This window comes from Eudoraea algarum (genome assembly GCF_050589645.1).
GTDB lineage: Bacteria > Bacteroidota > Bacteroidia > Flavobacteriales > Flavobacteriaceae > JBNGOQ01.
Genome location: NZ_JBNGOQ010000002.1, coordinates 853,171 through 910,841 on the forward strand (window position 1 = coordinate 853,171; position 57,671 = coordinate 910,841).

The following is a 57,671-nucleotide window of genomic DNA, read 5'->3' on the forward strand; positions in this document are numbered from 1 at the left end:
TATGTTCTGCACCAATTGTGGGCTAATATCCAATTCCAACAAGGGCAAAAACCAACGGTAAATCTCCAATGCCTCGGCGATTCGTCCTGCATGTGCCAATTCGTAGATGGCGACGGTCTCTTCGGGAAAGGCACATACCAGTCCGGCCACCCAACCGTCCGCTCCAAGGAGCAAGCTCTCCAATGCCAAGGTATCGACACCGCTGAGAATTTTTAAGCGATCTCCAAAGCGGTTCCGGATACGGGTGATATTGGAAATATCACGGGTAGATTCCTTTACCGCCTGTATGTTCTTATGCTCCAATAAGGTTTCGAACATGTTGAGCTTCACCTCGATCCCATAATCGATGGGATTGTTGTAGACCATGATCGGCATAGCTGTTTCCGCTGCTACAGCTTTAAAATAGGTGACTGTTTCATGATCATTGGCCTTATACCGCATAGGGGGCAACATCATAAGACCGTTGGCACCATATTTTTCGGCAGTATGGGCCGCTTCAATGGCCCCTTTGGTGGTCTGTTCGGCAATGTTGATAATAACCGGGACCTTGCCCTGTACCAGGTCTACTGTGGTCTGGATCAGGGTATTCTTTTCGTCATCGGTGAGGGTACTGGCCTCTCCCAAGGTGCCCCCCAGGATGATCCCGTGTACGCCCGCATCCAATTGTGCCCGGATATTTACACCGAACATTTCCAGGTCCAAAGTGTCTTGCTTCGTGAATTTTGTGGTAACCGCAGGCATTACGCCTTTCCAAGCTATCTCCATATCCAAATGTGTTTTATTTCGCCAAAAAATGAGTCTAATTCGCATGCAAAATACGCTTCTTTTTACTCTCGGCCAAGTGTTCCTTTTCAACATTTTTGCAGCAATGATTTTGGTCGGGATTTTCTGTTTCCACGCTAAAATTCGTTTTCTTTTCACTATTTTTGGGAAATTTTACATGAACCAAGGATAAGAAAATGAAGCACCTAGCCTATCTTACAATCGCCCTTGCCCTGGCCTGCAATTCCTCCCAAAAAACGGTAATACCGACGGATGAAAATGCCGGAACCGCCCAGCCTGAGCTTACCTATGCCAAGACCATAACGGAACAAGAGCTAAAGGACCACCTTTATACCTATGCTTCCGATGAATTCGAGGGACGGGAAACAGGTACACCAGGACAAAAAAAGGCAGTGGCCTACATCAAATCGGAATATGAGAAGATGGGCGTCCCTGCCGCCAAGGCCGATGGCGACTATTTTCAAAACGTGCCACTACAAACGGGGCAGGCCCCGGAAGGAAATGTCAGCATCAACGGCACTGAATATCCGTTAGGAGAGAGCATAGTGACCTTTACCCCGGCCAATGGTACTTACAGTGAGCTAGTCTATGTGGGTTATGGTATTGAGCAGGATGACTATTCCGATTACAAAGATTTGGACGTCACGGGAAAAATTGTGCTGTTTAAGGCTGGAGAGCCCATGGACGGGAATGGTAGTTATACGCTGTCGGGCACGGACCAAAAATCGGCTTGGAGCAGCAGATCGGAGGCCATTAGCAAGCGCTTTGAGCTTGCTTTGAACAAGGGCGCCAAGGGAGTCATCTATTGGGACGATACCAATTTTGGCCGCATCCAGCGGCGTTTCAACAATTTAAAAAATATCAATAAGAGCAAATTGGGACTACAGGATAATGTGGAGCCCGATTTTATAAGCTTTATTGTAAACGGTGATATGGCGCGGCGCCTTATGTCCGATATCGCTACCGAACACGCGGCCAGGGTACTTCCTGTTTCACTTTCCTTTGCGGTGGAAAATACCGGCAATGGCGTACAGACCGAAAATGTGGCGGCCATAATCCGCGGTTCGGAAAAACCCAATGAATACCTGATCATCTCCTCGCATCTAGATCATATTGGGGTGACCGATGAGGGGGAGATCAACAATGGGGCCGATGATGATGGATCCGGGACCGTGGCGCTCCTGGAGATCGCTGAGGCTTTTAAACAAGCCGCCGATGCGGGTATGGGCCCTAAACGATCCATTATCTTCCTCCATGTTACGGGAGAAGAAAAGGGGCTTTTAGGCTCGCAGTACTATACGGATGTAGCGCCCATCTTCCCACTTTCACAGACCGTGGCCAATCTGAATATCGATATGATCGGGCGCATAGATCCCAAGCGCGATGGGGACCGTAACTATATCTATCTTATCGGTTCGGACAAACTGAGCAGTGACCTGCATCAACTTTCCGAGGCCATCAATGCCAAGTACACCCAATTGGAACTGGATTATACCTATAACGATGAGAACGACCCCAACCGTTTTTATTTTAGGAGCGATCACTACAATTTTGCGAAGAACAATATTCCCATCATTTTCTATTTCAACGGTACCCATGCCGATTACCACCGGCCTACAGACACGGCGGACAAGATCAATTATGACCTGCTGAGGAACCGTACGCAATTAATTTTTTATACCGCTTGGGAAGTGGCCAACCGCGAGCAGCGTGTGGTGGTGGACAAGGTTGCTAAATAGGTTTCTGGTTCAAGGTTTAAGGTTTAAAGTTTGAGGTTTGAGATTGATGGTTGTTGGCGAAAGGGTTGAGCTTCTTCGCTCTGAATGACAATACAGAACGATTTGTCATTCCGAGCCTGTGAGGAATCTCCAGTCCCCGGTAGGCGGCTGTCCAAAACTGTCACATCGAGCGCAGTCGAGATGTAATGGAAACTGGAATCCCACAAGAGTTCTCGACTGCGCTCGAACGGACAGCGCCCCACATTTGTCATTCCGAGCCTGCGAGGAATCTCCGGCACCACTAACTAGCAGCTCTAAACCCATCAACTCAACATTCATAATTCATTAACTCTTAACTCATTAACTCATCACTGTCCACCGCATTCTGTTTCTAGTTTCAGGTTTATTGCTAATTGTTCACTGTTTACTGTTCACTGCTAACTGTTCACTGCCCACTAACAACCCTCCACTCCGGGGGCATTCGCGGTCGTATGCAAAATTGTTGATAAAAATACCGATCTTTCTTACAATTAAATAAGAAATAAATTATATATTAGGAAAGGTTTTATAACACAAAACAAATATGTAACACTTTTTAAACGAGAACCCCATGAATGTACCCCTTACCAACACATGGCACCCGACCCTACTGAAGCAATTAGGACCCAAAAAAAACCTATACCTGATCCCACCGGCCGGCGGCATGGAATTTTCCTCCGCCTAGGTCCTCCCCTCCCATAACAAGCGTCCCTTTCCCCAGGAAACGGGCACGTGATGAAAACAGCTCTGCACAGCGAACCGCCGTTACTATGAAGTAACGATCAAAAACTGTGTACCGCTATCGCATTGGACATTTTCTGTCCCTTGCCCGGGCGGCGTATGCCCTGATCACAGGGAACAAAAACCGATAAAATAACAGTAATGACCATGATCAAAAAAGTAATTCCGATTCTTTACCTCTTAAGCGCGGCATTCGGACTGGCGCAGGACAAAAGCTATTTTTCAGAACTCGTACCCCCTAGCCCAGATGTTGCCCAGATGGGTACCTATGGGGCTACCCAGGTGGGGAAGTACACCGGGACCGCCAATGTAAATGTGCCCCTGCACAGTATAAGCCTGGATGGCCTGCAGATCCCCATTGTACTCTCCTATCAGACCGGGGGCATCAAGGTTTCCCAGGAGGCCTCCTGGGTGGGCCTGGGCTGGAACCTCTCGGCCAATGCTGTGATTACCCGTGAGATCAACAATTATGATGATCTGGTCAACGGGGAGGGTGCTGTAGGCTACCTATACAGTACCAGCTACAGCCACCCCATTACAAGTACGGAAGAGACCGCACTCTTTAATGCCTATAGCAGTCCCACCCCCTATGATACGGAACCAGACCTCTTTACAATTAGCCTTTTTGGGGAGTCCGCGCAATTTGTGCTGCCCAAGAAGGGAGCCGGCAACACGGTAGAGGCAACGGTGTTGAACAGCAAGATACTTAAGGTCTATTACGATACTTCGGCAAAGACCTTTAAGGTGGTCAATGGCCGTGGTTTTGAGTTCCACTTTGGTAATGGTAGCAATGACATTACCAAGGAATTCACCACTACGTATAGGAGCGTAGGCGGTGCCAGCGTTTCCACAGATGCCGGGGCCCTGGCAGACGGGGTGGACTACCAGACGATTGATAACGGTCGTACCAAGCACAAGCTCTCGGCCTGGCATATAGATAAGGTAGTAGCACCAAGCGGTAGGGAAATTACGTTTACCTACCAAAAGGCCTTTTACTTTGGGTACCCCAACTATGCCGATAGCTATGATTTTAATATCTGTACAGTTACCAGCACGCATAACGGTGTGGGCTATCTGGACTACGACGCCACCTACCGTAAAGTGGTATGCGCCATAACAGGTTTCGAAGGACTGCACCTTAAGCAGATCAGCGGCGATTTTGGAACGGTCGACTTTACGTTGTCCGACCGTTTTGATCTTTCCTCACGCTACCAGACCTCCTCCAATTTTAGTGTCGCGCTTAGTGGAAACGTCTTCGCCAACGTGGTAAAGCGCCTTACCGGTATCACGGTGAAAAACGCCAAGAACGAGCAGATCAAGAACATCACCTTTAATCAATCATACTTCAATAGCGACCAATCTACGGACACCGGCAGCTACAAAAAGGAAAAGTATATGCGCCTCAAGCTTGATGGGGTCACTGTAAACGATAAGACCTATTCCTTTACCTATATTCAGCCCAACGATGTACCGGCCAAAGACAGCAAGGCGGTGGATTTCTGGGGCCTTTACAACGGACAGACAAACGCCACCCGTATCCCCTCCTTTGGACGTCTGGTGCGCTGCGGCAATAACAACAAGGAATATTTCTTCAATATGGAAGGGGCAGACAAGGGCGCCGATATTGCCTATGCAAAGATTGGTCTGCTCTCCAGGATTACCTATCCCACCAAAGGCTATACCGATTTTGAGTACGAGGCCAACGAGGCATTGATAGACAAGCCTACCCTGGACCCTACCAATCCCCTGCAGAACTCCACGGACTACAGCTACAACTATCAGTACATCCGAAGGACCTTATCGGACGATTTTCAGCGCCCTCTGGCACTCAATGAGGACTTTGTAATCAATACCACCAACGGCCTTCCTTTTGACTACAACTTTGAGGTTACTGCCGATGTCACCTGCGGATTCAACTGTACGGGCGGCTTTACCCAACAGTATGCCGTACAGGTGGAAAACCTGGGCACAGGGACCAAGTACTATTTCCATGAATACAACCATCGGGGAGCAGGTAACACCACCACTACGGAGACCTACAGTCTTCCCAATGGTACCTACCGCATGACAAAGCTGGCCCATATCCAAACTCCCGGAGGGGCGGGCTTTACCGCTAGCGTCGTAGGCGCACAATATACCGCTGCCCCTGACGAGGGTTTACTGCCCTTTCTGGAATTCACGGTGGGTGGAGCACGGATTAAATCGGTCACCAACCGGGACGAGGACGGGAGCTTTATCAGTAAGAAACAATATATCTACGATCATAGCAAGCTGGGGCAGATCGTTTCCTCGGGCATCCTGATGAACGAACTGGTCTATCATTCCAAATACGGGGTGTTCGATTATTCCCCCCAGAACTTCCTTCAGGTCTTCACTATGTCTTCCGGCAGTCCATTATCTTTGAAATTTTCGGCCCAGGGCAGCCATATGGGCTATACCCACGTAGAGGAACAGGACGTTAACAGCACGGGCACCGCCAAAGGCAGGGTCATTACCTCCTATGCCAATGAAAAGAACCAGTTCCTCACCAAATACATAGGGACCACCTTTGTCATCCATCAGCAATACTACAACGATTATCACAATGTTCCCGGCTATTACGATGTGCACTACGGCAATGCTTACCTTTTGGGCGTACCTCCAATTTCATACAGCTATAAGAACGGCTCCGTGGTCCAGGAAGATGTCTTTGATGATAGCGGCAGTGCCTATCCATTAAAGAGCGTGTCCAATACTTATTTTGATTACGAACTGGATTCCGTTCCGGTATACCGGGCACACTTTTCCCCGGGCGGCCTGGTCACGGACTACGGCTATGGACAGATCGGGAACAACTACCTGCCGAATGCGAACGAAACCAAGGACTATTTTGGGACCGATTATACCACCACTACGGTAAACCATACCTATGAGACCAGCAGGTACCTGCCCCGGAGCACGGTGACCACCACTTCGGAAAGCGGGATTAGTCGCAAGGAAGAACGCTTCTACCCTTTTGACAGTGACCATGGGGTAAGCGCCTATTCCCATATGAGCGATCTGGTCACCGAAAACCGGGTCACCGAACCGGTGCTTGTACGGACGTATGAAAACACAACCTTGCTGTCCCAAACGCTCTTTAAGTTCGGGAATTTTTCCGGCAAGTACTGGCGCACCGAAGTGCTCCAGGCCAAGGACAATGATGCGCTTACCCAACGAATGGACTTTGTTTCCTACGATACCGATGGCAACCTAAGGGAGTACAAACAGACCGACGGTACCTCCGTGACCTATGTTTGGGGTTATGACGGTATGTACCCGGTGGCCAAGGTGCAGAACGCCACCTATAGCCAGGTGACCGGGACCGGCGTCGATCTCACAGTTCTTGACAGCCAGACCAGCACGGACGCCGCAAAGATCACTGAACTCAACAAAATCCGCAATGGATTGGCCAACGCCCTCGTGACCACCTACCTCTACAAGCCCGGAGTGGGCATTAGCAGTGTCACCAATCCTAGGGGCTATACCATGAGCTATGAGTACGATACCTCCAACCGCCTCAAGACGGTAAAGGATACCGATGATAATGTTGTAACGGACTACAATTACCATTTTAAAGGACAATAACACAATACCGATACCCATGAAAAATCAAAAAAATATCCGTAATCCCTATCCATTTTTGTTGACCCTTACGCTAAGTCTGTTCTTTTTGGCAGCGCAGAACTTATCTGCCCAGGGAGATACCCCACATCCGATCGTAGGCACTTGGACCTTTGACGCCAGCACCTTTGAGACCCGTATGGACCCCGGTGCCAAACAGCGTTTGGATACCCTTCCCGCACAGAAAAACGCCATCAGGGCCTTTTATATAGGCAGAACGGAAAGCTTTGCCCCCGATGGAAGTTATTTGATAAGCCTGGCAGATGGTAGTACCCTGGTGGGCCACTGGGCCGCACAGAACAACAACATCGTACAGATAACGACCCCGGACGGGTCGGTCTTCCGCAAGCGGATCTCCTTCCCGGTACCGAACCGGTTGGTGATGGTCAACATTGCTTCCGGGGACACCAAGAGCATCATCACCGAAACCTACTTTATTAAAAACTAAAACCGAAAGACCATGTATTACAAAACACAAAAAACAACAGCAAGTCCCATGGCTTTCGGAAAAGCCCTATGGGTACTCTTCCTTCTGCTCTGCTGCTTTCCTGCGCTATACGGCCAGTACACCTTAAATGGTTCCTCTAATGCAAACAAGAACGACACCAAGACCTATACCATTTCGGGACCTGGAATTACAAACACTAGTTGGAGCGTAACCAATGGAGCTACCATTACCACGAGCTCCATCTCCTCGGTAACCGTACGTTTCAACAATACCGGTAATACCGTGATCACAGCCTCTATCCTGGGAGCAGATTGGAACGCCTATAGTGCATCCAAAACAGTTTCGGTGACCTTTGGTGCGCCCAGTGCCCCAGCTAACCCGACCATTTCGAGCAATAACTGCGGCCAAGCTACGCTGCAACGCACGGGCTCCCCCCCAAGCGGTGTCACCTGGTACTGGCAGGGGAAAAGTTCTAGCGGTACCAGCACTAGCAAGGGCTCGGGCTCTACCTTCATAGCCAACGAGGGAAACGGAGGCTATTACATACGTGCCCGGAACAGCTCCGGTGTTTGGAGTGTAAGTTCGGGAGTGGCCAGCGTCTTAATTGCAAATCTGGGCGGGGGAACCATTATTGGAGCAAGTACTATTTGTTACGGTGGCAACCCGGGCAACATTGCCAATTCCAATTCCGGTACGGGCGGTAGCGGAGGGTATACCTACCAATGGCAGTATTCTGCCAACGGCAGCAGTGGGTGGACCAATATCGGTGGGGCCACCTCCTCCTCCTACAATCCACCGGGCGGACTAACCGCTTCGCGTTGGTACCGGAGAAGAATCGCTTCCTGTAGTGGACAGAACGCGTATTCGAACACGGTTAAGATAACGGTTCAGCCAAACTTGGTAGCTGGGAGTATTGGCGGGGTACAATCGGTCTGCTACAATGGTGACCCCAGCACCCTAAGTTCCAGTAGCTCGGCCTCAGGGGGTAACGGCAGCTATGCCTACCAATGGCAGTATTCCGCCAACGGCAGCAGCGGATGGACCAACATCAGTGGGGCCACCTCTACCACCTACAACCCGCCCAGCGGCCTTACCGCTTCACGCTGGTACCGCAGAAGGGCCATCTCCTGCTCCCAGACCAAATATACGGGTTCGGTAAAGGTAACGGTATACACCACGCCCTCACCGGGCGGTATCGGTGGTACACAGACCATCTGTTACAATGGAGATCCTGGTACGCTGACCTCAAGCAGCTCGGCCTCCGGGGGCAACGGGAGCTATGCCTATCAATGGCAGTATTCCGCCAATGGCAGCAGTGGGTGGACCAACATTAGCGGGGCCACCACCACCACCTATAATCCACCCAGCGGCCTTACCGCTTCGCGCTGGTACCGCCGAAGGACCATTTCCTGTGGCCAAACAGTATATACGGGCAATATAAAGGTCACTGTGAACCCCACCCTTGTGGTGGGAGGTATCAATGGGGCACATAGTATTTGTTCAGGGGGAGATCCCAATACACTGGGCAGCAGCACCTTGCCCACAGGGGGCAATGGCAGCTATACCTATCAATGGCAATACTCCGCTAACGGGAGCAGTGGGTGGACCAATATCAGCGGGGCCTCTGCCACCACCTACAACCCGCCAAGTGGACTTACGGCCTCCCGTTGGTACCGACGTGCCGACAGTTCCTGCGGCCAAACGTTCTATACCGGTAGTGTAAAGGTCACCGTGACTTCCCCGTCTACCTGGTATGAAGACAGTGATGGGGACGGTTTTGGGGACCCGGCAGTAAGTACCACCAGCTGTACCCAACCCGCTAATTATGTGGCCAACAGCGATGACGAATGCCCTAACGTATACAGCACCAATCCCAATGGCTGTGAATATATAGCCCCTAGCATGAGCGATGGCAACTATGTCAGTACCCGTTCCTACCAGGTAGCCACAACAGATCCAGGTGCCACAGGCGCGCTAAAAAGGAACAGTGATGTCCTCGAGGTTGCCATGTATTACGACGGCCTCGGTAGACCTGTTCAGCAGGGAGGGATCAAGGCCTCCTCGGACAAGAAGGACATTATAGCCCATATGGGTTATGACGAGTACGGGCGGCAAGAGAAGGAATGGCTGCCCTATTACGAGCCTACCGGATCGGTGGGGAGCTACCGCAGTGGGGATATGGAAACGGCCACTAAACAATACTACAAGGACAACTATGCGGCTGATTATCCCGGCGTTACCAATGTAGCGGACATCAACGCCTATTCCGAAAAAGCTTTTGAGGCCTCGCCCCTCAACCGGGTACTGAAACAGGCCGCTCCAGGCAAGGACTGGAAAATGGGCGGCGGGCACGAGATCGAATTTGCCTACCAGACCAACGCGGCCAACGAGGTGCGCCACTTTACGGTGACTTTCAGCGGTGGCGATCCGGAAGTGCCCCAACTGTCCAACAACGGCCATTATGCCGCCAAAACCCTCTATAAGAACGTTACCTATGACGAGAACCACAGCTCGGGCACAGACCATAGCATGGAGGAGTATACGGATAAACTGGGCCGGGTAGTGCTTAAACGCACCTATAAGAGCGGGGCCCATGACACCTATTACGTCTATGACGACTTTGGCAACCTCACCTATGTGCTTCCGCCCAAGGTGACCGTGGACAATGTGAGCAGTACAGAACTCAGCGAACTCTGTTACCAGTACAAGTACGACCATAGGAACCGCTTGGTGGAGAAAAAGAACCCGGGCAAGGGCTGGGAATATATCATCTACAACCCACTGGATCAACCCGTCATGACACAGGATGCGAATCAACGGACCAATGACCAATGGCTCTTTACCAAATACGACGCCTTTGGGCGGGTGGCCTTCACTGGCTTAATAGTGAACGGCAATGGGAGGTCCGGTATGCAGAACTTGGCAAATAACACCTCTCTTTATGATTTGTACGAGACCAGACAAAGTAGCTCCTCCACCATTGCGGGGACCCAGATATATTATTCCAATAATACGATTCCAGGCACGATAACGGAAATCCATACCGTAACCTATTACGATAGTTATGTAGATTCGGATGGGCTGAACGTCCCGGCTACTGTACTGGGGCAGCCCAAGGCCAGTAACACCCAGGGATTGCCCACGGTAAGCAAGGTGCGGGTATTGGGTACGACCAACTGGATCACCACGATTACCGGTTATGACGCTAAGGCCAGACCGATCTATGTGGCCAATAAGAACAATTATCTCAATACGGTAGATGCCGTGCTGACGCTATTGGATTTCCCTGGCAAGGTATTGCAGACCAAGGCAGACCATACCAAGGCCGGGCAGAGCACCATAACCACCATTGATGATTTTACCTATGACCATGCCGCCCGCTTGATCAAACAGACCCAGACCATTGGTTCCCATACCGAGGTGCTGGTACAGAACAAATACGATGAGCTAGGCCAACTGGTCCGCAAAAAAGTAGGGAATACGGAAAGTACGCCCTTGCAGACGGTAGACTATAGCTATAACGTACGGGGCTGGCTAAAGCAGATCAACGATCCGGCCAATTTGGGGAGCGATCTTTTTGCCTTTGATATCAATTACAACACGGCCGATCATGGCGGCACGGCGCTCTATAATGGCAATGTTTCGGAAACGGAATGGAAGACCGCCAATGACAATGTCTTGCGCTGGTATCGGTACGGCTATGATGTGCTCAATAGGATCACCGATGCCACGGCCAACAGTAGCAACTACAATGTAAGCGGCATAAGCTATGACAAGATGGGCAATATCCTGACCTTGGAACGGCAGGGGCATACCAACAGCGGGGCCACCACCTTTGGCACCATGGACGATCTGACCTATACCTATGACAGCGGTAATAAATTGATGAAGGTGGCCGATGCCGCCGCTATAGATGCCTTTGGCTTCAAAGACGATGCGGTGAACACCGCTGCCGACACCGTGGACGACTACACTTATGATGCCAACGGTAATATGCTTACCGATACCAATAAGGGTATTACAAGTATTGCGTACAACCATCTAAATTTACCTACACAGGTGACCCTGGCTTCGGGAAATATTCAATATATTTACGACGCCACGGGCGTAAAACAAAAGAAGATCGTGAACGAGACCGGGCAAAGTTCTGTGACAACCGAATATGCAGGCAACCATGTATATGAGAACAGCACCTTGCAATTCTTTAATCACCCCGAAGGTTATGTAGAGCCTGACGGCAGCACTTGGGACTACGTGTACCAATATATGGACCATTTGGGCAATATTCGCCTTAGCTATTCCGATGATAACGGTAATGGCAGCATAGCTACTTCCGAAATACGAGAGGAGAACAACTACTATCCCTTTGGGCTAAAGCACGAGGGGTACAATGCGGTTCAGAATGGGCGCAATCATAAATACGGCTTTACCGGTAAGGAAGAGCAAGCTGAACTGGGACTTGGTTGGGTAGATATTACCGCTAGGAACTACGACCCTACCTTGGGTAGGTGGATGAATTTGGATCCTTTGGCGGAAGTAATTAGGAGGTATAGTCCTTATACCTATTCCTACAACAACCCCATCTATTTTAAGGATCCTGATGGCAGGCTAGCCTCCAGTGCTGCCTACAATTCTGGGGGAGCGTTGATTACGAAGTATAATGGTGGCGGATTTCTTAATGGAAGAGGGGATTCCTATTCCGGCACTATAACCCCTAATAGTTTGAAGGCGGGGAAGGTATATGCGCAATACTTTGAACAAGGAGCTGCAAGAATAGAGTCGGGAGAAACAAACTGTTGTGGTGGAGATGGAGGTAGTTTCATTGCATGGCTTATCAATTCTATAAACGGATTGGGGCAAAATATCGGGTCCGATTCACGGGCTACCGAAGAAAACGCAAAGAATTTGAAACGCATCCTAGGTGGATTTAAACAATCAGCAAAAAACATAAACGAGGTCCAAGAAAGTTTTGATATTCCCGGTGCCTCATCGCCGTCCAGGTTAGCAGCTGCGCACTCAAATGGAGAAGTTTCTGTTGATGAGTTTTATTCCACGTTGAACGATTTTTTGGATACAAACAATACGGTAGGATCAGACGCGTTGTTTTCCGCGTTATTTTTTATTCCGGGAGGCGGTGAAGGCAAATCAGCATTAGGAATTTTGAAGCCTTTAGGCTTGGGGTCTACTGGGAGAACCGTTGCCAGAAATATGTCAGAAAAATGGGCAATGAAGTTTGTTCAAGACAACCCTTATTTGGGAGCTGTAATAAAGGAAGGAATGGGTGATTCTCGTTGGCTTGGATGGAGCAAGATGCAATTTGTACATCGCCCTTTGGGAGGGGGAAGAACAGTTACCGTTCATTATGTTGCTAAAATTGAAAATAACATAATAAAAGCAGTTGATGATTTTAAATTTAAGTAAATTATGATAGTTAAGTGCATTCACAATACCGGAGTAGCTTTATTGGATTACGAAAGAATTCCTACAGGTTTAACCCAGTATACAACCTATGGACAGCTCGAAATCGGAGAAGAATACCTAGTGATGGGAATCATATTGCGACAGGGGTATTTGACTTATCTGATTGATGGTGCCGGAGTAATTTCCGCTTGCCCAAATCAGTTATTTGAAGTACTGGATAGCAAGATACCTTCAAGTTGGTTCTTCAAATCATTTACCAAAGAGTATTTCAATTACATTAATCAGGAAGCAGTTTGGGGATATTCGGAATTAGTTTTTGACGATAATCATTATGAAAATCTCATTGAAATGAATAAAGAAGCTCATAATATTTATTTTGACAGAAAGAGAGAGTTGGAAAAAGGATAGTTTCCTGCTGCTTAATATCAGGATCCGATGATGCGGATCTGCTAGGGGCAAACAGGTTTGTAATCCGTGTATGTTGTAAATAGAAGAAAGCCACGATTTTCTAGGTTAGTTTGCGGCAGCAAGGGATTATAGGTTTGTATTACCAATTTTGAAATCACATGTTCACATTCGTTGTATGATTGATTTAGCATGAAAAACTTAGATGTCCTATTTACCCTAACTGTTTGTTTATGTTGGTCAATTGTTAAAGGGCAACAGGGCGTACTTGTGGATACCTTAAGATATCAGGCAGAGCAGCATGTTCTAGCCACAGTAAACAGTAATTATGATACCATTCTGGAGTATTTGCACCCCAATGCAATTGATTACATGGGTAATGAGGAAAAGGTGATTGAATCTATCAGAAAACTGCATGATGACCTCGCAGTTAACGGTTGGTATCTTAAAAGTATAGAAATACAGGACTCGATAATAGTTGAGAAACAGGATGTTGGATATCATGCTCTCGTACCAAAAATTCTTACTATTTCGAACGGGAGAAAAGAGATTTTCCAAAAGGGCTATTTACTAGGATTTTCAGGTGATAAGGGCAGAAAGTGGTACTTTGTAGATACCTCGCAGTACAGAACGCAAATATTCAGGGATATGTTTCCTGATTTTAAAACAACAATAAAAATTCCCGAAAAGATAATGCCCTCTGTCAGGGAACTGGAACAGGGTAACGAAGAAAGACAGTTTATTAACAATAAGGAAACCTTGGAGTTGGAGATGAAGGACTTTATTATTGGCGAATGGGAAGGGAGCAATCCCAATAATCTAAATTACATACGGTTTGACGAGAATGGATATATAATCTTTACCCTAAATGGTCAAGAAATTGGAGGAAAAGAATTTGAGAAGGATGGAGAAATGGCTAATACAGAATATGAGATAAATTCAAAAACCAATCCCATGGAAATTGATATCATTATTACTGACCTAAATACACATGAGGTTGCACGTTTGTTAGGAATTATTGAAGTCATAGATGAAAACAATATATATTTTTCGCTTGGATCTGAGGGTTTACGGCCTAAGGAATTTCTTGAAAGAAACTCATCCCACCTAATGAGAAAACAAAAGAGATAAGAAAACTACAATTTCCCCCAGCTGCCGCTAGCACTGGATGGCACGGAAAACATTTCCGCGCCAGCGGGGGTAATTATTTTCTCAAGTAAGTTTGGGGATGAGGTTGTGGAAGCGATTTCAAACTTTAAAGTGGTTGGTGACAAATTATACCTTAATAAATTGCACCTTGAAGGATCTTCTGCAGGGAAGATAGGAAGAGCTAATTTATGGGAAATGGCGAAGGGTTTAGGTAAACAGTTTAATGTCAATGAAGTGATTATTCAAGGGGGCATGAGAACAACAGGAAAATATAAGGGAACAATACCTTCTCCTGTAACTATAAAAGTGAATTAATATGAAAGTAAAATTGACAGGTTGGAAAGAAGGAATGCAAAAAGTGTCCTTAACCAAATTACAAATAACATATTTTCAAATGTCATTAAAAGAAGCAAAGACAAATGTAGATAAGTTGCTAGACGGGGAAGATATCTGTCTACAGGTAGAGTCTAAAGAAAAAGCTCAAAGTTTTCTTAAGGAAGTAGAGCAGATTGGGGTCATTTATGAAATTCAAGATTAGATAGTAATAAAATAAAAACGGGGTATAGCAGCTTGGCTTTTGCTTTATGCTTTGCAATTTAGTTTGCTTTAGAAAAGCTCCTATGAGATGAAAGATGTATTGTTTACCCTCAACTACCACCACCCTTTGGTGCGGTGGTTCCAGTAAGAGCAAACACAAATGGGAGGAAAGCCTTAGTTTCCAATGGGGTTGTGGTTTTTCTTTTGAATAAAGGATACTTTATATTTGATGCCACCACGCCAGGGCGTGGTGGCATTGAGAGGGAAACAATGAAAAAAAAGCTGATTTTAATTTTTTGGATAATTGTAATTTCTTCTTGCAATTGGTACAATAAACAAGGTTGCAATGAGGAATTCAGGGAAAACCTTGAATATCTTGAGAAATATTTTCTAGATAACAGGGGCTCGTATTCAACATCAGAAATAGAAAAGAGGATAGAATATTTGGAGTCCCAATCTGGGATTAAGAGTGCTGATAAAGGGAATATTCTCGGAAAATTTATAGTCACTGAAAAAGATATTGATAGATGGGAAGGTTGGCTGAATGAACAATGTAGAAAAAAGCAGTTAGAAAAGCAGCGTGAGTTGTAAAGTTGAGAGTTTCCTCGTTACCGCCTCGCTTAGGTGTGGCGGCAGCAAGGGAGGAACAAAGGTATCGATTTTTTTGCGCAAAAACAATTAAACATGCTTAGCAAGAAGAGATTAGTATTATTAACCGTTAGCGTTGCCTTATCAAATGTGGTTAGTTCACAAGATTGCTTGAAATACAAAGTAGTCGATATTGATAGTACAAAATCAACGTATTTAATCAAGGTAAAACATAAGTACTATAAAGGTTTGATTGAATCTCCAAGAAAGAATCTTTCGTCTACTAAAAGTGACAAAAGAATTGTTGTGGGAAAAACCTATAAGTTGAATTTAGACAAATCAAATTTAACCTCCAGAGAATTAGGTACTAATAATAACATCTATATTGACGATAAAAAAGTTTGGTCTACAGATTCAGATTTTGATCTTTTCGTAACCAAGGGTTTGAATGGTTTGCACATTGCAGTTCCCAACGGTTGTACGTGTAAAAAGTAATTTTAGCATCCGTCCTCTACTTATCCTCTTCAGGCGTTTTCCGTACCGTCAAAAAAACCACATACCCCAAAACACACAGGAAAAAAAACAAACCGGCTGCCAAGATCCACAGCCTTTTTGCAATAAGTTCCGTACTAAATTCGATTCCCTCTAACATCACTACCCTCCTTTCCTTTTAAATTGAACCTAAGTGATGTGACAACTAAACATTTTAACAGCAGAAAGTCCAATCTAAAGTAATAAGTGGGCGTATACGGTAACAAGTGGTAATATGTGCTTTGGCGTTTTTTGTCCCCGCCTACACCAAGCTCCAGTGGGCAGGCCGGGTTGCCCTGCCACTAGATCCACAATAAAAAAGGTCCCATCGGGAACGACAGGACCTTAAATCAGCTTTCTTAGGGTGGAAGACCGGGTTCGAACCGGCGACCTCTGGAACCACAATCCAGCGCTCTAACCGACTGAGCTACAACCACCATGTTAAGCGGACGCAAAGGTAAATTTTTTTACATGATCTTTCAAAATAAAATGAGCCTTATTTTATGAGATCATAGCAATCGGATGAGGCCTTTCCAAAAGATTGTAACGACCCTTCCATACCACGATTTGTAGGAAAACATCGATGAAATGCTCGATTTATGCGATAAAACACACAAAAAACGGCATTTCACAACATAAATTAGAGCATGGGCCGCTTACAACCTATTTTTATCTTTTGAAATTCAGTTTGTATCCATGTCCCAAATAATGCCCTATGTACTGGCCCTTCCACGCTATTTAAAAAGGCACCTTCTCCTCGTGTTGCTCCTTTGCGCTGGACTCCATATGGGGCATACCCAACAGAATGTCCGGGACAGTTTAATGCAGGAATTGCATACCCTTACCACCAAAAGCGATTTCCACCCCAGGGATACGGTCTATATAGACCTGTTGAACAAGCTGGGCAGCCAACTGCGTTTCTACAAAACGGACAGCCTGTATTTATTGGCCAAAAAAGCGTTGAAACACAGTAGGTCTGCAGGTTACCAACTTGGAGAGAGCAGGGCCCTGTTGAATATGGGCAGTTATTTTTCGGACAAAGGGGACAACAACCAGGCCATTACCAATTACAAGGAAGCTTTGGTCATTGCCCAGGAAATAAATCACCCTACACTGATTCTCCGCATACGGAACAACCTGGCCGGGGAATATTCCTATAAGGGCGATTATGCCGAAGCGCTCAACGGCTATTTAGAAGGCATAGATCTGGCTGCAAAACACGAAGATAAGCTCATGCTCTCCATAATGAATGAGAACATAGCCAACCTGTACGCCTCCCAAAAAGACTACGACCAGGCATTGGATTTTTACAGCAAGGTAAAAAAACTGAACGCCGAACTGGGCAATAAGATCAGCATGGCCGAATCCATGAGCAACGTCGCCTCCATTTATGCCGATATGGGGAAACTGGACTATGCCATGTTCAACGTTAACCAAAGCATCGGTATTTTTGAAAAACATAGGATTATGGACTGGTTGGCCTATGCCTATGAGATCAAAGGCAAGACCTATCTAAAAGAGGGCAAGTATAAGTGGGCGCTCTACTGGTACAACCAAGGGGAGCTGTTGCACAAGAAACTCCAGGACGATCGGGGAAAAATAGACCTGCTCAACGGTATGGCCGAAGCCTATCTGGGCCTCAAAAAAGATACGGTCTCCCAACGCCATGCGCTGGAGGCCTTCACCATTTCCCAAAGGATACAATCTATGGAGGGCACCCAAAAGTGCGCCAAAACGCTGTACCGGATCCATAAGAACAAGAGCGACTATGCCACAGCGCTGTCCTATCATGAGTTATATCAAAAACTATCGGACACCCTATCGCGGAACGAAAACCAAAAAAGCCTTACCATGCTCAAGACCAAGCTGAAGCATGACAAGCAGCAGGAGGCCCTGATCTTGGAAAACGAGAAGGCCCTGGCCAAACAAAAAAATTACGTCTACGCCGCCGTGGTCATCCTGATTATCTTTCTGATCATTACCATCCTGGTGAGGCGGGGCGAAAAAATACAGAAAAAACTCAACGTGGAGCTACAGGCCCAAACCGATACGCTCGAAAAACGGGAGGAAGAGCTAAAGGAGATCAACGAGACCAAAACGCTTTTGTTTTCCATCATCGGGCACGACCTTAGGGGCCCCATCGGGGCATTGCAGGGGCTCTTACAATTGTTTAGGGACGGAGAGGTGAAGAAAGAGGAATTTCTTCAATTTATTCCGAAACTGCGCACCGATGTGGACCATATTTCCTTTACCCTGAACAATCTATTATCCTGGGGGCAAACACAAATGAATGGTGCCATCACCAAACCTTCGGTCGTGGCCCTTGAGGCCATCGTCCTCGATAATATCAACCTACTTTCCGAAATTGCGGAGAACAAATCGATAAAACTGATCAGTAAGCTCTCGGAAAATACCCTGACCTGGTCCGATGTCAACCAAATCGATATTGTTATCCGGAACCTCATCAGCAACGCATTGAAATTTACCCCGGAAAACGGTATGGTGACCATAGAGGCCCTGGAGAAAAACGACCTTTGGCAGGTTTCCATCCGCGATACCGGCGTGGGCATGGACAAAATCACCCAGGAAAAGCTGTTCAAAAAAAACACCAACCACACCACCTATGGTACCAATGACGAAAAAGGAACGGGACTGGGCCTATCGCTCTGTAAGGACATGGTAGAAAATAACAACGGGCGCATCTGGGTGGAAAGCACCTTAAGAAAGGGCTCCTGTTTTTACTTCACCTTACCCAAAGCAGAAAAAAAATACCAGAAGACCGCTTAGATCAAATTCTCCAATTTATCTACCGCAACAAAGCGTTCCGCGGTAAAGCCCTCCGCATGCTGTACCCCTATCAAACGTCCCATATCCCGGGCACGGTACACCACACTATCCACAAAATTCTTACTACTGATCGGTGTATCGAGTTCCTTACTTTTGGGGTCGTAAAATTGTGAGCTATAGGCCATGATGGCCTCGGTCTTTTTTTCGATAAATCCGGACACATCCACTACAAAATCAGGTTCCAGGTTTTTCCATTGGATGTAATGGTACACTTGTTTGGGCCGCCAGGCCTCCTGCCACTGATCGTCGCCCTCCATACGGGTATCTACTTTGACCAGCCCGCTTAGAAAACAGGCGTCGCTCACCAGTTGGCTCCCTTTCGCATGATCAATATGACGATCTTCCACGGCATTGCACAGCACAATATCCGGCCTGTATTTGCGGATGATCCGGATAAGCGCCAGTTGGTGTTCCCGGTCATTTACAAAGAAGCCGTCTGCGAATTCCATGTTTTCGCGCACGGCAAGACCGAGGACCTTCGCCGCCTCGATCGCTTCCCTATCACGGATCTCAGCAGATCCGCGGGTGCCCAATTCGCCACGGGTAAGGTCTACAATGCCTACCTTTTTCCCCTGGGCCACTTCCTTGGCTATGGTGGCACCGGCACCCAATTCCGCATCATCGGGATGTGCGCCGAAAACTAATATATCTAACTTCATGAAGTTGGTTCGATTTGTTTAAAAAATTAATGGGTCGTAACAACCGCCTTGGGCCTTACTTTATTTAACGCCTGTTCTATGTCTGCAATGAGATCTTCTGGCTCCTCTATACCTACGGAAAAACGGATAAGTCCGTCCGTTATGCCCTGTAGGTCCCGCTCCTCTTGAGACAGGAGTGCATGCGATGTCTGAACTGGTGAAAGTACGGTACTCTCCACGCCGGCCAAACTCATGGAGGACTTGATCAATTGTAGGGCCTTTTGAAATTTGGAGGCGTCAAAGCCAGCCTTCAGTTCAAAGGAAAGCATGCCGCCAAAGCCCTTCATCTGTGCCTTGGCCAATTCGTGATCCGGATGGGTCACCAAGCCGGGAAAGTATACCTTATCAATATCTTTATGCTTATTTAGGTAGTCTGCCATGTGCATGGCATTCTCGTTTTGTGCCCTAACCCGGATGCCCATGGTCTTTATACTGCGTTCCAATAACCAGACGGTATAATCGCTTAAACTGCCCCCCAGGTTTTTGGCCAAACTAAAGATGCGTTTCATATTTTCCTCCGTGGATGCCACGGCCCCGGCCAGGATATCGGAATGACCGCCCATATACTTGGTTGCGCTGTGAATGACGATATCAATACCAAAATCGATGGGGTTTTGGTTCACCGGACTGGCAAAGGTATTGTCTATCATGGAAACTAGGCCATGTTTCTTTGCCAATTGGGCCACACCCTTCAAATCGGTAATGGTCAACAAGGGATTGGAAGGTGTCTCAATATAAATGACCTTGGTATTCTCCCGGATTTTGGCCTCAAAATCGGCCACTGTGAGACCATCGGTAAAGGAATAGGAAATTCCAAATTTTTTAAACTCCTCCTGCACCAGATTATAGGTGCCTCCATAGAGGGTACGCTGTAGCACAATATGATCACCCACTCTCAAAAAAGCCAACAAGGCAGTGCTAATGGCCGCCATGCCACTACCAAAGATCAGGGCCGCCTCTGCATGTTCCAGGGCCGCTATTTTTTTTGATAGTCCCTGTTGGTTGGGCGTGTTAAAATATCTGGGATAGCGTTTAACATCCACATCCTCAAAGGCATAGGAGGTACTCATGTATAGCGGGGAGGTGGCTCCCTTATAGGTGTCATCCACCAATTCCCCAACATGGGTGCAAATGGTGTTAAGGCCTTTATTTTTTGAATCCATAGGTTTGATGCTAGTTAAAAACTACCGCCACAAAATTGTGACGGTAGTCAAGCTTTAAAGTTACAAAAATTGCTTAAACCTGTACCTTTTTCCAAGCCCCCTTTCTAAACCAGACAATGGCTATGACGGCCAGGAGGACCTCGGCCAGGGTTATGGCCAAAAACACGCCCATGGCCCCTAGATTAAAGGTGATGGAAGCCAAATAGGCAAAAGGCAGTTGAAAGAGCCAAAAGGCGATAAAATTAATCTTGGTTGGGGTCTTCGTATCCCCTGCCCCGTTAAAGGCCTGGGTTACCACCATACCATAGGCATAGAAAATATAACCCGCGGCGATGATCTGCAGACATAGTGCCCCATTGGCCACAACTGCTGGGGTGGCATTAAAGAAGGTAATGATCTGCTTAGCAAACAAGAGGTACACCACGGACACCACCAACATGAAATAAGCGTTGTAGCGACCGGTTTTCCATACTGAGGTCTCGGCCCTATCGGGCTGTTGAGCGCCCAAGTTTTGCCCCACCAAAGTGGCCGCAGCATTACTCATACCCCAGGAAGGCATCAGGGTAAAGAGCATCACCCGTATCGCAATGGTATAACCCGCCAATACCTCACTTCCAAATTCGGACATCATGCGCATGAGGAACACCCAACTGGACGTACCGATCAGAAACTGTGCAATTCCCCCAAGCGACACCTTTACAAGGTTCATCATGACCTGTAACCGCACTACCACGTCCTTAACGCCTACCTTGATACGGCTCCATCCAAAGAACAAAATGGCCAGCTGGAACAGCACAGCGGTCCCCCGTCCGATATTGGTGGCAATAGCGGCTCCCATGACCCCAAATTCGGGCACCGGTCCCCATCCAAAGATAAAGATGGGGTCCAAAATGATATTGAGTCCGTTGGAGAGCACTAAAGTCCACATCGCGGTGGAAGCATCCCCCGCCCCTCTGAAAATAGCATTGATAAGGAACAATAATAGAATGGTGACATTGCCCCCGATCAACAATTGTGTATAGCCGTAGCCCTCCGCGATCAAATCGGGTTCGGCGCCCATCAACGCCAAGATTTCCTTAGCAAACAAGAAGCCGATCACCCCTACGATGAGGGATACTAGGATTCCCAATAAAATAGCCTGCACGGCCGATTCCCTGGCACCTTTGAGGTCCTTTTCCCCGATTCGCCTGGCAACTACTGCCGTTGCGGCCATACTGAGTCCAATGGCAACGGCATAGACCAAGGTGATTACGGATTCCGTCAACCCGATCGTGGCCACGGCATTTACGCTTACCTGTGAGACATAGGCGATATCGACCAGGGCAAAAATGGATTCCATCAACATTTCCAAGATCATGGGAATGGACAACATAAAGATGGCCTTGCGGATACTGCCTGTAGTAAACTCGGTCTCCTTGCCGGTGATGGCAATATAAAAGTATTGGATTAGTTTTTTAAACGTGATTTTATTCTGATGTGTCATTGTAAAGAATTTATGTAAAATGAAGAAAATATAGCGTCATCCGGTCGACCCTTGGGTCGACTAAACGGTGGGCCTCAGCCCTATGACATCTATAAAAAACATAAATTCTATAACTTCATGATGGTGCAAAGATGCACTTTTTTTTAAATATTTCAAATAATTTATTAAAAACCGCCCCTAACCCATTTGCCCGACCTCACAGTATATAGCGTATGTATACCACAAGGCCGGGACCAGAGAAATGGGTAAAATTATAAACTGCTACCGCCCCATAAAATACCGTACTGCTCGCAATGGATCAGTAGGGAACTATACTCCTTTAGGACAATATTCGAAGGAATCTTATAGGACTGTCCGCCCTTGGCGCTCTTTAATTTGGAGATGAGGACAGCGCCATAGGGCGCATTTTTTCCGGTAATGGTGGCCAGTTGTTTTTTGGACAAAAAAAGCTTTAGGTCCGGAGCGCTCTTGGTCTTAAAATCGTCACTTAGCACAATATACGTGCCGCCGTCCCTTTCCACAATTTCAAAAGTGCCCGAAATGGATTTATTCTGTTTTTCAAAACCACCTTTTTTTATGGTCTGCGAAAAGCCCGTGTATGAAACCAATAGAAGAAAAAGGGACACTATGAAATGGGATGGATGCGCTACTTTTTTCATTGCTCAAGATATTGACGTTACACCCTTAGTAGCCTTTCTCCCTCAATGCTTACAAAGAAAAATCACTTGCTGTAATTTACGGAATAGCGCCACCTGCTGATCGCGCCAAGGACCAATACCCCCAGGGCAATGTACCAAACATAGTCCGGCGTGATCGCCGCGGCACCACTTTGTCCGTAACTGTGCAGTCCTACCAAATAGTAGTTTACCCCAAAATAGGTCATCATAATACTGCCAAAGGCCACGACGCTTAGGAAATTAAAGGTCCACCTCCCCCTTAGCCCAGGTACCAAACGCGTGTGGATTACAAAGGCATAGACCATAATGGATATCAATGCCCAGGTTTCCTTGGGGTCCCACCCCCAGTAGCGTCCCCAACTTTCGTTGGCCCATTGTCCTCCCAAAAAGTTCCCTATGGTAAGCATTACCAAGCCTACGGTGAGGGTAAGTTCGTTGATGATGGTCAGTTCCTTCAGGTTGATTTCCATCCGTTTCTTGTTCTTCTTGTTCGTCAGGATAATAAGCATCAGGGACACCACGCCCAGGATCATTCCCACGGTCAAGGGTCCATAGCTTCCCACGATTACAGCAACGTGTATCATTAACCAATAACTGTCCAGTACCGGGACCAAATTGGCAATGGAGGGATCTACCCAACTTTGGTGGGCGATCCACAGCAACATGGACGTCACAAAGGCGGTTGCGGCAACGGTCATGTCGCTTTTACGTCCGAACAGCAGGCCCATACCCATGGTGGCCCAGGAAACGTACAGAATACTCTCATAGGCATCGCTCCAGGGAGCATGCCCGGAAATGTACCAGCGCAGGACCAGGCCTCCGGTATGCCATATAAAAAACAAAAAAATGGTGCCCTTAAAGAAATAGGTGGCCACGCGCCAAAGTTCACGGTCCTTAAAAATTCGGAGGACCAAGATCAGGAACATAAGGATGCCCACCAGGGCATAGTATTTGTACAAACGGTTGAAAATATCGAGCTTGTTATAGAGCACTTCTGCCTTTACCTTTTTTTCGGAAGGGAGTACTTCGCTTCCGTTGTTGACCTGGTTTTGATGAAAGGCCTGCAACAATTTTTCCGCCTCACTATAATCCCCTGTAGCTATCCCGCGTCTCACGGATTGCAAATAATAGGGCACGACATTTTTGATAAAATTACCATAAAGTGAATCGGTTACCTGATGTTGTCCCGAGCGATACTCCACCGCCGAGATCCATTTGTTGTTCTCATCGTTCAACAGAGGGAATATTTTGATGATTTCCCCACTTAGGGCCCTGTTCAAAAGGCTCAAACGAATATTTGCGTCCTCAAAGTCCTGTTCAAACTTGTTGGGGTTGTTCGTGGCGGTCGCCGCATCCAGATAGGGCGCCAGTTTGTACCTGCCCTCCGCGTCAAAGAAGTCGGTTGCCTTTACATAGCGCTGCCCCTCGGGAATTCCAATGATCTTTCGGATACTGTCGTTCTTTCCCTTCTTGTCCAAGGCAATAAACTCGGCATTGTACCAAGCAGGTGGGTTCAGCATCATGGACAGGAATACCTGATCGGCATTCAGGTCCTTGTACTTGTCCTTTAGGCTCAGCTTTCTAAGCAGTTGAGAAGCAAAGGTGTTTATGGGTTTCATTCGGCCCCCATCGTCCTGTACCACCAAGGCCCCAAACTTGGCGGCATGTTCGGTGGACACTATAGTAGTCCGTATAATGGAATCTACCTGTTGTGGTGTGGGTGCCGCCGCATGTTCATGTTCTTCTTGTGCTGCAACGCCCAAGCCACATCCCAAAAGAGCGATCAGGGTCAAGGCCGCTTTTTTCTTTTTCACCTTCTCCAAGGCCTTGCCCATTTCCTTAAAACGGGTCTTGCCAAAGAACATGATGCCCATTAGCCCTGCATATAATAGAAAATATCCGATATAGGTAATCCAGGTGCCCCAAAAGTCATGGTTAACGGAAAGAATGGTGCCCCTTTCGTCCGGGTCAAAACCCGATTGAAAAAAGCGGTAGCCCTTATGATCTAGAATGTTGTTCATAAAGATATCGTAATCAAAGGTCCGCTCGTCCATCACGGTCACCTTGCTCATAAAGGAGGCATAGCCCCGTTCCGTGCCGGGGTATTTTTCCGCAATAAAATCGTTCAGTTGTATTTCAAAAGGCAATTCATATACCTTGGACCCATAACCCATGGTAAACTGCAATCCTCCCACTTCAAATTTCTCGGAGAAGTTGGCAGAACCTTTTCCGCCCAGTAAACTTTTTTCCACAGTCTCCCCATTGGAGCTTACCTGCACTACCAGGGCGTCCTGGGAAGCGTCGGTAATTTCCTCCTTGGGCAACGGCACAACGCCATAACGGCCTTTTAAGATGGGTTCGGGAATCACAAACTGCATGCCGGCCAAGCTGTAAAGTGACCTCAGCATTAAGGGTTGCAGGCTGTCCTGCGCCACTTGTCCCTTGAACTGATCGGCCATGCGCATAAAGTTCCCCTCAAACGGGGATTGTATTTGATAGCTGCTGTCCGTGGCCATGATGTTAATGGCGCCTGCAGTTTCATTGTTCAAAGCAAAAAGTACATTGTGGATACTGGCTATCTGTCCGTTTTCCAAATAATGTTCGTGCCGGTTACCGTCGCCCGCCTCTACGATCTTCAAATACTCCTTGCCATTGGCATCGGGTATCAATCCTTGCTTTGCCCCTTCTATAAAATCAACATAGGTAATCGTTAAGGGTTGCCCGTTGAAATCCGATTGCCAGGGAAGGGAGGATTTAAGGGCCTGGGCGGTAACGATCAAATCGTCCTCCAAGCGTTTCCTTCTTGGGGCGCCATCAATTTCCCCGTCTACGTAAGCGGTGAGATAGGTCTTGTCCGAATAGAAAACCTTCTCCGAATTGCCTTCGCGAATGGGCATAACACCCTCAAAACTGATGTATCGGGTGACAAAAGCCCCTACAATGATCAATATCCACGACAGGTGTAGCAATAGCACGGACCACTTTTCCCTGCGAAAGAGTCGGTACCTAAAAATATTGCCCGTAAAATTGATGACAAAAAATACCATGATCGCTTCGAACCAGGTGGTGTTATAGATCCAAATTCTAGCCGTTTCCGTGCTGTATTTACTCTCAATAAAGGTTCCGAAGGCCATCGCGGTCGCAAATGCAAGAAAGAGCAGGGCCATTAAACGCGTGGAAAAGAAAATCTTTTTGAGCAAATCTGTCATCCGTCGATGCAATGGTTTTCAGCATGCAAAAGTACATTGTTTTTATGATTTAAAATTGGATATATCTCTTTAATAAGGATAATTAATACGTTAAAGAATACTTAATAAATGGGGTTGATGGTGAAAGGTTCAAAGTTTAAGGCTCAAGATTGCTTGTGAGAGGTTGAGATACTTCGCTTCGCATAGAGTGACTTGAGTTGGAAAGGTGCCGGTATCAAAGCTCCCCTCCTTGTTCAAGGAAGGGAATGAATCACGCCTCTGGCGTGAGAAAGGGGAGGTTTTTTACTACCCTTCCGTCCCCTACACTCGCTTTGCCTCGGTCGGGGCCACCTTCCCTCAACAAAAGGAAGGAACTGCTTGGAACTTCGAATGATGAATTTCGAATTACAAAGCCTAAACCTGGTATTTAACATTTAATGCCTAAGGCTATGATCATCAACAATTTACCGACCAGATTTAATTGGACTGGATTCCGCACTAAATGCGGAATGACAAACCAATGTTCATTGTCATTCCGAGCCTGCGAGGAATCTTAAGCGCCATCACCCAGCAAGCGAAAAGGGAATAGCGATTAGCGAAGAGAATTCAACGCATAACTCTTAATTCATAACTCAACACTGAGAACTGAGCACTGCCCACTGATTACTGTCCATCGTTTATTGATAATTGATAATTGTTCACTGTTTACTGTTTCTGGTTCAAGGTTTAAGGTTCAAGGTTCAAAGTTGATGGTTTTGAATTTGGGGTTTAGACTATGGGTTTAAGGTTTGAGATTCTTCGCTTCGCTGCGCTCAACTCTGAATGACAATATCCCTATCATTTGTCATTCCGAGCCTGCGAGGAATCTTTAGCTCCTTTACTTACTACCCATTGTTAACTGTTTGTCGCCTACCGTTAACAGCCAACTGTTCAAAGTTTAAGTGCAAGTTCAAGGTTTCTGGTTTATTGTTTACTACCAACTGTCGGCATACACCGTAGCCTGTGCCTCCGCTAAAGCTTGTGCCTCCGCTATCCACATGCCGTCGTAACTTCAGTGGAGATGCAAGCTACGGCGACATGCGGATGGCGACATGTGGATGGCGTAGGTGTGCCAACTGTTTACTGCCAATTGTCGACTGTTCATTCCTCATTGTTTATTGTTCATTGTTTATTGAATATTCGCGTGTGCGATCGTCCATTAAATTTGTATTTTTGGCCATGCTTTCAATCGTTCTACTGGGTACCGGCAATGTGGCCACAAAGCTTTTCGATGTCTTTTCAAAGCACAAGGAACTACAGGTGGTCCAGGTGCTGGGGCGCAGTGCGGAAGCACTTGCTCCTTTTGGGGCAAAAACGGCCACCAGTATGGATTTCAGTACCCTGCTCCAGGCCGATCTCTATGTGCTGGCCGTAAGTGATGACGCCATAGCACATGTTTCTGGAACACTCCCTCCGGTAAAGGGGCTGGTGGTGCATACTTCTGGTAGTATTCCCCTAAGCGCATTGCATTCCCATGAAAGAAGAGGGGTCTTCTATCCCCTACAGACCTTTAGCAAGGACGTAGGGGTTAATTTTAGTCCGATTCCCATTTGCTTGGAAGCTCAAAGTTCCCGTGATTTGCAACTACTTGAGCAATTGGGCGGTTGCATCTCTGACCGGGTCTTGGAAGTATCCTCGGAACAGCGGTTATCGCTACATTTGGCGGCCGTGTTCGCGAATAATTTTACGAACCATCTTTATCATGTGGGAAGCGAAATTTGCAACGCGCACCAACTTCCTTTCCAACTGTTGCAACCCCTTATCATGGAAACGGTAAGGAAAATTGGTAACATTGCACCCTATGACGCACAGACCGGTCCGGCAAGACGCAAAGATCAAGGCACTATGGACAAACATATGAAGCTGCTAACCAACCCTACCCAAAAGGAAATCTATTCCTTTTTGAGTCAATCAATAAAAGAAACCTATGGAGAAAAGTTATAAAACGTATTTAAAGGACATTACCACTTTTGTCTTTGACGTGGATGGCGTATTTACGGATGGTACTGTACTCATTACCAGTAAGGGCGAATTACTTCGAAAGATGAGTGTCAAGGACGGTTATGCCCTCAAGACGGCCCTGCAAAAAGGATATCAGGTCTGTATTATCACCGGAGGGACCAACCCGGGGGTAAAAGAACGCCTACAGGGTCTTGGGGTTACCGATATCTACCTGGGCGCCCATCACAAGGAAGAACCCCTTTTGGAATATATGGACATGTATACCCTTAAAAAGGAGCAGATATTGTACATGGGGGATGATCTGCCCGATATTCCCCCCATGGGCTTGGTAGGCCTGCCCACTTGTCCACAGAATGCCGCTCCGGAAGTCAAGGAAGTATCAAAATACATCTCGCACCTGAACGGAGGTGAGGGTTGTGTGCGCGACGTCATTGAGCAGGTTTTGAAGGTCCGTGGGGATTGGCACGGGAATTTCAGTGCAAAAAACGACTAATATGGTGCTCGACAAACTAAAGGACCTACAGCTTATTTTGGCATCGGGGTCGCCGCGAAGGCAGGAGTTTTTCAAGGCCATGCATCTCAATTTTGAAGTACGGGTCAAACCCGTGGAGGAGGTCTATCCGGACCACCTTAGAGGTCCCGGGATTTCTGATTATCTGGCCCAGCTAAAGGCCCAAGCGTTTAAAGGCGGTTTAAAACCCGGTGAAATCGTTATTACCTCCGATACGGTGGTCTGGTATAAAGACCGCTCCTTGGCCAAGCCCAAGGATCGGGAAGAGGCTTTTCAGATGCTCCGCAGTCTTTCCAATGACTGGCACGAAGTAATCAGCTCGGTCTGTTTTACCAGCACGGACCGGCAAGAGACGATCAACAGTACTACCAAAGTGAAGTTCAAGGCCCTTACCGATGAGGAGATCTGGTTCTATATAGACCATTACCAACCCTTTGACAAAGCAGGCGCTTATGGCATCCAGGAGTGGATCGGGCATATGGGCGTAGAGGAGATCCAGGGCTCCTATACCAATGTGATGGGCCTACCTACCCATTTAGTTTACAAAACGTTAATTGCCATGGTTTCCTGAGGATAGATCGTTAATTTTATCAAAAACAAGGGACATGAAAAAATACGTACCATTTAAAACCACATTTTTTGGCCTGATCGCCCTCACAGTCTTTATGGCATCTTGTGAGGAAAAGGCCAAGGAACCAAAGGCCAAGGAAGTAGCACTGAATATGGAACCGGCGCCAGCCCTCGAAACTCCTAAAAGAGCGCTTTCCGAGGCGTTCAAAAAATACTGGTATGCCGGAAATGCCGAGATTACTTCATATGAACTTACCCAAGCCCGTTACGGGCAGTTACGTGAAGGAAAAGCCGTATTGGTCTATGTTACGGAACCTTTCCTGGCCGGTAAGCAGGTTAAGGCAGATGGGCACAATGCGGACAATATCCCTGTGCTCAAATTAAACAGTACCAAGAACTACCTCACGGGTATATACCCCTACTCCATTATGGGCAGCAGCTTTTATCCCGTAGCGGATAACAGGCATGCGGTAAAAGTATCCACCTCGGTACAGGAATGGTGCGGACATGTGTACGCCCAACTGAACAACAGGGATAAATTTGAAATTACCTCCCATTCCTATTTTGAATCCGAAGCAGATCAGCAGCTGCAATTGGAGAAAGCCGTTTTGGAGAACGAGCTCTGGAACAAGATCCGAATCTCACCCAATCATTTGCCCGTGGGCGAGGTACAGATTATTCCCTCCCTGGAATACATTAGGCTCAGACACGCGGAAATAAAAGCCTACAAGGCAACAGCGACGATAAATACCGATGGTGATATGCGTTCCTATACCTTGGTTTATCCGGAATTGGAACGTACGCTGACCATTAATTTTACCACTGCTTTTCCACATACGATTGAAAGCTGGACGGAAACCGGTAAAAGTGGTTTTGGTCCCAATGTGAAGGCCATGACCTCCACGGCCACAAAAATAAAGCGTATAAAATCGGCCTATTGGGGACAAAATGGAAATGATGACATATATTTAAGGGATAGTCTAGGTCTCTAAGTATGGAAGAATTTATTATGGATTACCAAAATGAGCTGCTGGGTACGCTCATTTGTCTGCTTGTTTTATTGATTTTGCGGTTTGTGACCACAAAGGCCATTCGCAAGGTGGGAAAGCTCAGCGATATCAACGAAGTGCGCACCCGACTGGTGGTCAAGTACGTATCTATTGGGCTTACTTCACTGAGCGTTGTAGCCCTTATTTTTATTTGGGGCGTAAACGTCAAGGAACTGGGCCTTATTTTTTCTTCCCTTTTTGCCGTATTGGGAGTCGCTCTTTTCGCTTCCTGGTCCATTTTGAGCAACATCACAGCCGGGATTATCCTCTTTTTCTATTTTCCCTTTAAAATTGGAGATCGCATCCATATCCTGGATAACGATTTCCCCGAAGAAGCCGTAATAGACGATATTAGGGCCTTTCACGTACATCTTATCACGGATAAAGGACAGCTGGTGACCTACCCGAACAGCCTATTGCTTCAGAAAGGCGTAGTCCGGATCCAATAATGTTTTTCCATGATTTTGAGTTGGCGCGTGAATCTATGCGTGTTAAAGAAGTTTTAAATGTTATTGGTGGGGGGCTAATCTTTCTATCTTTGGTTACCGACAAAACATCCAACTATGCGTAACTTCTTGGTTTGCTGCATTGGGCTTCTGCTGGCAGCTCCATTCAGCCAGGGACAAGCTCCTAAAAAATTATCCTCCTCTGACATATACCATTCGCTCCAAAAACTCAATTTTTTGGGGACGGCCCTGTATATCGCAGCGCATCCGGATGATGAGAATACCCGCTTAATTTCTTACCTCTCCAACGAGGTAAAGGCAAAAACGGCCTATCTATCCCTGACCCGTGGTGATGGAGGGCAAAACCTTATCGGACCTGAACTCCGTGAATTGCTGGGCGTGCTCAGAACCCAGGAACTATTGGCGGCAAGACGTATAGATGGCGGGGAACAGTACTTTACCAGAGCCAATGACTTTGGATATTCCAAACATCCCAACGAGACCTTGAGGGTCTGGGACAAGGAAACCGTTCTGGGCGATGTGGTCTGGGTCATACGGAACCTTAAGCCCGATGTGATCATCAATCGTTTTGATCACAGGACGCCCGGTAGCACTCATGGGCACCATACTTCCTCGGCGATGTTAAGCGTTGAGGCCTTTGACCTGACCAATGACGCCAAGGCCTATCCGGAGCAATTAAAGTCCACTAGTGTTTGGCAGCCCAAACGGGTTTTCTTCAATACGTCATGGTGGTTTTATGGGAGTCAGGAAAATTTTGCCAAGGCCGATAAATCCAATATGTTGAATTTTGATATCGGGGTCTATTATCCCATGAAAGGACTTTCGAACAACGAAATTGCCTCCATGGCCAGTAGTCAACACCTCTGCCAAGGCTTTGGAAGATTGACCACCAGAGGCTCGCAGAACGAATATATTGAACTCATCAAAGGCGATTTGCCAACGGACAAGAGCAACGTTTTTGATGGCATTGATACCTCTTGGTCACGTATTCAAGGTGGTGAGGCCATTGGAAAAATCCTATATGCCATAGAAGCCGATTTTGACTTTGTGGATCCTACCCAACACCTGCCCCAGTTGGTGGAAGCCTACAAACTGCTTCAACAGGTACAGGACACACATTGGAAAAAAATAAAATCCAAGGAACTGGAGGATATCATCGCCGCGGTTTCCGGACTCTATCTGGAGGCGTCTGCCAAGGAGGCCTTCGCCAACCCGGCGGGCAAATTAAAGGTGGGGGTAGAAGTCCTCAACCGAAGTGCCGCCGATATTATCCTTAAGTCCATTTCACTTTCGGCCAATAACACCCTTGATTCGGTGGTACGCTTGGAAGAAAATAAAAAGATGGTGGTTGAACTAGATCTGGAAATCCTTGAAGATACCAGGTACACAAGTCCCTACTGGCTGTCCGAAAAAGGGAGCTTGGGGACCTATATGGTAAAAGACCAACATTTGGTGGGCCAGGCAGAGACGCCCCGTGCTTTCCATGCCGATTTTGAACTTGAATTCGGCGGCTATACGATCCACATGAAAAGACCGGTAGTATATCGACATTCAAAACCGGATAAAGGAGAATTGTACCAGCCCTTTGAAATACTCCCCGAGGTAACGGCCCGGGTTATGGACAAAGTAATCATATTTGCGGATTCCAAGTCCAAGGAAATCCCTGTAATCGTAAAGGCAGGTAAAAATGACCTCAGCGGAAACATAGCCCTTGATGTTCCGGTGGATTGGAAGGTGTCCCCTGAAAGAATAGATTTTAGCATCGGGCAAAAAGGCGATGAACAAACCGTAATATTTACGGTAGAACCCCCATTGGGAGAAAGTGAAGGCCATATTCGCCCACAAGTTTCCATAAACGGGGACATGTATGTCAAGGAATTGGTAGAGATCAATTACGACCATGTTCCCAAGCAGTCCATTTTACTGCCTTCAGAGACCAAAGTAGTGCGTTTAAATATCCAGAAATCAGGAGAACATATAGGCTATATTGTGGGCGCCGGCGATGAGGTTCCCGAGAGCCTGGAACAGATAGGTTATAAGGTACACACCATAGACCCCACAAGCATACAGGAAGGAACCCTGGAAAAATACGATGCCATAGTAGTGGGCATACGTGCCTATAATGTAGTCCCGGAACTCAAGTTCAAGCAACGTTATTTGTTGGATTACGTGAAGGAAGGTGGTAACCTGATCGTACAGTACAATACCGCCGGTAGGTGGAGCAAACAATTTGAAAATATTGCCCCATATCCTCTAAAACTGTCAAGAGGCAGGGTTACCGATGAAAATTCCGAGGTGGAAATCTTGGCCAAAAGGCACGCCTTGGTAAATTTCCCCAATCCGATTACGGAAAAAGACTTTGACGGATGGGTACAGGAACGGGGGCTCTACTTTCCAGAGGAATGGGATCCCCAGTTTACTCCCGTGCTCTCCATGCAGGACGAGGGGGAATCTCCCAAAACGGGAAGCCTATTGGTGGCACCCCACGGAAAGGGAAATTATATCTATACTGGGCTCAGTTTTTTCAGGGAACTGCCTGCGGGCGTTTCCGGAGCATACAAGCTGTTCGCCAATATGATATCCCTAGGAAAGGAAAAAGTGGAAACCGAAAGTGCCGTTAAAGGATAACCCCATGCAGAATAAGTTCATCTGGAAAAAGGAATACACCCTAGTACTCCTCGTCAACATCGCATACATAGTGATCTTTTATTTTATTATGACCGCATTTAGATAATATGGCAGTACTTGATTGGATCATTCTTGTCGGAACCTTGCTCTTTATCGTGGGCTACGGAGTCTGGAAAACCAAGGGGAATAAGGATGTAAACGATTATGTCCTTGGTGGAAACAAAGCCAAATGGTGGACCATTGGCCTGTCTGTGATGGCCACCCAGGCCAGTGCCATCACATTTTTGTCCACACCCGGGCAAGCCTTTCATGACGGTATGGGCTTTGTTCAGTTCTACTTTGGATTGCCCCTGGCCATGATTATCATTTGTGTCGTTTTTGTTCCCATATACCATAAACTCAAGGTGTATACGGCCTATGAGTTTCTGGAAAATCGTTTTGATCTTAAAACACGTACTTTGGCGGCGATCTTATTTTTGATCCAACGTGGTTTGGCAGCGGGGATTACCATCTTTGCCCCTGCCATTATCCTATCGGCCGTACTTGGATGGGACCTTAGAACATTGAGCATCATCATTGGGGTTTTGGTCATTATCTATACCGTATCAGGAGGTACCAAAGCGGTGAACGTGACCCAAAAGCAGCAAATGTTCATCATGATGATCGGAATGTTCACGGCCTTCTTCTTTATTCTGGGGTACCTGCCAGAGGACATCTCTTTCAACAAGGCACTAAAAATAGCTGGGGCCAGTGATAAATTGAACGTGCTCGATTTTGACCTCAACACCAAAAGTCGCTATACCTTTTGGAGCGGTATTACGGGAGGGCTGTTTTTAGCACTCTCCTATTTTGGTACGGACCAAAGTCAGGTGCAGCGGTATCTTTCTGGAAAATCGGTCACCGAAAGTCAGTTGGGCCTCATTTTCAATGGCGTCTTAAAAATACCTATGCAGTTTTTGATTCTTTTGGTAGGTGTTTTAGTCTTTGTTTTTTATCAGTACAACGCCTCTCCCCTGAATTTTAATCCGGCTGCAACGAATGCCGTGGCCGCTTCCTCATATGCAGCGGATTACAAGGCATTGGAAGAAGGCCATAGGGTGCTTGAGGCCGAAAAAAAGCTGGCCCAGAACAAATTTTCAGCGGCCTTGGAACTCGGGGAGGCAGAGGCCATTGAAACGGCCAAGCAGGAGATTAAATTTCTTAATCGCAAGGAACTTAGTAATAGAAACGCTGCCAGGGCCATGATACAGCAGGCAGATGCATCTGTGGAAACCAATGACAAGGATTACGTATTCATCCACTTTATACTGAACCATTTACCCAGGGGCCTGATCGGGTTGCTTTTGGCGGTCATTCTTTCAGCCGCTATGTCATCTACGGCTTCGGAATTAAACGCCTTGGGGACCATTACAGCACTAGACCTTTACAAAAGGAACAGAAAGGGGACCTTTTCGCCCAAGCACTACGTATTGGTGTCCAAGGGCTTTACCATGCTTTGGGGAATCATTGCCATTCTGATTGCCTGTTACGCCAACCTGTTCGATAACCTGATCCAATTGGTAAATATTATTGGCTCCATTTTTTACGGCAATGTACTCGGCATCTTTTTATTGGCCTTCTTTTTCAAGTTCGTAAAGGGCAACGCTGTTTTCGTTGCCGCCATCATCACCCAGGCCATTGTCATTTTTGGATGGTACTATGAGTGGATGTCCTATCTATGGCTCAATGCTTTTGGCTGTGCGCTGGTCATTGTCTTGGCCTGTCTTCTTGAGAGTTTTGATCGCATGCTGAAGAACCCGCCCATTACCCTATAAAAAAACCCCGACCGAAAAGGTCAGGGTTAGTTTTCAAGAATTTTCTATCGCCATTACAGCGCACCCCATTCCTTAAGGGAATCCTGATTAAGTTTTACGTAGTCCTTATTATCAGCGGCCGTGGCAGAAGCCAAAGACTTCTTAGCTGCTTCAATAGCGCCTTTGGTATCACCCATTTTGGCATAAATAAGGGATTGTCTGCGCATTACCCAAAAAGCCCGGCCTTCCTTGTCGGCAGCAACGGCTTTGTCTATCCATTCCTTAGCCTTGGCCAAATCCTTTCCTTCCTCATAGTAGTAGGACGCAGCGGCATAATAATCATTTCCACTAGGACCGTTCATAACGCTCTCTATGCTCTTCACCGCTTTTTCAACGGTGGGCACATCAAACTTTACACCTACATAGCTTTTTTCCCATAACATTCCCAAAGTAGCGGAATTGTTGCTAAGGTCATCAAAAGTCATCGTATAGGTCTCAATGGCCATAGGCATGTTATACACCTCTACTGTGGTCTTGGCAGCTACTTTGCTATCGTCCCATTCCCTAGGTGTTCCCCAGTTTTCGGTATCGGCGTAAAAAATAACTTCCCAAGCAGTGGCACCCGGTTTTGTAAAGATGGCATAGGAACCGGCCTTTAAGGTTTGTCCGTCCACAACCACATCATCACCAAAGGTGATCATGGTGTTTTTATTGGCCCCTGTTCTCCATAATTTGTCATAAGGAACAAGTTCCCCAAAAATAGTTCTGTCCCGCATCGATGGCCTGGAATATTCCAAGGTAACATCGGTAAGGCCAACTTTCTGCTCCACTTTTGCAGTAGGGCTGGGCTGAGGGGTGGTCAATTGCGCCTGCATGGTGAACGAAGCAAGCACAGTACATAATAAAAGAGATAATTTTTTCATTTTAATTTAGGTTTACGTGTTCCTACAAAACTAAATATAATGGTATAGCTCCCTTGTTAATAAATCCTTAAATAAAAAGCGGTCCGGTATAAAATCAGTCCAGCACAAAGGGTTTGGACAAGATTTCGTCATCCAGGTAAAAGGTGAGATAGTATATTGCCGCACGCAAACCGGATATGTCCACGGTATTGCCCGATATCCTATCGGCTCGGGTATAGGTTATTCGCCTTCCCAGAGCATCAAAGATCGCCCGCCCAAAAATCCGTCTTTCTGTCTGGAGTTCATACCCTAAATCTCCAGAGCCCAATCTTCGGTACAGCAGCAATTGATTCCCTTCTTCAGGGGTTTCGTCAACCGGTTCGGCGTCTATGGCGATGCTAAAGGAAAACAAACGCGACGCTGCAGTAATGGGCGGATTGTCATTTACAAAGCGTTCGGAAGAAACAAAATATTGGGCCTCAGTGGAAAATGTGATGCCCTCTATCTGGGCAAAACCTATGTTCAGGTTGATCCGTTCCCCGTCTCCAACAAAAAAGGAGTCGATCGTTACCTCGGAAAACCGTAAGGTAAAAGGGAGTAGAAGTTCGCTATATCCAATAAGGAACAGCACTTGGGTAGTAGGATTATAGGTCGCGCCGGTAAGTAAACCGTTTACGGGATAGCTCCCCAGGTTTCTGGCAATATGACTTCCAGGCACTTTGGGTAAAGCATAGGCCACGCTGCCCAAGTCCTGCCATTGTTTCGTCAATATCACCAATTCGCTCCCTAGTACAACCAATGCCTCCGCGTCCCAATTGCTCCGGGACGTTGGCGAAAAATCGGTCTGGTCCGCATAGGTGAAGTCGATTCTGTCCGCACTTACCGTGTCAGAGGAATCATAATCGGCCTTTGCGACGCGATATACCGCTAAATCCCTTCGATCACCGTTAAAATTACCGAAATCACCAATGTAAAAATACGCCTCATCCTGAGCCATATCCTCCCAATCCACGTTCTCGGCATTTGAAATGCGGACCGTTCGCAAAACCTCGAGGGATAGGGTGTCAATTTCAAAGAGCTGTGGGTCATTTCCAGAATCGTTGTGGGTAAGGATACGACCATTGTAAAAAACAAGTCCTGAGGTTTCTTCCACCTCATTGGGCAATATCCCTAGCTCGCGAATCCCGTCCTGTGCACAAAGTAGGGAAGCACAAAAGAAAAAACAAGGATACAACAGCGATGTTTTCATCTGTAAGGTTCTCGGCATAAGATAATAATTTGAAATCTTATGGTATAAAAAAACCGCCCAAGCCACTTATAAAAAGGATGGTCGGAAAAAAGCAAGGTGAATCTTTTGCTGTACGCGCAAAGCTGGTCGTACGTTTAATTTCTCCAAAGGAATGCAAAAACATTCGGCAGAATGCTGTGAAAGGCCTGCCAATCCCTTATCCATGGTAAATTGTTTAATCTTTTTCTTTTTTTGATAAACAATATATATCTTTGTCCCTTATGAAATTGTACCAGTTGTATTCGCGCCAAGCGCTGCCCATTTCCCAGGAAAAGGCCTGGAAATTCCTCTCCAGCCCCAGAAACCTACAAATCATTACGCCGGACCACATGGGCTTTAACATACAGTCGGGCGCCGACAGGCCCATGTTTCCCGGACAGATCATACAATACACCGTATCCCCGTTTGCAGGCATTAAGACCAAATGGGTAACCGAAATTACCCATGTAAGGAAGGGCGAATACTTTGTGGATGAGCAGCGGTTTGGCCCCTATTCCTTTTGGCACCACAAACATTTTCTACGCCCCATAGAGGGCGGCGTACAAATGGAGGATATCATAGATTATAAACTTCCGGCTGGTTGGTTGGGGCAACTAACCCACCCCTTTTTAGTCAAAAAACAACTGCAAAAGATTTTTAGGTATCGGGAACAAAAACTTACCGAACTGTTTGGGAAAATGGCAGGCCAGCCCAGTGAATTGAAATTAACTTCCTACTAGTATCAAAAATATGCCACTTTGGAAACCATACGGAAACAACAATAGCTTTGTACCATAATGAAGGACAAATTGGTTATTTTTTGGTTTCGAAGAGATCTTAGGCTACAGGATAATGCCGGATTGCTACACGCATTACAAAGTGGCTATCCCGTACTGCCCATATTTATATTTGATACGGCCATTCTGGACCAACTTCCCAAGAACGATCCACGGGTCTCCTTTATTCATGGGTCACTTCAAGAAATGGATCAAAGGCTAAGAAACGATTTTGGTAGTGGCTTGGCCCAGTTCCACGGAAAGCCCTTGGAGGTCTACAAAATGCTTATGGACAGCTATGACGTGCATACAGTTTACACGAATCATGACTACGAACCCTATGCTCTGGAAAGGGATCGCGATGTGCGCAACTTTTTGTCCCAAAGGGGCATAGGCTTCGAAGCCTTTAAAGACCAGGTTATTTTTGAAAAAGGTGAAATCTTAAAGGACGATGGCACACCCTATGTAGTCTACACCCCTTATATGAAGCGATGGAAGGCGGTTTTCAATCAGGAGCGGAATCTTCGATGCTATGACACCGTCCCCTACCTTCAAAATGTTCTAAAAATGGAACACTCCCCTTCCTGTACCCTGCAGGAAATGGGTTTTGAACCTTCGAACATCACTGTTCCGGACGCCATGTTGGATTCCGACCTTTTGGCGAACTACGGCAACACCCGCGATTTTCCAGGGTTGGAGAATGGGACCTCCAGATTGGGTCCTCATCTGCGCTTTGGAACGGTGTCGATCCGAGAGCTTGTAAAACAGTCTTTGGGAAAGGAAGTCTTTTGGAACGAACTGATCTGGCGGGAATTTTTCATGCAAATTCTATGGCATTACCCCCATACGGTAACCAAGGCTTTTAAACCCAAGTATGACCGAATTCCATGGCGCATGGATTTGAAGGATTTTGAAAAATGGAAAACAGGGCAGACCGGCTATCCCTTGGTGGATGCTGGAATGCGTCAGCTAAACACCACAGGGTACATGCACAATCGTGTGCGTATGCTGGTTGCCAGTTTTTTATGTAAACATTTGCTCATCGATTGGCGCTGGGGCGAGGCCTATTTTGCCGAAAAGCTATTGGATTATGAATTGAGCAGCAATGTGGGCAACTGGCAATGGGCTGCGGGTAGCGGAGTGGACGCAGCTCCTTACTTTCGCATTTTTAACCCCATGACCCAGCTTCAAAAGTTCGACAAGGATCGTAGCTACATCCAACAATGGATACCGGACTTACAGGAATTCAGCTATCCCTCACCTATGGTCGACCATAAAACAGCGCGCGAGCGATGTCTTCAAGTATACAGGAAGGCTTTGGCATAGGGCCATGGAAACCCAAAAAACCATATCTTGATGCCGGACAGCGCCTTCGACACAGCAGGTATTTTTATGGAATATGTTGCTAAGGTCGCGGTCCTTTTAGCATTAAAATGTATATTTATACGGCTCTGAAAACAGTACGTATATGGCACAGAACAAGACCATTCCCAACCAAGGCTCCGTGACCGCTTTTTTGGATAGCGTGGAAGAAGATACCAAACGCGAAGATGCTTATGCACTGCTGCAACTGATGAAAAAAATTACCGGGCAGCCACCTGTAATGTGGGGAAACAGTATAGTGGGTTTCGGAAGTTATCACTACAAATACAATTCGGGTCGTGAAGGGGATATGTTGCTGACAGGGTTCTCCCCCAGGAAACAAAACTTTGCCCTGTATATCATGACGGGTTTTAAACGCTATCCTGAACTGATGGAAAAATTGGGCAAGCATAAAACGGGAAAGTCATGCCTCTATATCAAAAGGCTGAAAGACGTGGATACCGACATACTTACCCAGCTCATCTCCGCCTCATACGAACATTACCATACAAAATACAACGGCTAATTCAATACAAATGAGAAAAAACATGCTCTTAGGACTATTATTGCTCGCTGCAGCGATAGTATCCGGTCAAAAAATGAACAGCAACAAGAAGGCGGCTATCGCCTCAGTGGAAAAACACAAGGAAGCGCTAATACAAATAAGCGATTCCATTTGGGCTTTGGCGGAAACCGCTTTTGAGGAAGACCAATCCTCAAAAATTCTGGCGGACTATGCCGAGAAAAACGGTTTTACGGTGCAACGAGGTGTTGCAGGTATGCCAACGGCCTTTGTGGCCACTTACGGTTCGGGGTCTCCGGTAATAAGCGTTTTAGGTGAGTTTGACGCGCTCCCTGGTATTTCCCAAAAGGCAAAACCCACCAAGGAAGCCCTCAATGAAGGGGCCGCAGGACATGGGTGCGGACATAATTTATTTGGCGCAGGAAGCTTGGGAGCGGCCATCGCGGCCAAAGAACTCATTGAGCAGGGCAAGTTAAAAGGCACGATTAAGTTTTTTGGGACGCCATCGGAGGAAAAATTCTTTGGAAAAATTTGGATGGTACGCGAAGGGCTTTGGGACGGAGTAGATGTTAACCTCAGTTGGCACCCCAGTGCTTCCACCAGGGCAGATGTACAAAGCTCGCTGGCATTGGTCGATTTTAAGGTCGAATTTTTTGGCCAGGCGGCACATGCCTCCGCAGACCCCTGGAACGGGCGCAGCGCATCAGATGCGCTTGAGTTGTACACCGCCGGCATTAATTACTATCGGGAGCACATTAAACCCACGGTACGGATACACTATCATATCCAGGACGGCGGTCAGGTCGTGAACGTGGTACCCGATTATTCCAAGTTATGGGTGCGCGTGCGGGATACGAAAAGAAGCGGTATGCTCCCCGTTTACGAACGCGTACAAAAAATGGCAGAAGGGGCGGCTATTTTGGCCAATGTAGACTATAAAATTTCCCTGATTTCCGGCATTTACGAAGTTTTGGTGAATCGCGCCGGTGGTGAGGCCATGCAGAAGAACCTGGAGCTTTTAGGTCCCATCTCATACACCGATCAGGAAAGCGCCTTTGGTAAAAAAATACAGGAAGTAACGGGCAAACCCCAAGTGGGCATGGATGCCTCCATTATGCCCTTGGAAGAAACCAAGGAGCATCCTGGTGGAGGTTCAACAGATGTGGGTGATGTGAGCTGGAACGTTGCCAACATTAACCTGGGGGTCACCACCGCACCAAAAGATACACCCTGGCATTCATGGGCTGTAGTGGCCTGCGGAGGGATGAGTATTGGCCATAAGGGCATGGTCTATGCAGCCAAGGCCATGGGAATGACCATGGTAGATCTTTTTGAAGATCCAAAATTGGTGGAAAAGATAAAGTCCGAATATCGGGAACGAAAAGGGGACGAGGTATATGAGGCCATTGTACCCGAAGGCCCCCCACCCATTGGAGGGAATTGATTTTTTATCCCTTTTAAATTTATGCAATCCCATCCGTGCAGATGAAAACATACCTTTCTTATCTCCTATTGCTCTACGGGTTAGGGTGCATGGCGCAGGCCGAAGTTTTGGAAATCTCCTATGACAAGGCACTGATTCCTGAAGGCATAGCCGTAGATTCCAAACAGGGGAAATTATACCTCAGTAGCATTCATAGGAGGAAAATTGTGGAAACCGACCTTGCATCGGGAAAAAGTATAGACTTTATTGGTTCCGGAGCGTATGGCTACAAACCGGGCATAGGAATCACGGTAAAAGACCATCGCCTTTTTGCCTTGGGCAGCGAGAAGAAAAATGATAGCTGGAGCTCCATACTATTGGTGCTTGATCTGGAAGATGGCTCCCTACTCCACTCCTATAAACTCAACGAGGAGGGAAACCATTTGATGAACGATCTGGCCATAAGCCGTTCCGGGCAAATCTTTATCACGGATACCGAAAGGCACCGCGTTTATAAACTTGACTATCCGGACGGATCCTTGTCCGTTTTTCTCGATGATGCACAGATCCAGTATCCAAATGGAATCGCAATCTCCGAGGACAATACCAAGCTCTTCGTGGATTCCTGGTCCCATGGAATACGTGTGGTGGATATAAAGACCGGTGAAATTCTCAACGGCAAGCACGAGGGTACCACCAAAATTGGGTTGGACGGTTTAAAGTACCATGCGGGCCATCTATATGCCATACGCAACGGAGGGGAAAAGGAAGCACATGGACTGATAAAAATACCCCTGTCAGAAAACGAGCAAACCGTTGGGGGCATCATCCCCCTTTTGGTAGGGCATGAAAAAATGAACCTCCCTACCACCCTGGCCATAGCCGAAGGGCATATCTATGTCCTGGCCAACAGTCAATTGGATAATCTGAATCAAGATACCTACACCGTTATTGATGAAGCTAAGCTTACCCCTACCTATATTTTAAAATATAAAATTGAACAACCCTAAGACATGACAGAGAAGGAAAAAATGTTGGCGGGCATGCACTACAATTCGCGGGATCCGGAATTATTGGCCATGTACCACAGGGCCCGTAGACTACTGCAGACCTATAACAATCTGGACACTATGAACGGGGACGAAACCGTATCCTTGCTAAACCAGCTCTTGGGCCATAAAGGAGAGAATGTATGGATCAATGCGCCTTTTTTCTGCGATTATGGGGAGCATATCTCCATAGGGGAAAATACCTTTATCAATACCAACTGTATTTTTTTGGACGATAACAAGATCTCCATCGGGAAAAACGGCCTTATCGCACCCTTTGTGCAAATATACACGGCCGGACACCCCTTAAAGGCTTCGGAAAGAACCCTAGACCCCAAAAAGAACACCGGGAGCTATATCACCTACACGAAACCCGTTTCCATAGGGGACCATGTATGGATTGGAGGTAATACGATAATCATGCCCGGGGTCACCATCGGGGATAACGTAACCATAGGAGCAGGTTCTGTTGTGACCAAGGATATTCCAGATAATGTTTTGGCCTATGGGAATCCCTGTAAGGTAATAAAATCGCTCTAGTGGGGTGCATTATGCATTTTATTCCTAATTTAGTTCAAACAACCAAGCATAACAAACGTGATAAAAAATACCATATTATTTCTTTTCATACTCCTGATGGTCTCGTGTTCCGGAACAGGGAAAAACAAGGAGAAAAAAGAGCTTTTGGCCTCCGAGGATTTTAATACGGTTACCATCAAGGATCAATATAGCATAGCGCTTCCAAAATATATGAAGGAGGCCAAAAACCTCAACAGGGATGCCTCGTTACAATATCAGAACATTTTTAAGGAAGTCTACTTCGTGGTCATAGACGAGCCTAAACAGGAATTGATGGAGGTTTTTAAGGAGTTGGATGAATGGGACGAGTCCAAATCCGTGGTCCAGAACTACAGGGATATACGCCTGCAATTTTTAAGCGAAAATGTGGCAATCGAAGATCAAACCACGCCTAAAACCATGAAAATAAATGGTTTGGACGCAGAAATTTTGGAAATTGACGGCAAGGTAGCGCCAGATTACGAATTGGCATACACCTTAGGGTTTGTTGAGGGCAAGGATCATGTGTATATGATTACGGCCTGGACCTTAAAAGATAAAAAGGAAAAACTTAAGGAGACTTTTGAACAGGCTATAGCCTCCTTTGAACAATTGTAAAAAATGAAGCACGTTTATTTTCCGTTGCTCTTTGCATTGAATATCATGACTGCACAAAACCCCACCCTGACTTCGAAGTTGGAAGTATACGACCTTACCACGGATAATCGGGAGACCATTTACCTTGAAGAAGGCCATTTTGAAGCGCCCAATTGGAGCTTGGACGGCAAATTTCTGATCGTAAACAGTGAGGGCAAGCTTTACAAAATTGAACCCGGTGTCCCCGGAAAACACTTAATCCCTACCGGATTTGCCGACCGTTGCAATAACGACCATGGCATTTCACCGGATGGAAAGACCCTGGTTATCAGCAATAATGATGTGTTGGACAAACCAGAGCACAAAAAAAATTCTGGCACCTCCAGAATCTATACCCTGCCCATAAACGGTGGAACCCCTCAATTGATTACACCCAATTATCCTTCCTACTGGCATGGATGGTCGCCCGATGGCGAGACCTTGGCCTATGTGGCAGAACGTGGAGGACAGTTCAATATTTATACCATCCCGGTACAGGGCGGGGCAGAAACCCAGCTTACCCATTCACCAGGCCTGGACGACGGACCCGACTATTCGCCCGATGGGAAGTATATCTATTACAATTCCTTTGCATCGGGACGTATGGAGATCTGGAGGATGCTGGCCGATGGAAGTGCGGCCAAGCAATTGACCGATGACCCCTACTCCAATTGGTTTCCGCATCCCTCACCAGATGGGCGCTACGTAGTGTATATTGCCTATTTACAGGATCAGGGCGAGCAACACCCACCGATGAAGGAGGTGGCTTTGCGACTTTTGGACCTTACCGATATGAGCAGCAAGGTCCTCTGTACTTTTACAGGAGGCCAAGGTACTATTAACGTCCCATCATGGTCGCCAGATGGTAAACAGTTTGCATTTGTTTCCTATGAACAAAACTGAACCCGTGCCTAGGAACGCTTAAAATATGGGTCCCGTTGCGGTAATCCTGCTCAGAAGACTATAAAAACCACTTGTAATGAAATATACCTTTTTGCTATTATTTTTTGCCCTTTGTACCACCACTCAAGGTCAAAGTTTTGATTTTCAATTTGACCACCAGGCTATTGTGGTCACGGACGTGGATAAAAGTGCTGAATTCTACGGCGGCATTCTGAAATTAAAGGAAATACCCCACCCCGAACGGAAGGACGGTTTCCGTTGGTTTTTGGTACATGGTAATTCCCAGATCCATTTGATCGAAAAGGACAGTATTGTGTTCAACAAGGATAAATCCATTCATCTTTGTTTGGCTACGCAGAATCTGGAGGGATTTATTGCCCACTTAAAGGAAAATGGCGTGGCGTACTGGGACTGGCCGGGAAATAGGGACACCATTACCAATCGGGTAGACGGGGTAAAACAAATCTACATACAAGATCCCGATGGTTATTGGATCGAAATCAACACGGCTGAACACTAGGCCCATATCCCATCAAAAATATTGCCCAATCCCGAATACGATACCATTGGTGGCATTTTTGGTAAGTCCAAAACCATAGTCCAGGCGGAATACGGCATTGAATATTCTTTTATGGATAAAACGAATGCCAACGCCCGGATAGACCCTTGCCGTGCTGCCGTCGAATAGTTCGGAAAAGTCCCCGCCAGGGTTTCTCCAGCTCCCCGCATCGACAAATGCATTGCCTTGGAGCACAAACCAATTGCGTTCGTAAAAGGTATGGCGGTATTCCGTATTGAGGACTATGGCCGCCGTGCCGCGATCCACCGTATTGCCCACGCCCCTAATGTTCAATTGGTTGTCCAGGGTGAAGGGCGCGAATGGGGAATCCTCATTCCCGAAGGCCGCCGCTACACGTAATCTGCTGGCCCAATTGCCCCTGGACCTTATTTTTTTATAGTAAATTAAATCGTTTCGCAAGGACAAAAAATCATCGAGGAAAATGGATGCCTGATCACTCCCATTGACGAATTGGATGTATTGCCCCGTGAATTCACTAGTAATCCCATCAAAATATTGATAATCAATGTCCAGGTCCACATACCTATATACCCCTTGATAGGCCACCTTGTTCGCCTCCAGGAAAAAAGGTGTATCCGGTAGGATATTCTCGTCCTCACCAATAAAGTCATAGGATTCCTTTATTAGACTCAGGCCCAGTTCCGCCTCATGGTGAAAATCGAAGGAGAACAGCAATTTTCCCTCAATTGATCTGCTATTAAACCGATAATCCTTGGTTCCCGCATCAAAAAAAACCGGTTCTTGTGTGGTTAGGTCCTGGTAGGCAAAGCCGACCCCCACCTTGTCACTAAATAAGAAGGGATGTTCCCAAAAAAATCCGTAGGAGTCAAATACATCGCGCTCGTAGAAACCGCCTAGGAGTTGATTGTTCCCCAATAGGTTGAACTCGAACACAGAAACCCTAAAAGCGAAGTCCCCATTATTGGCCGTGGCTATACGTAGGCCCGGAATAATAGTGAAATTTTCCACCACCGTATAAGTAAGTACATAGCCCTCCTGTTCTTGCTCCAAATCGTAAGAAGCACTGGCTATCCCCGGAAGGCGTTTTAGGCGTTCCACATCCGTGACCACCTTTAGTGAATCATAGACCGAATTGGGCTTTACCTTGATGAGTCGCCTTAAGAAGTTTTCCTTGGTACGCTTTAGGCCTTCTATTTGTATTTCCTGAATCTTTTGTCTTTCCGCCGGTTCCTGCGAAAACATACCGTTGGCCCATAAGATCATAATCACAAGTAATTTTCTTCCCATAACAACGCTTTAGCTTCCCTATTAGGACGTCTTCCTATGGTATTCCATACAGCGCTTTAACAATTTTTAATAGAACCATATCCCAAAAACCAAGCTTCCAGTAGCGATTCACCACTTTATACCGTATTTTTATACGTATAGATATATAAACCATGAGCAACGTAATAAAGCGTGTATTTCCTTTGGGATTCCCTTGGGACACCCAGGATCCCTTTTTGTTTTCGGTATATCATTTGGACCATTACCCCAAGGGCACTGAAGCCATGGAGCCGGCCACTTCCCTTGAGGGAAGGAATTTGGGCAATGATTTTACGATCAAAGATGGCTGGCGTATGTACCATGGACTAACGATTCCGGGTTTTCCCTCACACCCTCATCGCGGATTTGAGACCGTGACCATAGTTAACAAAGGCTTTTGTGATCATTCGGATTCCTTGGGAGCGGCCGGTAGGTTTGGCGAGGGGGATGTGCAATGGATGACCGCGGGAAGGGGCGTTCAGCATTCGGAAATGTTTCCCCTCTTAAAAACGGAAGAGGAAAACCCGCTGGAGCTCTTCCAGATCTGGCTGAATCTCCCCAAGGAGAACAAATTTGTAGACCCTCATTTTGCTATGCTCTGGAGCGAGGATATCCCGGTGGTAAAGTCGGCCACTGCACTGGTAAAAGTTATCGCAGGAAAATACGAGGGCGTAGCGGCTCCGGCGCCAGCCCCAAACAGTTGGGCGGCCGACCCCAAAAACGAGGTGGCCATATGGAACATCCATGTAGATGCGGGTGCTTCCTTTACCTTGCCCCCCTCAGAGAGCGAAGTAAACCGTACCCTGTATTTTTATGAGGGTGAAGGCATAAACATTGACGGAAAAAAGGTCGGGCCCAACAACGGCATCGCACTGCATTCGCAAGAAGCAGTCACTCTAGTGAATGGAACTTCCAGCGCACATTTTCTACTGTTACAGGGAAAACCGATCAACGAGCCCGTGGCTAAATATGGACCCTTTGTAATGAACACCGATATGGAAATACAACAAGCCATGCAGGAGTATCAACTGACGCAGTTTGGCGGCTGGCCGTGGCCTTATAACGATAATGTGCATCCCAGGGAGAAGGGACGGTTTGCCAAATATCCGGATGGTTCCTTAGAGGAGAAATAAGTATCCCTGCCTTCAGGGTATCCTAGGCCACCGAATAACCCGGTGCTAATATACCCACTGCCCGCTCAGGATGTCTTTTAAGGAAGGCCGCTACAAAAGGACAAAGCGGAGCCATTTTTAATTGGGTCTCCGTGATGAAATCCAAGGTTTTGGAGATCAGGGCACTGCCCACACCTTTTCCCTCCCACTGTGGGGGAACTTCGGTATGGGTAAGGTAAATGATGCCCTGTTTGGAAATCATATAGTCAATAAAGGCAGTATCTCCGTCATGTTTAAGTTCAAATCTCTTTTTTGCATCCGTATCGTTGTTGATCAACTCCTGTTCTTTCCAAGGTGTACTATCCATGCTTAAAATTTTAAAAAGGTTCTATCTTGATAGCACCAGGCCCAATTTTCATTGGGTTCGGCCGAGGTAATTACGGCATGCCCATGGTCCTGGAAGTGTTTGCTCGCGTGCTTGTTGGGTGACGAATCGCAACAAAGCGTAACCCCACAAGCCTGACACGTTCGCAGATGAACCCAGGAGTCTCCGATTTGCACACAGGTTTCACATTCATAGGCCTTGGCCATTTTTTTGGTATCGGGATCAAACGCTTCCAAGTGTTCGCACTTTGCTCTTTTCGTTGCCATAGCTATATTTCCGTTAGATATTGATGTACAAATTTAATGGCCATAGAGCCCTCGCCCACCGCCGAAGCCACCCGATTCATCGCCCCGGCCCTGACATCGCCCGAAGCAAAAATACCCGGGCTGCAAGTCTCCAGCAAAAAGGGTTCGCGTTCTTTCTTCCAGATTTTTTTGAAGTCGTCGTATTTGATCAAGTCTCTTCCCGTCTCCAAAAAGCCCCTTTCGTTCTTAAGAATATCCAGGGCGATCCAATCGGTATAGGGACGAGATCCAATAAATATAAACAAGGCCTGGGCCTGCGCCTCCCGTACCTCTGTCGTTTTGCTGTCTTCCAAGGTCACGCCGGATAAGCGGCCATTCTCGCCTGTGACCTTGGTAATATTGGTATTGGGAAGCAGCCGTATGTTTTCAATGGCCTCAATTTGATCGATCAGGTATTGGGACATGCTGCTCGATAGGTCGTCCCTTCGGATAACGATGTACACGTTCTTGGCAAAATTGGAAAGATACACCGCGGATTGCCCAGCCGAATTGCCGCCACCTACGATATACACCTCTTTGTCCTTGCATGCCTGCGCTTCTGTCATGGAAGAGCCGTAGTAAATTCCGGCCCCGGTGTACTCCTCCACACCCTCGGCAGGTAGTTTTCTGTAATTGACCCCCGTGGAGACCACAATACTTTTGGTCTGCACCTCGCTCCCATCATCCAATACCAAAATTTTATAATTGTCCTTGGTTTTGATGGCCTTGACCTCTCGGGGTGATAGGAACTCTATACCAAAGCGTTTGGCCTGGGTAATGGCCCTATGGGTAAGTTCCTGTCCGCTGAGTCCCTTTGGAAACCCCAGGTAATTTTCGATACGGGAACTGGTCCCCGCCTGCCCTCCTGGCGCTTTTTTCTCGATCAAAAGGGTTTTTAAGCCCTCTGAACCGCCATATACGGCTGCCGCCAGACCGGATGGTCCAGCGCCGATGATGGCCACATCGTAGAGGCTTTCCTTCGCATTTGCATTAAGCCCCAAACGTTCGGCAAGCTCCAAAATAGAAGGGTTGGTCATACAATCCCCATCAGGAAAAGAGACCACGGGCATATCCTTTGCTTCCAGTTCGTGCAGTGTGGCTACCTCTTTGGCTTTTTCACTGGTCTCCACATCCAACCATTGAAAGGGAAACAAATTACTGGACAAGAAATCCTTAATGGTGTGGGTATGTGGATTAAATTGATAGCCCAGGACCTTAATGCCATCAAACTCGGGCCTGTAATCCAAAAGCCATACCTCCAGCAGGTCGTTCAAGACCGGGTAGAGTTTTTCCTCCGGCGGGTTCCACGGTTTGGATAAATAGTAGTCCAGTTGTACTTCATTGATCGCCCGTATGGCCGCGTCCGTATCTGAATAGGCGGTGAGCAAGACCTTTTTTGCCTTGGGGTAATGTTCTTTGGCCATTTCCAAAAACTCCACCCCCAGCATCTCGGGCATGCGCTGGTCTACCAAAAACAAAGCGACCGCTTCGCCTTTTTTCCGCAGTTCCACCAAAACCTCGAGCGCCTCCTTGGGTGAGTCGGTCCGAAGGATCCTGTAGTCCTTTTGATACTCCGATTTTAAATCACGCGTCACTGCTGCCAAGACTTGTGGGTCGTCGTCTATTGCAAAAATTATAGGTTTCTTCATGTATCTAATGGGTGCTTAAGCAATGGGTAAACAAACGATAAACTTGGTCTCTCCAGGTTTGGAGGTGACCTTAATCTCCCCTTGGTGTTGATTTATGATGCGTTGTACCACTTCCAATCCCATTCCCGTGCCTTCGCCTATGGCCTTGGTCGTAAAAAAAGGATCGAAAATGGTATTCAGATGCGCTTCCGGAATACCCTTACCATTATCTATAATCTCTGTCTTGACAAAGTTCCCATCCTTTCGGCTACGTACCTGTAGTTTACCTCCTGGGTTCATGGCATCTATGGCATTATCAATCAAATTGGTCCAAACCTGATTTATTTCGCTGACCATAATCTTGGGGTGTGGCAGATCTTGGTCAAATTCCTTTTCTATGGTTATTTTTTTTTGTTTCAGCTTGTGGTTCAGCATGGTCAGTGTGCTTTTTATACCGGTCCTAATGTCGGTTGGCTGGCGCTCCGGTGCACTATCCATATGCGTATAACTCTTTACGGAAGCTACCAAGTCCGAAATACGTTGCGCAGCCTCTTGTATCTCATCGACCATTTTCTCGGTGGTCAGTACGTTTTCTATCCATTCAATGGCCGATGGGAAATTGGTATCGCCGGTGGCTTCGTAGATTTTTTCCATGGCCTTGGCATCCATACAAAAATCCAGTAAGGTCTCGGTCAGTTCGTAGGCGTTCTCAACGCCGTGCTCTTCCAACCATTGTTCCAGGGCATCCTCTTTTTCGGTCCGCTCCATGAGGCCCATATTATTTTCGGGCCTATGGGTCAATTTATCAAAAAGCACATCGTTGATAACATCTATCTGTTCGGGGGTAGCCTTGATGGAAATGACCCGCTTGAATTTTTCGGGTACGTTCCCCAAGTGCTTTTTTAATTCCTTGGCACCACGGGCCATGGCGGAAGCCGGGTTGTTCAATTCATGGGCCAGTCCGGCAGATAGTTTACCCAAGGCCATCATTTTTTCTGCCTGAACGTTGCTTTTGGCGAATTCCCTTGTCCGGGAGGTCATCTCATGGACAAAAGCTTCTGCGAGCTCGTAAAAGCTGGTGGTCATTTCCTTAAAGTGTTCCTTGGACATAACCAACACCTTGCATTCCCTAACGGCCTCCCCATAACCGATGGCGGTGGTGGCCCGGGAATAGGGCAAGGAGCCCGAGATACCATTTTTATGAACCTTGGCCACCAATTTATAATTCCCGTTCTGTTCTATCTTGATATCCACCTCGCCTTCGAGCAGAATATAGAGCTTATCAATGGGATCGCCCTTTGTGAATATGAATCCACCAACGGGTATGCGCTCCACATGGGAATTTTGAATAAGCCACAGTAATTGCTCCTCGGGAACCTCGGAAATTGCGGAAACCTGTCTTAAATCTTGGGGGGTTACTTCCATCCCTTAAATTTAAACTATTAGCGATCCAAATGCAACAGCCGAAATGTAAAGTAAATGTTATGGATTTCCGATCAGACCCGGTCTATTTTGGCCCCTATGGCCCGCAGACGGGTATCGATATTTTCATAGCCCCGATCGATTTGTTCAATATTGTGGATTGTGGAAGTGCCTTTGGCCGATAAAGCGGCGATCAACAAGGATACCCCTGCCCTAATATCCGGAGATACCATAGTGGTAGCTTTCAGTGTCGATTTAAAATCGTGTCCTATGACGGTGGCCCTATGCGGGTCGCAAAGGATAATTTTTGCGCCCATATCAAGCAGTTTGTCCACAAAGAACAAACGGCTTTCGAACATTTTTTGATGCACCAGCACTTCTCCCTTTGCCTGGGTGGAGATGACCAGGATAATACTTAACAAATCTGGTGTAAGTCCCGGCCAGGGTGCATCGGCTATGGTCAAAATAGATCCGTCTATGTAGTTTTGGATCTTATAGCCATCTTTATGCTCGGGTATGAGAATGTCATCCCCTTTACGCTTTACCGTTATTCCAAGTTTTTCAAATACAGAGGGAATTAGTCCCAGATCGTCCCAGCTTACACTTTTAATCGTAAGTTCGCTTTTGGTCATAGCCGCCAAACCGATCCAACTACCAATTTCGATCATGTCGGGAAGCATGGTGTGTTCGGTACCTCCTAACTGCGCAACCCCATCGATCAGTAGCATATTGGAGCCTATGCCCGAAATCTTTGCTCCCATACGATTCAGCATTTTGCACAATTGCTGCAAATAGGGTTCACAAGCCGCATTGTATATGGTGGTACGCCCTTCGGCCAGTACCGAAGCCATAACAATGTTGGCCGTTCCGGTAACAGATGCCTCGTCCAAAAGCATGTAGGTGCCCTTTAATTTTTTGGCCTCGACCCCATAAAAATGCTCTTCCTTATTGTACCGAAATTGGGCACCGAGATTGATAAATCCTTGAAAATGGGTATCCAGTCTGCGTCGTCCAATCTTATCACCTCCAGGCTTGGGAATATAACCCTTGCCAAAACGGGCCAATAAGGGACCTACCAACATAATGGAACCCCTGAGCCCTCTTCCGTCTTGCTTAAATTGGTCCGATTGCAGGTAATCCAAGTTAACATCGTCTGCCTTAAAAGAATAGGAACCCTTATCCTTCTTTTGGATCTTTACCCCTAAATCCTCTAGTAGGGAAATTAATTTGTTGACATCAACGATATCGGGAATATTGTGAACAGTAACCGTTTCGGGAGTGAGAAGTACGGCGCAAAGTATTTGCAAAGCCTCATTTTTGGCGCCCTGGGGTGTAATCTCGCCATGAAGCTGATGACCTCCCTCTATTTTAAATGTTCCCATTTAAGGTAGAAAAGTTTAATACCGCTTCTTACCGCGATTATTGTTTCTTTGATTCTTTTTGCCCGTGTTGCTTCTGTTGGATTTGGTTGGCCTGTTCTTAAGGAACTGCCCGCTCTCGGTAAGATTTTCACCTCCACCCGCCAAATCGATCAAACCATCACTCAACTCAACCAGATGTTTAAAAATAACAACATCCTCTACCGTATCCTTGTTCCAATTTAGGTAACACTTTTTCATATGGTTGGCTATGGCATATTCCAAACCATCGCGCATGTCACCTTTTTCCCAACTAATGGCCACATCGATCATGCGTTTGATGTTGTTGCCATAAAATCGATATTTTGGAAAATTCTGAGGATATTCCAAGGGTTCCGGACGTTGTTGAAGGACTTCCTTGCTGGTTATGGGGAACGGTGAATCCACATCCAATTTAAAATCGGACATGATGAACAACTGATCCCACAACTTATGCTGAAAATCGGGTACATCACGCAGATGGGGCTGAAGATTCCCCATGACGCTTATAATGGCCTTGGCCACTCTATTTCTTTCTTCGTTATCCGCAATGGAAACGGCATGGTCCACCATTTTCTGGAAATGACGGCCATATTCTGGAATAATGAGCTTTGAGCGCTCAGTATTGTATTCTAAGTTTTCTACTTGATTCAAATTAAAAGTTTTATGCTTAAAAAAATAAGGAAGTACTCGTATAACGGCTGCAAAATAACAAAATTATGCTACAAAAGCTACTTTATAAGGAGATAACCCCTTTTATCGCACCCACTTCCTTGTACTTTTGAATTACCTCGTCCGGGTTTTTGAGGTGCACGGTGATGGAAATACTCGTGTATTTTCCTTTTTTGGATTTTTTTGATTCTATGACCGCGCCGGTATTGTCAAATATCTTGTTGATCTGCTCAATCTTATCGGTATCGGTAGGAACAATAAATTTATAAAGATAATCCGATGGCCAGGTACCATTTTGATCCAGCTGTTCCCGTAATCTTATATAAAACTCATCCGATTTTTCGGTGTTCATGTACTTGTTTCTTGCAAAGATAGAACAACCCTAGCAATTATTCGGTCTTCCCTTTTTTTCTTCTCCTTTGTTAACGTTTTTTAACGCTTATGGCGCTAGGTCCGTGTATCGCCGAACAATAAATACCATGCTACATGTATTATTTTAATCTTTCCGGTTTGCGTACTTTTGTGGTTGTAATACCTTTTCTATTGAACACAACTAGAGTAGTTATAAGTGGCGGGCCGGGGACCGGAAAGACGTCGGTCATAAAGATGCTGGAGGAATCGGGATTTTTCTGCTTTCATGAAATCATCCGGAGCATGACCTCTAACGCGAAAAAGGAGGGTAATCCGGAGGCCTTTGTTTCCAACCCCATTGTCAGCGTTAGCAATCCGGCCGAATTTAATGAAATGATACTGCAGGGCAGGATCGATCAGTTCAAGCGCCTTTCTGAAGTCAAGGGTAGACCGGCCTTTTACGATCGGGGAATCCCGGATGTTCTGGCCTATATGGATTTCTTTGGGCAAAGTTACGAGGACCATTTTGTTAGCGCGTGCAAAACCCATTTGTACGACACTGTATTTCTATTGCCACCCTGGAAGGAAATCTATGTTTCCGACAATGAACGGTTCGAAAGCTTTGAAGAGGCCGTGCAGGTGCACGAGCATTTGGAACGCACCTACAGGCGGTTTGGCTATGATATTGTCATGGTTCCCCTGACCAATGTGGAGGAACGGCTTGCATTTATTTTGAATCGATTAAAGCTCCAGTGATGCAGATGAACCCCAGGGAAATCTTGAAAAAGTATTGGGGCTTTTCACAGTTCAAAGGGTCTCAAGAGCAGATTATTGCAGAAATTTTGGAAGGTCGGGATGTCCTGGCATTGCTGCCAACAGGTGGTGGGAAATCTCTTTGTTATCAGGTGCCTGCCTTAGCCAAAAAGGGTATTTGTATTGTGGTCTCCCCCTTGGTGGCCCTGATACAGGACCAGGTAGATAGCCTTAGGACAAAAGGAATCAAGGCCATTGCGCTAACCGGCGGAATTCCACCATGGGAACTGACCGACCTGTTGGATAATTGCCTATACGGAAATTACAAGTTTTTATATCTTTCCCCGGAACGCCTGCAACAGGAAGTGGTACAGGAAAGGATACAGCAGATGCAGGTAAATCTTTTGGCCATTGACGAGGCACATTGCATTTCGCAATGGGGAAACGATTTTAGGCCAGCCTATTTGGGCTGTTCGGTATTGCGCGATTTGGCCCCGGATGCTCCGGCAATTGCGTTAACGGCCACGGCCACCCAAAGCGTGGCCCAGGATATCGTGGAAAACCTGAAATTTCAAGACCCCTTGGAAATTAAGGACTCCTTTGCCCGGGACAACATCGCCTTTAAGGTGCTGGTAGACGAGGACAAAAGATATCGGTTAAGGCAGTTGTGCACAACCACGCCCCGAAGTGGCATTGTCTATGTACGTACACGGCGTATGGCTCAGGAAATCGCTCATTTGTTAAACGAGAACAAGTGTACGGCCACCTATTTTCACGGTGGTATTTCCAAGCGGGAAAAGGAACAACGCCTGGGGCTGTGGATGCGAAATGAAATAAAGGTAATGGTGGCCACCAATGCGTTCGGAATGGGTATAGACAAGCCCGATGTTGGCCTAGTGGTACATTACCAAATTCCGGATAGCATTGAAAACTACTTTCAGGAGGCCGGAAGGGCCGGGAGAGATGGCGGTGATGCAGAAGCGGTTTTGGTCATCAATGGTGCGGATGAGATACAAGTCAAAAATCAGTTTTTGAGCGTGCTTCCCGATATCCCCTTTCTAAAGTTGCTTTACTACAAGCTCTGCAACTACTTTCAGATAGCCTACGGTGAAGGGGAGCATGAAACCTTCCAATTTCGCTTCAATGAATTTTGCGATACCTATAAATTAAATTCGATATGGGCCTATAACGGCCTGCGAATCCTAGATCAAAATTCGGTTATTGCCCTTTCTGAAGCTTTCTCCAAAAAAACAACCGTTCAGTTCACTGCTTCCAAGCAGCAACTTTTTCACTATTTGGATACACACAAAAAAGAAGCCCCAATTGCACAAACCTTATTACGGACCTATGGTGGTATCTTTGATTTTGAGACCAAGGTGAACACGGTATTAATTTCCAAGAAGGCCAAGGTTCCGGAGCAACTGGTCCTGGATTTTCTGGAAACGCTTCAAAAAGACGATATCATAAAGTACAAAGCGGAGCATAGTGATCTGGAAATCACTTTTATAGTTCCAAGGGAGGATGATAGGACCATCAACGTCTTTGCCAAGAAAATCAAGGCGCAACAACAAACCAAGATCGGCCATGTGGAACAGATGCTTTCCTATGTTAAAAACGACAAAACCTGCCGTAGTAGACAGTTGCTCAGCTATTTTGGCGAGCACAAGAAAGGGAGCTGTGGCAAATGTGACGTATGTACCCGCAAAAAAAAGGTCACCAAAGATGTCCAACAGGTGATCGCAATGGACGTGCTGGACCTACTGGGTGAAAAAAGGCAGGGCTCCAGGGAAATGATCAACGTATTGCCGTATCGGGAGGAAGTGGTTTTAAAGGTGTTGCAAGAATTATTGGAAAACGGAAAAATAGGTATAAATGCCAAGAATGAATACGAGCTCAACTGAAATGGAGAAATTGCGAATCGTCTTTATGGGCACCCCGGATTTTGCTGTCGGTACCCTGCGCAGGCTGGTTCAGGAATCGCATACCATAGTGGGGGTTGTGACCGCTCCCGATCGACCCGCTGGCCGAGGACGAAAGCTACAGGAATCGGCAGTTAAAAAATATGCCTTGGAACAGGGTTTGAAGGTACTACAACCCACAAATTTAAAGGATGCTGCATTTTTGGAAGAACTCCGATCCCTGAACGCCAACCTGCAAATTGTGGTCGCTTTTAGGATGCTGCCCCAGGTGGTATGGGCCATGCCCCGTTTGGGCACCTTTAATCTGCATGCCTCCCTCCTGCCCAATTATAGAGGTGCGGCCCCCATTAACTGGGCTATCATGAACGGGGAAAACCAAACTGGGGTGACCACCTTCTTTATTGATGATAAAATTGATACCGGGGAAATCATACTCCAGGAAAATATGGGCATTGGCCCCGAAGACACTGCGGGAACCCTCCACGACAAGCTAATGCACTTGGGCGCCGAACTTGTCCTAAAAACTGTGGCCCTTATTGAAAAACGAGAAGTAAGTCCCAGAAAGCAAGAGAATCAAGGGCAACTAAGATCGGCATCCAAAATCCACAAGGAAACCTGTGAAATCAACTGGAATAAACCCTTACATAGTATTTATGACCATATACGGGGCCTCAGCCCCTACCCTACAGCTTGGACCACCCTACACAATGGGGAAGAATCCATTTTCCTAAAGATATATATGGCCAAAGCCCAAAAGGAAAAGCACGAACAGCAGGTAGGAGCACTACTTCTTGATGGAAAGGAACTAAAGGTGGCCGTTAAAAATGGATATATTCATCTTTTGGAGATGCAATTGCCCGGAAAACGCAGAATGGCGGTCTCGGAAATCCTAAATGGATGGAAACCGGTCAAAAACGCATATGTTAGCTGAGGCCCCGCTACTATGGGGCTGCGAGAAGCGTAAAAAAACCCCTACTTTATCAACAAACGTTTTAAGTTATCAACAAAAATGGGGATTTACCCCCAATTCACTTGCGTTACACGCAAATCCGTATAAATTTGTTCTAGCTTTAAAATTATAGTAACAACAATTAATTTAATTAAATTATGAACAAAACAGAATTAATCGATGCAATGGCAGCTGATGCCGGCATTACAAAAGCAGCGGCAAAAAAGGCATTGGAATCTTTCCTAGGAAACGTAGAAGGATCTCTTAAGGGTGGTAACAGAGTATCTTTGGTAGGTTTCGGATCTTGGTCAGTATCCAGAAGGAATGCTAGGGAAGGTAGAAACCCATCAACAGGACAAACTATTCAAATTGCAGCTAAAAATGTTGTAAAGTTTAAAGCAGGTGCCGATTTGGGCAATGCAGTGAACTAATCCATAGTTTTAAATACAACAAAACCCTGACGGTAGTACTCGTCGG

The 57,671-nt window shown here is 46.6% G+C and carries 48 protein-coding genes and 1 tRNA gene (1 of these 49 running past the window's edge); 32 read left to right on the top strand and 17 right to left on the bottom strand.

The window, feature by feature from the left end; genetic code table 11:
- Positions 1–765: the 5' portion of a dihydrodipicolinate synthase family protein gene (locus tag ACRD67_RS10210; RefSeq protein ID WP_430967039.1), read on the bottom strand. It extends 159 nt beyond the left edge of the window; 765 of the gene's 924 nt are visible here — the first part of the coding sequence; it begins with the start codon at positions 763–765; its stop codon lies beyond the left edge, outside the window.
- A 194-nt stretch (positions 766–959) separates the two neighbouring features.
- Here ACRD67_RS10210 and ACRD67_RS10215 point away from each other — a divergent pair, with 194 nt between their 5' ends.
- The 10 genes from ACRD67_RS10215 (at position 960) to ACRD67_RS10260 (ending at position 15,966) form a co-directional block, all read left to right on the top strand.
- Entirely contained in the window at positions 960–2,522 is a 1,563-nt protein-coding gene (locus tag ACRD67_RS10215) for a M28 family peptidase (protein ID WP_430967040.1), read from the top strand.
- 900 nt (positions 2,523–3,422) lie between these two features.
- Positions 3,423–6,887 (top strand): RHS repeat domain-containing protein, encoded by a 3,465-nt coding sequence (locus ACRD67_RS10220; protein WP_430967041.1) that lies wholly within the window; start codon positions 3,423–3,425, stop codon positions 6,885–6,887.
- A gap of 16 nt (positions 6,888–6,903) precedes the next feature.
- Positions 6,904–7,371: a hypothetical protein gene (locus tag ACRD67_RS10225; RefSeq protein ID WP_430967042.1), complete on the top strand. Its 468-nt coding sequence runs from the start codon at positions 6,904–6,906 to the stop codon at positions 7,369–7,371.
- A 12-nt stretch (positions 7,372–7,383) separates the two neighbouring features.
- Positions 7,384–12,792, top strand: a complete 5,409-nt coding sequence (locus ACRD67_RS10230; protein ID WP_430967043.1) for a DUF8696 domain-containing protein — start codon at positions 7,384–7,386, stop codon at positions 12,790–12,792.
- A 3-nt stretch (positions 12,793–12,795) separates the two neighbouring features.
- Complete coding sequence (locus ACRD67_RS10235; protein WP_430967044.1) at positions 12,796–13,200, top strand: hypothetical protein; 405 nt, start codon at positions 12,796–12,798, stop codon at positions 13,198–13,200.
- A 189-nt stretch (positions 13,201–13,389) separates the two neighbouring features.
- Positions 13,390–14,328, top strand: coding sequence for a hypothetical protein (locus tag ACRD67_RS10240; RefSeq protein WP_430967045.1), 939 nt, complete (start codon positions 13,390–13,392; stop codon positions 14,326–14,328).
- 105 nt (positions 14,329–14,433) lie between these two features.
- Positions 14,434–14,661, top strand: a complete 228-nt coding sequence (locus tag ACRD67_RS10245) for a hypothetical protein (RefSeq protein ID WP_430967046.1) — start codon at positions 14,434–14,436, stop codon at positions 14,659–14,661.
- A gap of 1 nt (position 14,662) precedes the next feature.
- Positions 14,663–14,884: a hypothetical protein gene (locus ACRD67_RS10250; protein ID WP_430967047.1), complete on the top strand. Its 222-nt coding sequence runs from the start codon at positions 14,663–14,665 to the stop codon at positions 14,882–14,884.
- 134 nt (positions 14,885–15,018) lie between these two features.
- A complete protein-coding gene (locus ACRD67_RS10255) occupies positions 15,019–15,474 on the top strand; it encodes a hypothetical protein (RefSeq protein ID WP_430967048.1) in 456 nt (151 codons plus the stop codon).
- A 93-nt stretch (positions 15,475–15,567) separates the two neighbouring features.
- Positions 15,568–15,966: a hypothetical protein gene (locus tag ACRD67_RS10260; protein ID WP_430967049.1), complete on the top strand. Its 399-nt coding sequence runs from the start codon at positions 15,568–15,570 to the stop codon at positions 15,964–15,966.
- 398 nt (positions 15,967–16,364) lie between these two features.
- On the opposite strand, the gene ACRD67_RS10265 is transcribed toward ACRD67_RS10260, so the two are convergent.
- A tRNA-His gene (locus ACRD67_RS10265) sits at positions 16,365–16,440 on the bottom strand.
- Positions 16,441–16,698: 258 nt separating this feature from the next.
- Between ACRD67_RS10265 and ACRD67_RS10270 the strand changes: the two genes are divergently transcribed.
- Positions 16,699–18,789 (top strand): tetratricopeptide repeat-containing sensor histidine kinase, encoded by a 2,091-nt coding sequence (locus tag ACRD67_RS10270; RefSeq protein ID WP_430967050.1) that lies wholly within the window; start codon positions 16,699–16,701, stop codon positions 18,787–18,789.
- Here the strand turns inward: ACRD67_RS10270 and bshB1 are convergent.
- From bshB1 to ACRD67_RS10295, 5 genes are all read right to left on the bottom strand, one after another.
- The gene (gene bshB1 / locus ACRD67_RS10275) at positions 18,786–19,508 is read right to left on the bottom strand and encodes a bacillithiol biosynthesis deacetylase BshB1 (RefSeq protein WP_430967051.1); all 723 of its coding nucleotides are present in this window, start codon (positions 19,506–19,508) and stop codon (positions 18,786–18,788) included. The genes ACRD67_RS10270 and bshB1 overlap by 4 nt on opposite strands.
- A 26-nt stretch (positions 19,509–19,534) precedes the next feature.
- Positions 19,535–20,710 (bottom strand): trans-sulfuration enzyme family protein, encoded by a 1,176-nt coding sequence (locus tag ACRD67_RS10280; RefSeq protein ID WP_430967052.1) that lies wholly within the window; start codon positions 20,708–20,710, stop codon positions 19,535–19,537.
- A 73-nt stretch (positions 20,711–20,783) separates the two neighbouring features.
- Positions 20,784–22,193: an MATE family efflux transporter gene (locus ACRD67_RS10285; protein ID WP_430967053.1), complete on the bottom strand. Its 1,410-nt coding sequence runs from the start codon at positions 22,191–22,193 to the stop codon at positions 20,784–20,786.
- 251 nt (positions 22,194–22,444) lie between these two features.
- On the bottom strand, positions 22,445–22,852 hold the full coding sequence (locus ACRD67_RS10290) for a DM13 domain-containing protein (protein WP_430967054.1): 408 nt from the start codon (positions 22,850–22,852) through the stop codon (positions 22,445–22,447).
- A 62-nt stretch (positions 22,853–22,914) separates the two neighbouring features.
- Positions 22,915–26,079 (bottom strand): cytochrome c biogenesis protein, encoded by a 3,165-nt coding sequence (locus tag ACRD67_RS10295; protein ID WP_430967055.1) that lies wholly within the window; start codon positions 26,077–26,079, stop codon positions 22,915–22,917.
- A 1,197-nt stretch (positions 26,080–27,276) separates the two neighbouring features.
- Here ACRD67_RS10295 and ACRD67_RS10300 point away from each other — a divergent pair.
- The 7 genes from ACRD67_RS10300 (at position 27,277) to ACRD67_RS10330 (ending at position 35,098) form a co-directional block, all read left to right on the top strand.
- Complete coding sequence (locus ACRD67_RS10300; RefSeq protein WP_430967056.1) at positions 27,277–28,041, top strand: Rossmann-like and DUF2520 domain-containing protein; 765 nt, start codon at positions 27,277–27,279, stop codon at positions 28,039–28,041.
- A complete protein-coding gene (locus ACRD67_RS10305) occupies positions 28,025–28,552 on the top strand; it encodes a KdsC family phosphatase (RefSeq protein ID WP_430967057.1) in 528 nt (175 codons plus the stop codon). The genes ACRD67_RS10300 and ACRD67_RS10305 overlap by 17 nt, the downstream gene beginning before the upstream one ends.
- Position 28,553: 1 nt before the next feature.
- Positions 28,554–29,141 carry a Maf-like protein gene (locus ACRD67_RS10310; RefSeq protein WP_430967058.1) on the top strand — a complete coding sequence of 196 codons (588 nt, stop codon included), beginning with the start codon at positions 28,554–28,556 and terminating at the stop codon, positions 29,139–29,141.
- Between the two features lie 34 nt (positions 29,142–29,175).
- Entirely contained in the window at positions 29,176–30,132 is a 957-nt protein-coding gene (locus ACRD67_RS10315; protein WP_430967059.1) for a septum formation inhibitor Maf, read from the top strand.
- Positions 30,133–30,134: 2 nt separating this feature from the next.
- Entirely contained in the window at positions 30,135–30,638 is a 504-nt protein-coding gene (locus ACRD67_RS10320) for a mechanosensitive ion channel domain-containing protein (RefSeq protein WP_430967060.1), read from the top strand.
- A gap of 114 nt (positions 30,639–30,752) precedes the next feature.
- Positions 30,753–33,284, top strand: a complete 2,532-nt coding sequence (locus ACRD67_RS10325) for a PIG-L family deacetylase (RefSeq protein ID WP_430967061.1) — start codon at positions 30,753–30,755, stop codon at positions 33,282–33,284.
- A 107-nt stretch (positions 33,285–33,391) separates the two neighbouring features.
- Positions 33,392–35,098, top strand: coding sequence for a sodium:solute symporter family protein (locus ACRD67_RS10330; RefSeq protein WP_430967062.1), 1,707 nt, complete (start codon positions 33,392–33,394; stop codon positions 35,096–35,098).
- Positions 35,099–35,151: 53 nt separating this feature from the next.
- On the opposite strand, the gene ACRD67_RS10335 is transcribed toward ACRD67_RS10330, so the two are convergent.
- Positions 35,152–36,000, bottom strand: coding sequence for a DUF2911 domain-containing protein (locus ACRD67_RS10335; protein ID WP_430967063.1), 849 nt, complete (start codon positions 35,998–36,000; stop codon positions 35,152–35,154).
- Between the two features lie 94 nt (positions 36,001–36,094).
- Complete coding sequence (locus ACRD67_RS10340; RefSeq protein WP_430967064.1) at positions 36,095–37,246, bottom strand: hypothetical protein; 1,152 nt, start codon at positions 37,244–37,246, stop codon at positions 36,095–36,097.
- A gap of 242 nt (positions 37,247–37,488) precedes the next feature.
- Here ACRD67_RS10340 and ACRD67_RS10345 point away from each other — a divergent pair, with 242 nt between their 5' ends.
- The 9 genes from ACRD67_RS10345 to ACRD67_RS10385 all read left to right on the top strand — a co-directional run bounded on the left by ACRD67_RS10345 (position 37,489) and on the right by ACRD67_RS10385 (position 44,996).
- On the top strand, positions 37,489–37,986 hold the full coding sequence (locus ACRD67_RS10345) for an SRPBCC family protein (RefSeq protein WP_430967065.1): 498 nt from the start codon (positions 37,489–37,491) through the stop codon (positions 37,984–37,986).
- Between the two features lie 57 nt (positions 37,987–38,043).
- The gene (locus ACRD67_RS10350; RefSeq protein ID WP_430967066.1) at positions 38,044–39,348 is read left to right on the top strand and encodes a cryptochrome/photolyase family protein; all 1,305 of its coding nucleotides are present in this window, start codon (positions 38,044–38,046) and stop codon (positions 39,346–39,348) included.
- A 142-nt stretch (positions 39,349–39,490) separates the two neighbouring features.
- Positions 39,491–39,910: a DUF1801 domain-containing protein gene (locus tag ACRD67_RS10355; RefSeq protein ID WP_430967067.1), complete on the top strand. Its 420-nt coding sequence runs from the start codon at positions 39,491–39,493 to the stop codon at positions 39,908–39,910.
- 10 nt (positions 39,911–39,920) lie between these two features.
- Positions 39,921–41,351: an amidohydrolase gene (locus ACRD67_RS10360; RefSeq protein WP_430967068.1), complete on the top strand. Its 1,431-nt coding sequence runs from the start codon at positions 39,921–39,923 to the stop codon at positions 41,349–41,351.
- Between the two features lie 41 nt (positions 41,352–41,392).
- Positions 41,393–42,340, top strand: coding sequence for an SMP-30/gluconolactonase/LRE family protein (locus tag ACRD67_RS10365; RefSeq protein WP_430967069.1), 948 nt, complete (start codon positions 41,393–41,395; stop codon positions 42,338–42,340).
- Between the two features lie 3 nt (positions 42,341–42,343).
- Complete coding sequence (locus tag ACRD67_RS10370; protein WP_430967070.1) at positions 42,344–42,919, top strand: sugar O-acetyltransferase; 576 nt, start codon at positions 42,344–42,346, stop codon at positions 42,917–42,919.
- Between the two features lie 57 nt (positions 42,920–42,976).
- Positions 42,977–43,555, top strand: coding sequence for a hypothetical protein (locus ACRD67_RS10375; protein WP_430967071.1), 579 nt, complete (start codon positions 42,977–42,979; stop codon positions 43,553–43,555).
- A gap of 3 nt (positions 43,556–43,558) precedes the next feature.
- Positions 43,559–44,476, top strand: a complete 918-nt coding sequence (locus ACRD67_RS10380) for a TolB family protein (protein WP_430967072.1) — start codon at positions 43,559–43,561, stop codon at positions 44,474–44,476.
- Between the two features lie 76 nt (positions 44,477–44,552).
- Positions 44,553–44,996: a VOC family protein gene (locus ACRD67_RS10385; RefSeq protein ID WP_430967073.1), complete on the top strand. Its 444-nt coding sequence runs from the start codon at positions 44,553–44,555 to the stop codon at positions 44,994–44,996.
- 12 nt (positions 44,997–45,008) lie between these two features.
- Here ACRD67_RS10385 and ACRD67_RS10390 read toward each other — a convergent pair whose 3' ends face one another.
- Positions 45,009–46,304 (bottom strand): POTRA domain-containing protein, encoded by a 1,296-nt coding sequence (locus ACRD67_RS10390; RefSeq protein ID WP_430967074.1) that lies wholly within the window; start codon positions 46,302–46,304, stop codon positions 45,009–45,011.
- A 152-nt stretch (positions 46,305–46,456) separates the two neighbouring features.
- Between ACRD67_RS10390 and ACRD67_RS10395 the strand changes: the two genes are divergently transcribed.
- Positions 46,457–47,455: a pirin family protein gene (locus ACRD67_RS10395; RefSeq protein ID WP_430967075.1), complete on the top strand. Its 999-nt coding sequence runs from the start codon at positions 46,457–46,459 to the stop codon at positions 47,453–47,455.
- Positions 47,456–47,477: 22 nt separating this feature from the next.
- On the opposite strand, the gene ACRD67_RS10400 is transcribed toward ACRD67_RS10395, so the two are convergent.
- The 7 genes from ACRD67_RS10400 to ACRD67_RS10430 all read right to left on the bottom strand — a co-directional run bounded on the left by ACRD67_RS10400 (position 47,478) and on the right by ACRD67_RS10430 (position 53,574).
- On the bottom strand, positions 47,478–47,801 hold the full coding sequence (locus ACRD67_RS10400; RefSeq protein WP_430967076.1) for a GNAT family N-acetyltransferase: 324 nt from the start codon (positions 47,799–47,801) through the stop codon (positions 47,478–47,480).
- A 2-nt stretch (positions 47,802–47,803) separates the two neighbouring features.
- Positions 47,804–48,085, bottom strand: a complete 282-nt coding sequence (locus ACRD67_RS10405; protein ID WP_430967077.1) for a UBP-type zinc finger domain-containing protein — start codon at positions 48,083–48,085, stop codon at positions 47,804–47,806.
- Between the two features lie 2 nt (positions 48,086–48,087).
- Positions 48,088–49,752 carry an FAD-dependent oxidoreductase gene (locus ACRD67_RS10410; protein WP_430967078.1) on the bottom strand — a complete coding sequence of 555 codons (1,665 nt, stop codon included), beginning with the start codon at positions 49,750–49,752 and terminating at the stop codon, positions 48,088–48,090.
- 15 nt (positions 49,753–49,767) lie between these two features.
- Positions 49,768–51,156 (bottom strand): ATP-binding protein, encoded by a 1,389-nt coding sequence (locus ACRD67_RS10415; RefSeq protein WP_430967079.1) that lies wholly within the window; start codon positions 51,154–51,156, stop codon positions 49,768–49,770.
- Between the two features lie 71 nt (positions 51,157–51,227).
- Positions 51,228–52,535 carry a UDP-N-acetylglucosamine 1-carboxyvinyltransferase gene (gene murA / locus ACRD67_RS10420; protein ID WP_430967080.1) on the bottom strand — a complete coding sequence of 436 codons (1,308 nt, stop codon included), beginning with the start codon at positions 52,533–52,535 and terminating at the stop codon, positions 51,228–51,230.
- Positions 52,536–52,550: 15 nt separating this feature from the next.
- Positions 52,551–53,204 carry a DUF4290 domain-containing protein gene (locus tag ACRD67_RS10425; RefSeq protein WP_430967081.1) on the bottom strand — a complete coding sequence of 218 codons (654 nt, stop codon included), beginning with the start codon at positions 53,202–53,204 and terminating at the stop codon, positions 52,551–52,553.
- 82 nt (positions 53,205–53,286) lie between these two features.
- Positions 53,287–53,574, bottom strand: coding sequence for a DUF493 family protein (locus ACRD67_RS10430; RefSeq protein WP_430967082.1), 288 nt, complete (start codon positions 53,572–53,574; stop codon positions 53,287–53,289).
- Between the two features lie 191 nt (positions 53,575–53,765).
- Here ACRD67_RS10430 and ACRD67_RS10435 point away from each other — a divergent pair, with 191 nt between their 5' ends.
- The 4 genes from ACRD67_RS10435 (at position 53,766) to ACRD67_RS10450 (ending at position 57,625) form a co-directional block, all read left to right on the top strand.
- Complete coding sequence (locus ACRD67_RS10435) at positions 53,766–54,329, top strand: AAA family ATPase (RefSeq protein ID WP_430967083.1); 564 nt, start codon at positions 53,766–53,768, stop codon at positions 54,327–54,329.
- Positions 54,329–56,227: a RecQ family ATP-dependent DNA helicase gene (locus tag ACRD67_RS10440; protein WP_430967084.1), complete on the top strand. Its 1,899-nt coding sequence runs from the start codon at positions 54,329–54,331 to the stop codon at positions 56,225–56,227. The genes ACRD67_RS10435 and ACRD67_RS10440 overlap by 1 nt, the downstream gene beginning before the upstream one ends.
- Before the next feature lies 1 nt (position 56,228).
- On the top strand, positions 56,229–57,176 hold the full coding sequence (gene fmt, locus ACRD67_RS10445) for a methionyl-tRNA formyltransferase (RefSeq protein WP_430967161.1): 948 nt from the start codon (positions 56,229–56,231) through the stop codon (positions 57,174–57,176).
- 176 nt (positions 57,177–57,352) lie between these two features.
- Positions 57,353–57,625, top strand: coding sequence for an HU family DNA-binding protein (locus ACRD67_RS10450; protein ID WP_430967085.1), 273 nt, complete (start codon positions 57,353–57,355; stop codon positions 57,623–57,625).
- Positions 57,626–57,671 lie beyond the last annotated feature (46 nt).

Bases quoted from the DNA above. Each gene is read 5' to 3' on its own strand.
- ACRD67_RS10215 (WP_430967040.1), top strand. From the start codon at position 960: ATGAAGCACCTAGCCTATCTTACAATCGCCCTTGCCCTGGCCTGCAAT.
- ACRD67_RS10220 (WP_430967041.1), top strand. From the start codon at position 3,423: ATGACCATGATCAAAAAAGTAATTCCGATTCTTTACCTCTTAAGCGCG.
- ACRD67_RS10225 (WP_430967042.1), top strand. From the start codon at position 6,904: ATGAAAAATCAAAAAAATATCCGTAATCCCTATCCATTTTTGTTGACC.
- ACRD67_RS10230 (WP_430967043.1), top strand. From the start codon at position 7,384: ATGTATTACAAAACACAAAAAACAACAGCAAGTCCCATGGCTTTCGGA.
- ACRD67_RS10235 (WP_430967044.1), top strand. From the start codon at position 12,796: ATGATAGTTAAGTGCATTCACAATACCGGAGTAGCTTTATTGGATTAC.
- ACRD67_RS10240 (WP_430967045.1), top strand. From the start codon at position 13,390: ATGAAAAACTTAGATGTCCTATTTACCCTAACTGTTTGTTTATGTTGG.
- ACRD67_RS10250 (WP_430967047.1), top strand. From the start codon at position 14,663: ATGAAAGTAAAATTGACAGGTTGGAAAGAAGGAATGCAAAAAGTGTCC.
- ACRD67_RS10260 (WP_430967049.1), top strand. From the start codon at position 15,568: ATGCTTAGCAAGAAGAGATTAGTATTATTAACCGTTAGCGTTGCCTTA.
- ACRD67_RS10270 (WP_430967050.1), top strand. From the start codon at position 16,699: ATGTCCCAAATAATGCCCTATGTACTGGCCCTTCCACGCTATTTAAAA.
- bshB1 (WP_430967051.1), bottom strand. From the start codon at position 19,508: ATGAAGTTAGATATATTAGTTTTCGGCGCACATCCCGATGATGCGGAA.
- ACRD67_RS10280 (WP_430967052.1), bottom strand. From the start codon at position 20,710: ATGGATTCAAAAAATAAAGGCCTTAACACCATTTGCACCCATGTTGGG.
- ACRD67_RS10285 (WP_430967053.1), bottom strand. From the start codon at position 22,193: ATGACACATCAGAATAAAATCACGTTTAAAAAACTAATCCAATACTTT.
- ACRD67_RS10290 (WP_430967054.1), bottom strand. From the start codon at position 22,852: ATGAAAAAAGTAGCGCATCCATCCCATTTCATAGTGTCCCTTTTTCTT.
- ACRD67_RS10295 (WP_430967055.1), bottom strand. From the start codon at position 26,079: ATGACAGATTTGCTCAAAAAGATTTTCTTTTCCACGCGTTTAATGGCC.
- ACRD67_RS10300 (WP_430967056.1), top strand. From the start codon at position 27,277: ATGCTTTCAATCGTTCTACTGGGTACCGGCAATGTGGCCACAAAGCTT.
- ACRD67_RS10305 (WP_430967057.1), top strand. From the start codon at position 28,025: ATGGAGAAAAGTTATAAAACGTATTTAAAGGACATTACCACTTTTGTC.
- ACRD67_RS10310 (WP_430967058.1), top strand. From the start codon at position 28,554: ATGGTGCTCGACAAACTAAAGGACCTACAGCTTATTTTGGCATCGGGG.
- ACRD67_RS10315 (WP_430967059.1), top strand. From the start codon at position 29,176: ATGAAAAAATACGTACCATTTAAAACCACATTTTTTGGCCTGATCGCC.
- ACRD67_RS10320 (WP_430967060.1), top strand. From the start codon at position 30,135: ATGGAAGAATTTATTATGGATTACCAAAATGAGCTGCTGGGTACGCTC.
- ACRD67_RS10325 (WP_430967061.1), top strand. From the start codon at position 30,753: ATGCGTAACTTCTTGGTTTGCTGCATTGGGCTTCTGCTGGCAGCTCCA.
- ACRD67_RS10330 (WP_430967062.1), top strand. From the start codon at position 33,392: ATGGCAGTACTTGATTGGATCATTCTTGTCGGAACCTTGCTCTTTATC.
- ACRD67_RS10335 (WP_430967063.1), bottom strand. From the start codon at position 36,000: ATGAAAAAATTATCTCTTTTATTATGTACTGTGCTTGCTTCGTTCACC.
- ACRD67_RS10340 (WP_430967064.1), bottom strand. From the start codon at position 37,246: ATGCCGAGAACCTTACAGATGAAAACATCGCTGTTGTATCCTTGTTTT.
- ACRD67_RS10345 (WP_430967065.1), top strand. From the start codon at position 37,489: ATGAAATTGTACCAGTTGTATTCGCGCCAAGCGCTGCCCATTTCCCAG.
- ACRD67_RS10350 (WP_430967066.1), top strand. From the start codon at position 38,044: ATGAAGGACAAATTGGTTATTTTTTGGTTTCGAAGAGATCTTAGGCTA.
- ACRD67_RS10355 (WP_430967067.1), top strand. From the start codon at position 39,491: ATGGCACAGAACAAGACCATTCCCAACCAAGGCTCCGTGACCGCTTTT.
- ACRD67_RS10360 (WP_430967068.1), top strand. From the start codon at position 39,921: ATGAGAAAAAACATGCTCTTAGGACTATTATTGCTCGCTGCAGCGATA.
- ACRD67_RS10365 (WP_430967069.1), top strand. From the start codon at position 41,393: ATGAAAACATACCTTTCTTATCTCCTATTGCTCTACGGGTTAGGGTGC.
- ACRD67_RS10370 (WP_430967070.1), top strand. From the start codon at position 42,344: ATGACAGAGAAGGAAAAAATGTTGGCGGGCATGCACTACAATTCGCGG.
- ACRD67_RS10380 (WP_430967072.1), top strand. From the start codon at position 43,559: ATGAAGCACGTTTATTTTCCGTTGCTCTTTGCATTGAATATCATGACT.
- ACRD67_RS10385 (WP_430967073.1), top strand. From the start codon at position 44,553: ATGAAATATACCTTTTTGCTATTATTTTTTGCCCTTTGTACCACCACT.
- ACRD67_RS10390 (WP_430967074.1), bottom strand. From the start codon at position 46,304: ATGGGAAGAAAATTACTTGTGATTATGATCTTATGGGCCAACGGTATG.
- ACRD67_RS10395 (WP_430967075.1), top strand. From the start codon at position 46,457: ATGAGCAACGTAATAAAGCGTGTATTTCCTTTGGGATTCCCTTGGGAC.
- ACRD67_RS10400 (WP_430967076.1), bottom strand. From the start codon at position 47,801: ATGGATAGTACACCTTGGAAAGAACAGGAGTTGATCAACAACGATACG.
- ACRD67_RS10405 (WP_430967077.1), bottom strand. From the start codon at position 48,085: ATGGCAACGAAAAGAGCAAAGTGCGAACACTTGGAAGCGTTTGATCCC.
- ACRD67_RS10410 (WP_430967078.1), bottom strand. From the start codon at position 49,752: ATGAAGAAACCTATAATTTTTGCAATAGACGACGACCCACAAGTCTTG.
- ACRD67_RS10415 (WP_430967079.1), bottom strand. From the start codon at position 51,156: ATGGAAGTAACCCCCCAAGATTTAAGACAGGTTTCCGCAATTTCCGAG.
- murA (WP_430967080.1), bottom strand. From the start codon at position 52,535: ATGGGAACATTTAAAATAGAGGGAGGTCATCAGCTTCATGGCGAGATT.
- ACRD67_RS10430 (WP_430967082.1), bottom strand. From the start codon at position 53,574: ATGAACACCGAAAAATCGGATGAGTTTTATATAAGATTACGGGAACAG.
- ACRD67_RS10440 (WP_430967084.1), top strand. From the start codon at position 54,329: ATGCAGATGAACCCCAGGGAAATCTTGAAAAAGTATTGGGGCTTTTCA.
- fmt (WP_430967161.1), top strand. From the start codon at position 56,229: ATGGAGAAATTGCGAATCGTCTTTATGGGCACCCCGGATTTTGCTGTC.
- ACRD67_RS10450 (WP_430967085.1), top strand. From the start codon at position 57,353: ATGAACAAAACAGAATTAATCGATGCAATGGCAGCTGATGCCGGCATT.